The sequence below is a fragment of the Devosia sp. 63-57 genome (assembly GCF_001899045.1).
Lineage (GTDB): Bacteria > Pseudomonadota > Alphaproteobacteria > Rhizobiales > Devosiaceae > Devosia > Devosia equisanguinis.
The window spans coordinates 1519055-1576725 of record NZ_MKUY01000005.1; the positions used below are offsets into that span (position 1 = coordinate 1519055).

Consider the following 57671-nt stretch of genomic DNA (forward strand, 5'->3'; position numbering starts at 1 on the left):
AAGCGAAAACGTCTTGAGCACACCCAGATGCTGCTCGGCCGCCGCCAGCAGCGCCTTGACGTCGGCGCTCTTCTGATTGCCCACCGACTCGCTCGTGCTCCGCGCCGCTACCGCCACCTGTTCGGGCATCGCCACGAATACCGGTGCCGCCGGCGCGAATTTTGTGGGAGCCGCCAGTACATTTCCGGCCCAATGCTCGAAATTCGGCTCTTCGATCGGCACATAGTGCGAAACCACGACCAGATCCGCGACGCTCGCCACCTGCGGCCCGCTCACCACCACCCGGTCTGCCGCCTCGTGCACGAACCGCACCGGCTCGTTGCTCTCTTCGCGCACCACTGCGGCAACCACGACCTCATGCTCCGGCAAGACTGCCAGGCGGATCGTTTCGGCCTGCGCAACCTCGCTCGACTTTTCGCTCTCGCCATCGGTCTGTGTCGCCACGTGCAATCCATAGGTAGCCGCAATCGCCGTCAGCGTCGCCGCCAGGCTGCCCGTGGCCACATGCCCGCCAAAACCGCTGCGCCCGCTTTCGCCATGGTGATCACGCGCCACCTCAACGCCGGCCCGCGCCTGCACGCCATGCGCTGCGCCATCCCCGGACGGGTGTTCGCCGGCCTCTTCGGCCCGCAACTGCGCTTCGATGGCCTGGATGATCTGCAATGCGTCGGCATCGCTCAGCGCCACCGGCCCCATCGGCGCATCGTCGACACCATCCAGCGACGCCTCCGCCGCATGCGCGGCTTCCATCAGGTGATCGCTGGCCAGATACAGCGACCAGATCAGCGCCGCCATCATCACGCCCGGATGCAACCGCACCACGCTGTCATGCCGCGCCTTGCGCAGCTGCACCACATTGCTGGTGGCCGCCCGCGCCGCCACTCCGCGCACGAACTGATCGATCAGCCCGGCGAAATCGCTCCCGCGCAGCGGCGTGTCGAGCCCCGGGCTATCGAGCAGATATAGCCCGTCGATTCGGCACAGGTGCACGAACACGTCGCCATCCGGCCGGCAGAACACGAACCACGGCTCACCCTCGTCGGATGTGCCGCGCTCGGTCTCGATGCGCATATTTGCCTGGATGAGCAGAGCCTCGACGCGATAAAGATCGGCCAGTTCCTGCCGGCTCCAATCGCCGCCGGAACCGGACCGGGCCTCACCCGCCGCCGGAAAGCTCAGCACTGTGGACATCAGCCCTCCTGATGGCCCGCTGCGACTGCTTCGTCAGCGAACAGGATCTCGTACGTGACGGGATCGTAATACATCAGCAATTGCTTGGCGAATATTTTGTGGTCCATTCCCAGCGCTTCCGCCCAGTCGCGATAGCGGTTCGGCGGAATGCGGCCGCGACCGTTTTCCAGCTGCGAGATGAAAGTATAATAGTCGAGCTGCAATATCTTGGCCAGTTCGCGCTGCGAAATGCCGCGCGCCTCGCGCGCCTCGCGCATCCACGCGCCGGCGGCCTGCCGCAGTTCAGTGGTTTCGCTGCTCTGGGCCTGGCCCATCTTCGCCAACATGGCGCCGCTCTCCGCTCTCTGGCCGGTGGCGAAAGGATTGTCTCTCGCCTGTGGCCTGGGGGTCACATTTATTCCGTGCCCCCGTTCTCTCAAACCCCAGCTTTTCCGTCAATTCCCCTTGGTATGAATTTTACTGCACACCCCTCTTGCACCGGCTCGATTGAGCGAGTACACAATTCGCCATGTCAAATGGACGTCCGGCTGGTTTGATTCATGTCGGTACTGTCATTTGCGGCTTGGGGACTGGGGGAGGTTACTTCGGTCTTTCAGGGGAAATACATCGACTTGGCATTGTTCTTTAGGGAACCTTAAGCTAGCTCGATGAGAAGGAATCTGCGTGTCGGGGCGTCCCGCGCGTTTGAGCAACCGTCATTGATAAAGAGGATATCGATCCAATGGCACTCACCACAGCACAGCTGGTTACCCAGCTCTATGTTGGTTTCTACAACCGCGCCCCCGATCCGGAAGGCCTGAACTACTGGATTGGTCGCGTCAACGCTGGCGTTTCGCTCGCTGACATCGCCAATTCCTTCGCTGCCTCGCCGGAAGCGATCTCGACCTATCCCTACCTGGCGCTGCCGAACGTTGTCAGCCCCGAGTCCTTCCTCAACTCCATCTACATGAACCTGTTCGGTCGTGCGATCGATACCGGTGCTGGTAGCGGCCTCGAATACTACAGCGCTATGCTGGCTTCCGGCGTTCGCCCGGGTGAAGTTCTGGCCAAGATCCAGCTCAACGCCAACACCAATGCTGGCACCGACGACCAGGCCTACCTGGCCAACAAGGTTGCCGCTGGTGAATACTTCGCTAGCCAGGCTGCTCAGAAGCCGGGCTTCGAATTCAATGCTGCGGCCAAGACTGCTGCTGCCTCGGCAGTGTCGTCGGTTAACGCCGACCCGGCAAGCGTCGATGCGTCCAAAGCTGCCACGGATGCCTTCATTGGTGGTCCTGGCGCAGATGGCGACATTCTTGCTTTGACCGCTGGTATCGACAACCTCGTTGGTACAGCCAAGAACGACGTCTTCAACGCTATCGAAACAACTAACCCTGTTGCTTCGACGCTGTCCAACATGGACAAGCTCGATGGTGGCGATGGCGTTGATACGCTGAATGTCGTTCAGTCCGCGGCAATCAACACCACCACCATTGCTGGTCTCTCGGTCAAGAACATCGAGATCGTGAACCTCACCAGTGGCGCGTCTGTCACCACCAACACCACTAGCTGGGTTGGCGTTGAGAATCTGAACGTTGCTGCCGCTACCGATGCGACGGTGACTGCTTCTGCTTCGACCAATGTTGCTGTTGGTGCAGCCGCTCTTGTGGCTGGTGTAACCGTTAACGGCGGTAAGGATGTGACGGTTACTGCCGCTGACACTTCCACATCGGCAGTCAATTCGGGCGCTACCATTTCTGTTGGTGCGGCGACTGCTGCTGCTGGCGCTGTCAACGTCTCTTACACTGAGACTGCCTCGGACTCTGCGCTCGACAATTCTGGCATCACTGGTGCTGGTATTTCCGTAACGGGTGGTACTTCCGTCGTTGTGAATAGCCTTGTGTCTGCAGGCACTGCTGATAACGTTGGTGATATTTTCACCGCTGGTGCAGTTCAGGTGAATGGCACTGCCGGCACCACCTCTGTGACCGTCAATCAGTCTGCTGCTACCGAACTCTACAATGGTACGTCGCAGAAGAATATCAAGGTCACCAACGGTGCAGTGACCATTGTTGACGGCAACGCTGCTACCGCTGCCGACACCATCAAGACCGTTACTCTCGAGAACTTCGGTCTCGCGACCATCACCTCGACGGCTCTGGATACCTTGAACCTCAAGGGTGGCGCCTCGGCTACCACTGCCAGCGGTAACCTTGACCTGATCAAGTCTGCGGCTGACACCACCACTGCTGTCACCACCCTGAACGTTAACTCTGCGGGCGGCTTCATCGGTTCGCTCGGTGTTGCTGGCACCAGCACTCAGGCAGCCGGCTTCACTGCTGTGAACATTGCTTCTGCTGCTGACACGACCTTCGCGAACGCTGCCCTCGCTGGCAACAAGACCCTGACCGTTAGCGGTTCTGGCGTGACCACCTTCACCGCTCTCACTGCAGCGAACAACGCTGCCCTGACCAGCATTGTGTCCACCGGTGGTGGTCTCAAGATTGGTACCGAGCTGGCGAACAACGTCTCCTTCACCGGTGGTGCTGGTAACGACGAAATCGCTGTCGGCGCGACGACCAAGGCCATCAACATGGGCGCTGGTAATGACGTTGTGACCGTCAGCACCACCGTTCTGGGCGCTGGTGGTTCCATCAATGGCGGTGACGGCATTGATACGCTGGTTGCCAACGTCAATGGCTCTGCCTTTGTTGGTCTGCCTGGCTTCTCTGGGTTCGAAGTTCTGCGTGTTGCTGGTGCCGCTGCACTGGGTACTCACAACGCTGTTGGCTTCACCGCACTTGAAGTTGGTGCTGTTGCCGGCAATACGACGTTTACCAACGTCGCCGCTGGTATTGGCCTGACCCAGCTTGCCAGCTTTGGTGGCGGTTCTGACGTTGTTGTTACTCTGGCCGATGCCACCGGTACCAACGACACCTTCAACCTGACCCTGAAGTCTGCTGGTGCCATCGGTGCCGCTGGTGAAACCATCACCATCAACGGTGTTGAAAACATCAACATCACCTCGACGGACACGGACACCACCGCACACCAGAACACCGTCGCTTTGATTGCAGACGCAGCAAAGTCGATCGTTGTTTCTGGCAACGCTGGTGTTGCCTTTGTCAACGCTCCGGCCACTGTGACGTCGTTCGACGCAACTGGTGTCGTGGTCGGTAAGGCCACCGACAATGGTGTGACTTTCACCTCCACCAACGCCACTGTCGCTGAAAACGTGTCCATCAAGGGCTCGAACGGCGTCGACATTCTGTCTGGTTCCGCTACCGCAAACGACACCATCTACGGTGGTGCTGGCAACGATACGCTGATCTACACCGGCGGTACCGACTTCCTGTATGGTGAAGCTGGCAATGACACGTTCGATGTCAACGCTGTTGGCACCAAGACCTCTTACCTGACCATCGGCGACGCCGTTAAGGACGATAAGATCGATCTGGCCGGTGCATCTGTTGGTACCATTCAGAATGGTGCGCTTGGCGCTAAGGTGACGCTTGGTGCTGCTGCGACTTTCGACCAGTACTTGGACGAGGCAGCAAAGACCATCATTGTCGATCTCGACGATGCCGATGCTGATGGCAACGTCGCAACCGGCATTGACGCTGTTGTGAAGTGGTTCCAGTTTGGTGGTGATACCTTTGTGGTTGTCGATAATAGCATCGCTACAAGCTTCCAGAGCGGCACGGACAGCGTAATTAAGCTGACGGGGCTTCTCGATCTGAGCACTTCTGCCTTCGCTGGGGAAGTTCTCACAATCGCCTAATTACTTTAGAGCGCCCGCATTTGCGGGCGCTCTTCAATCGCCTTTAGGACCTCTGCAATCATCTTGCAGAGGTCTTTTCATATGAACCAACCAGCACCAAAAGGTGGTCCTGCAATCAGGTTTCTGCTAGGCACGTGATAAATTGGCTTGGACAGTCGTTTAAGTAAGGGTCTGCCGTGACAGCGCGAATTGAAATACTGCGAGCTTCTATTCATGGAAAAAGTGGCTGGAGACAGCCGGCAGGATATGGGCATGCCGCCTCAATAACGTCTGTCGCCATTGCGGCGCAGGAAATCGGACAGGTGGCCGTGAGCTTGCCATTTGGCTTTTTGGCTGGAGACGCTGCGGGACCTGTCGCAATTCTTGGCTTTGACGAAAATGCAAATCTTTTCGTTGCTCAAGATGGTCGCTGGCTTGGAAGATACGTCCCAATTGTGTTCCGGACCTATCCCTTCAAGCTTATGGCCTTGGACAGCGGTGAGTTCGCCCTCGGCATTGATGCGGCTAGCGGCCTTATTTGTAATGCCGCTTCTGGGACGCCATTCTTCAATAACGAAGGAAATGCGACCGAGCAGGTTCAGGCAGTTTTACGCCTTCTGATGGAAACACGGCGGGGCATAGAAACTGGCGCTGCGGCTAGCCGTCGTCTATTCGAGCTAGACCTGCTCGAGCCGTGGCCCTTGAAAGTACAGCGCGAGAATGGTGAAACCGCTGTAGAAGGGCTTTTTCGGGTTAATGAGGCGAAGCTAAACAGCATGGATGATGCCGGTTTCCTGGAAGCCCGCAAGGGAGGGCTATTGGCATTGGCATATGCTCAACTTCTCTCAATGGGCAACCTTGGACAGTTTTCGGACTTGGCGAGAATACGAGCTAGCCATCAAAAACAGCAGGAACAAGTGAAATCAATGTTCCACGATACCGCGCAAGACGAGCAACTCGACTGGGATGCCATCCTGAAAAATGACTGAATGAGCGCATATGAACATTCATTCATATTCCGTTCATATCGCGGCAGGGCTTGTGTTCAAAATGAGGCAAGAGACTTTTGACTGATTCGGTGCCGATTCTGCCTGTTTCCGGGCTTACCATTGCCTATAGCGCTGTCGAGGATCGGCTGGTTCTCTGGCTGCGGGGGCAGGATCAGGTCGTGCCGCTGCTGTTCACGCGCCGGCTTTCTGCCTTGTTGATCAATGGTTTGGCTGGCATCCTTGCCCGCTCCAGCCCCGCCGCCGCCCAGGCGCCGGCCGCTTTGCGCGATGATGTCATCCTCATGGAACATCAGGGCGCCATGGCCCAATCCGCCGCGCCCACCCCCGATCTCGCGCCTCCCGCGCCGACTGAGGCCACCGCCGCCCCCATGCTGGTCGAAACGGTGAATATCACCACCAACCCCATGGATTTCCAGCTGATTTTCCGTCCCCCCGGCGGCGGCGGCCTCGCCATAAAACTCTCCCGCGCCGACCTCCACCGCGTCCTAGAACTCCTCCGCCGCTACACCCAGGAAGCCGATTGGGCCCTCCCCACCCAACCCGGCTGGCTCACCACCCAGGTCACGGTGAATTAGCTAACCCCTTGCCGCCAAATCCTTTTTGGCGGCAGTCAGCCCCCAGTCCAGCGCCGCGTCAGCCTGTTTTTCGTCCGCCGCTTCTACATAGCACCGCAATTCCGGCGCATTGCCCGATGGCCGGTAGTGGATCATGGCGCCATCATTAAGCCAAAATTGCAATCCGTCGATTTCGGCGAAACGCTCGATAACACGGGGATAGAAATATTTCTCCGCCCAGCCGCGATCCCGCAAGTCCTTGAGCAGGCTCGCACTTTTCTCCTGCGCCACATCCTCTAACCGCCCTGCCACTGCCGCCCGCAGCGGCAGTGCGTCGACCACCTCGGCCACCGACCGCCCCTCCCGCGCCGCCATCCCGAACGCCCCCAGCAGGGGCAGAACGGCGTCCCGGGTCATCAGGGCGGAAAGGCCATTTCCGACAGAGACTTGGCTCCCAAGCAATGTGCCGCCATTGGCTTCGAAGCCGATGACTGCATTGCCGCCCTCAGCCAGCGCCTTTTCCATCTCGGCAATCACATAAGGTGACCCCACCCGCGTCCGGCGAACGGCCTGGAAGAAGCCGGTGGCCTCGATGGCATTGTTGGATGTGACTGGCGTAACCACTTGATAAGACTGGATAAACTGCGCCGCCAGCAGCCCCAGAACATCGCCGCGCACAAAGCGTTTCTGCCCATCCATGAGCAGGGGCCGGTCCGCATCGCCGTCTGCCGAGATAATCGCATCGAGCTGATTTTCATCGATCCATCCCGCCAATGGGGCAAATACCGCATCCGAGAACGCCTCGGTATCCACCGCCACAAACCCCTCCACCCGCCCCAACCGCACGACCTCGGCACCATAACCCGAAAAGATCTCGGCGAGGATATCGCGGATAACCGTGGAATGTTCATAGACACCAATGCGTTGCCCCTTGAGCGCATCGGCTGCGAGCACGCCGCGATAGCGCGCGACATAGCGGGTGCGTGCGGCCTCCGCTTCATCCGCGACGGGTTCGCTATAATTGCCTGCCGGCGCCGCCTCGCGCAGCGCCGCCACGATCCCGGCCTCGTCGGCTTTGCTGATTTCGCCCGATTTCCGGTAGAATTTCAAACCGTTGCGATCCGCCGGAATGTGGCTGCCCGTCACCATGATGCTGGGCGCGCCAGCGCTCATCGCATGCAGGGCCAGAGCAGGCGTGGGGATGGTACCGCAGGAAATGGCCGGCACACCCATTTCTGCTGCAGCAGCAGCGCAGTCGGCAATGATCCCTTGCGTGCTGGCACGGTAGTCGCCGGCCAGATATAGCGCTGGCACGGCCTCGCCCAAACCCTGCAGATAGGTGATGAAAGCCGTCGTGTAGCGACGCGCTTCGGCGCCCTGGAGGTCAACGGCCAGGCCGCGCAGGCCGCTGGTGCCAAATTTGAGGCTGTTGGTCATGGCGTCTTCGATCCCTGTGTTGCCAAGGCACTAAAGCAAGGCAACCGTGTTGAAAACAGGGTTTCGACTCCAGACGGCTAGCGATTATTGCCAATGAGGCGAGAGCGGATTGCCGTGCTGAGATTGTCGAAGATGAACACCACCAGCAGGATCAGCAATACCATATACGCCACCTTGTCCCAGTCGGCATTGGTGCCCATGGCCTCGAGCAGTTTTAGCCCGATGCCGCCCGCGCCGACCGCGCCGATGACCGTGGCAGAACGGATGTTGCTTTCCCAGAAGTAGAGGGATTGCGAAACGAAAACGGGCAGCACCTGGGGAACGACACCATAGCGGTTGACCGCGGCTGGGCTTGCGCCCACCGATTTCATGCCTTCACGTTGCTTGTCATCGACGTTCTCCAGCGCTTCCGCATAGACCTTGCCAAGGGCGCCGCTGTCGGTGAAGAAAATCGCGGCAATGCCAGGGATCGGTCCGGGGCCGAAGCCGCGGGTGAAAAACAGCGCCCAGATAAGCATGTCCACCGAGCGCAGGAAGTCGAAGAAGCGCTTCATCAGCCAGTTGGCGGGGCGGCTGGCGGTGATGTTGCGTGCGGCCAGGAAGGCCAGTGGGAAGGCAAAGACGGTGGCGAGCAGCGTGCCGACGAAAGCCATGACCAGCGTCTGCATGAGCTTGGATAGGATATCTGCATGTTGCCAGGTCTGGTTGCCCATGAACTGCTCATAGACGAGTTGCACATTGGGTGTGCCGGTGACCAGCTGTTCGCCTGAGAAAATCAAGCCGATGGTGGAGATGAGGTCACGCCCCCAGAGCGGGGAGCGCGGGTCGTAAAGAAAATTGGCCCATCCCAGGAAGCGTCGCTGCACATAGACTTGGTTGTTACGGATCTCCGCCTGCCCCTCGAAGCCAAAGTCCACGGTGACCTTTTGCCGGTCCTGCACAATAGCGGCCGGCGCCCCTTCTGGCGCCAATGCGCCGTCGGCGGTGATCGCCACCTGCCAGACCTTGCCCTCGAGAAGGACGTCGACTTCCTGTGGTGTGACTTCGAGGCGGTCGGTCGCTCCAAAGGTAACGGTCATCCCGCCATCGGCGCGTGGCGTCAGCCAGTCGATTTCTGCGTTGGCGGGATATTGACCGCGGCTAGACCATTGCGCCGTAACCTCACCGTTCTCGCCGAAGCGCAGCCGTGGTTGGGCGCGCCAGCTATACCAGTCCTGCAGATAGATAGCGGCGCGATCCCACTTGCCGTTTTGGAGTGCCGGGCCGACATTGAAAAACATCCAGGCGAAGGCCAGGTAGAGCAGTGCCGCAACGATACCGATCAACAGCCCATAGCGTCTGATGGCCGACCTGTTGAACACTTCGGGAAACTTGGTCTCTAGCCGCTTGCGCTCGGCAGTGCTGATGGCGCTCATGCGGCGGCCCTTCCCAATTCGAATCCCTGATTGTCGACAAGTCGCCGGCGCAGCCATCCGGAGAATTGGTCGATGGCAATGATGGTGATCAGCAGAAGAATGATGATGGCATAGGTTTGGGCGGCATAATCGCGCCCGATGGAAAGCCGGAACACTTCGCCAATACCGCCACCGCCCACGGCGCCGATGATGGTGGAGGCGCGCACATTGATTTCGAGCCGCAGCAGCGTGTAGCTGACGAAATTGGGCATCACCTGTGGGACGATGGCGTAGCGCACGCGTTCGAGCCAGGTTGCGCCGACCGATTTGAGGCCTTCATCGGGCTTCATGTCGACATTCTCGACCACCTCGAAGAACAGCTTTCCGAGCGCGCCGATCGTGTGCAGGGCGATGGCAGCGATGGCGGCGATCGGTCCGATGGACAGTATGGCGGTGAGCAACCCCGCGATGACGATTTCGGGAAAGGCGCGCATCACTTCCATGATGCGGCGCACACTCCAGCGCACGGCACGCGCGCCAACCAGATTGGTGGCAGCAAAGAAGCAAAGCAGGAAAGCAATCGCGCCGCCGATAATGGTCGCGACGATGGCGATATTGACCGTCACCACCAGCTGATAAATGAAATAGGGAATATAGAGCGTATCGGTCAGATAGACGCGGTTGGCGGTGTAGTCATATTTCTGTGAGCCATCGAGATAGGGCGATGGCAGATCGAACATGGCGCGCACAATTTCGAGCGGATCGCGCGGCAAGAAAGTCTTGATGAAGTCGAACATATAGGGCAGACGCTCGATGAATTTGCCCGAGTTCTGTGCATTCGCGAAAGCCATGGCGGCGGCAAGTGCGGCAATCAGCCCAACGACGATGACTAGGCTGTAGATGCGGCGGTTGAACACCTGTGCGCGATAGTGGCGCAGCACGGTTTCACCAGCGGGTGACAGCCCGGGCAGATTTTGGGAGATGTCGGCCATGGGCAGTGCGTCTCCAACGGATGGATGCCACCGGAAAAGAATGGTGGCGGTGATCGAGCACCGCCACCGCAGAATTGGACTTAGCCGCCGATCACCGACTTACGGGCATCGATGATGGTCTGGTAGAAGCTCGGATCGACTTCGATGTAGTCGGTATTGGCGCCCTGGGTATATGCCTGGAAGCAGGCCAGGTCGGTCTTGGGCAGCTGCTTGAAATAGTCTTCGACCTTGGTCTTGAGCTCGGCCGGCAGCTTGTTGGAGACCATTAGCGGGCCGTTCGGGATCAGCGGCGAGCGCCACACTTCCACGATATCGTCCATATCCAGATTGCCCTTGGCGACCATCTGGTGAAGATTGCCACCGGAATAACCCTCGGCCCATTCGCCAACACCGGAACCGAAAGTGGTGCCGGCATCGAACTGGCCGTCGAGAACCGCGAGAACCAGGTTCTCATGGCCGCCGCCGAAGCCGGTTTCAGCGAAGTACTGGTCGATCGGCATGCCGAGTTCTGCCGGCAGGGCCACGTTGGGGATGAGGTAGCCAGAGGTGGAGTCGGGATCGGCGAAGCCAAGCTTCTTGCCCTTGAGATCAGCAAGCGTCTTGATGCCGCTATCGGCGCGGGCCACCATGAGCGTGTAATAGCCGCTCGAACCGTCGGAACCGGTATAGGTGAGGATCGGGTCGACGGCCTCGGGGTCCTTCAGATAGATCGAGGCATAGGACGATGCTCCCATGGAGGCGATGTCGATGGTGCCGCCGAGCAGGCCCTGGATAACGCCGTTATAGTCCGGCGAGGGGAAGATCTGCACTTCGGCAATGCCGGTCGCGGCCTTCAGGCCATCGGCGACGCACTGGGTGTTGCGGATCTGGTCGGCTTCGTTTTCCGAGCCATCCAGACCAATGCGCAGGACCGACACGTCCTGGGCAAAGGCGGCGGTGGACAGGGTAAGGGCCACGGTGGCCAGGAGCAGTTTGCGGATCACGGGAAGTCTCCTTTGGTGACGCGTGAGAGATCGGCAACCGGCTTGCCGGCTGCGGAACGGGGTTAAATCAGGGGGCCTGCTGCGCATTGGTTGGCGTGCGGGGCAGGCGAGGGGCGCTGAGCGGCGCCAGCGATGTCGACGTCATCGCTTCCGAGAAAGCCTCCTTGAGGCCGTCGGCGCCGTATATGGCGCGCGCCACATCGGTGGTCAGTTCGTCGGGGGTGCCGTCGAACACCACACGACCGGCGCTCATGCCGATGATGCGCTGGCAATAAGCGCGAGCGGTATCGAGCGTGTGCAGATTGGTGATGACGGTGATGCCTTCGGCATTGATGTCGCGCAGGCTGTCCATGACGATCTGGGCATTGCGCGGATCAAGGCTGGCAATAGGCTCGTCGGCCAGGATCAGTTTGGGCTTCTGCATCAGCGCCCTGGCGATGGTGACACGCTGCTGCTGGCCGCCGGAAAGCGTCTGCGCCCACTGCGTGGCAGTCTGTGCGATATCGAGCCGCTCCAAGGCCTTGAGGGCCTCATATTGCTCGTCTGCCGAAAAGATCTGCAGCAGGTTGAGCAGGGGATTGCGGCCATTGAGGCGGCCGAGCATGACATTGGTGATCACGTCGAGGCGCGGCACCAGGTTGAACTGCTGAAAAATCATGGCGCAGTCGCGCTGCCAATTGCGCAGTGCCTGGCCACGCAGGCTGGATACCTCCAGGCCATCGAAATCGATGATGCCCGAAGACACGTCGTTGAGCCGGTTGATCATCCTCAGAAGGGTGGATTTGCCGGCCCCCGAGCGACCGATAATGCCCACCATTTGTCCGTCGGCGATCTCCAGGTTCACATTGTCGACGGCGGTCTTGTCGCCGAAGCGTCTGGTTACCTTTGAGATCCGGAGCATTGGGCAGGTCCCTGCTGTTCAAGCCGGATGCCTGCCTAGGGGCTGGGTATGAAACGGGCGTGTCGGATGGGTGACGATCCGATGACAGCAAAGTCTAGCGTGCCGCGAGGCCACGCAATGTGGTCACCAAGGCCATCCCCGCCATTTCGAGAGATCCGGAATTGTCGATCTTGACCAGATCGTTTTCCTCGGCTTGCCAGGCGTCGAGACGGGCCAGCCGCAGCGCAATGCTGGCGTCATCTTCCCGGCCGCGCGAGCGCAGGCGTTGCTCGACAATGGCCCGCGGCGCTGTAATGGCGATAGGCAAGGTCCGCGGAAAGCGTTCGCGCGCCGCCGCGATCATGCCGCGCGAAAGATTGGCGACGACCACCTTGCCGGCATCCACCGCAGCCGACGCCGACATCGGTATGCCATAATGCAGGCCATGTGCCGGCCAATGCAGGCAGAACGCGTCGTTCTCCACCAGCCGCGTGAACTCTTTTTCGGTCACACCGATAAAGTCTTCGCCGCCCGCCGTTGTCGGGCGCGTCACGGTTCTGCGCACAAAGACCATATCGGCGTCATTGCGCAGCTCAGTGGCCGCATAGGCAAGCACGCTGTCCTTGCCCACCCCGCTTGGTCCGACCACAGGCACAAAGACGCCTGCAGTCGCGCTGCTTGGTATCGATGAATTTCGGTAAGCATAAGTCATTTATGGGCAGGGATAGCGACGCCATGTGACAGGAAAGCGACGTGTTTTCGACCGCGGCGTAACCGATCCGTAAGCCGCTCGAAGTATGTTGGGGCAATTACGGATGGCGGATTGCGAACGTGTACCCAGTAATGGAATTTTTCTTCCGCGGCCATGACTTGCGCTTTGTGGTGCTGGCCGCTGTGATCTGCCTGATCTCCGCCTATGCCTGTGTGACGCTTGCGCGCCATGCTGCGCGTGTCGCCGGACAGCTGCGCATGCTGTGGTGTGCGGTCTCGGCCCTGGTCGTGGGGTTCGGTATCTGGGCCACCCATTTCATCGCCATGCTGGCCTTCCGGCCCGGCTTCGAGCTCAGCTATGACCTGGGTCTCACCGCAGTCTCGCTGCTGATCGCCGTGATCATCTGCGGTGGCGGTCTGGCACTTGCTATCCATGGCGATGGTCGCAGGGATCATCTTCTCGGCGGTGCCGTCGTCGGTGTCGGCATTTCGGCTATGCACTATGTCGGCATCGCTGCGCTGTTGCTCGGCGGCTCCATGCAGTGGAGCAACGGTCTGATCGGCCTTTCCATCCTGGCCGGCATCGCCTTCTCTGCTGCAGCGCTGGCCAGCGCCATGGGCGGTGGGCGTAATCGTGTCATCGGCGGAGCGGCGCTGTTGACGCTGGCGATCTGCTCCATGCACTTCACCGCCATGGGCGCGGCCGATTTTTCGCTCTGCTTCCCGTTCATGAATGTTGAGCACCAGATTGACAGCACGCTGATGTCCATCGCGGTGGCGCTGATATCGCTGATCATCTTGACCGCAGCTTTTGGCGGTTTGCTGCTCGATGAGGCTGACCGACGGCGGACGATGCGGGAGCAGCGGCGCCAGCTGGAAGATGCGGAACGCTTGGCGGAAGTCTCCAATAAGCTCACGCTGGCGCTCGCCCATATGGGGCAGGGCTTGGTGCTTTTCGGCAGCGACGCGCGCGTGCAATTGCATAATGAGCGTGTCATGCAGATGCTGGATCTGCCGTCCCATATCGAGCTTAAGGGCATGCATCTTGACGCCATCTGCCGCATGCTTTTGCGCGATGGCAAGGATCAGGACGATATCGAGAGCAGAGGTTGCCAACTGGCAAAGCAACATCTGGACATGGTCAAGCATGGCGGCGGCGAATCGGTGGAAACCGTCAACGGCTCTCGCTCTATCCGGGTTCGCCACTCGCTCGTGGGCGACGGGTCTTGGGTGACCACAATCGAGGACATCTCCGAGCGTGTCCGCAGCGAGGCCGCAATCGCCCACCTAGCGCAGCACGACGCCTTGACCGGTCTGCCCAACCGCATGCGCTTCGATCAGATATTTGAAGAGCAATTGTCGGAGTCCCATCGGGGCGACACGAAACTGGCGCTGATCGCGATCGACCTCGATCGTTTCAAGGAGATCAACGATTCCTATGGACATTCCATGGGCGATGCCGTCTTGCGCACACTGGCGGAGCGGCTGACGGCCAATCTTGCGCCAGGCGAGGTCATTGCGCGCCTCGGCGGCGACGAATTTGCTGCCCTCAAGAGCTTCACCAAAATGGACGGCCTGCGCGAATTCCTGCACCGGCTGGAAAAGGCGATCTTTGCAAAAGTCGTCCATGACGACGTCGCAATGGTGACCTCTGGCAGTATTGGTGTTGCCATTTACCCGCAGGACGGCACCGATCGGTCCAAGCTGCTCAACAATGCCGATCTCGCCATGTATCGCGCCAAGGCGGAGTTCGATCAGCGCATCTGCTACTATGAGCGGGAAATGGACGAGCAGGCGCGCCAGCGCCGTGCCATGGCCCGCGATCTGTGGACGGCGGTGGAGGAAAACGCCTTCACGCTGGCCTATCAGGTGCAAAAGTCGATCTCCAGCGGACACATTACAGGGTACGAAGTGTTGTTGCGCTGGGATCGGCCGGGTTTCGGCCCGGTCTCTCCGGCGGAGTTCATTCCGGTGGCAGAGGAATGCGGCGCCATCTATGCCATCGGGGCTTGGGTGCTGAAGACGGCATGCGAGGACGCGGCAACCTGGCCGGAGCCCTACAAGATCGCCGTCAATGTCTCCGGGCTGCAACTGGCGCAGTTCGAGCTCGTCGACATGGTCAAGATGGTGCTCATGCAATCCGGCCTGGCGCCGGGGCGTTTGGAACTTGAGGTGACCGAGACGGCGATTATTGCCGACAAGAAGCGCGCCTTGGCCATATTGAGCCAGATTCGGTCGCTGGGCGTGCAGATCGCCATTGACGACTTTGGTACCGGCTATTCGTCGCTCGAGACGCTGCGCAGCTTCCCGTTCGACAAGATCAAGCTGGACCGCTCATTCATGAGCGAGGTGGAAACCAACGAGCAATCCAAGGCCATCGTACGCGCTATTCTCGCGCTTGGCCGTAGTCTGCGCGTGCCGGTGCTGGCCGAGGGCGTGGAGACCCGCGCCCAGCTCGATGTGCTGCGCGATGAGGGCTGTAACGAGGCTCAGGGTTTCCTGCTGGGGCGTCCCGGACGTATCGATTGGGCCGATATGCTGGAGCTGCCCCTGCGGGCCTGACAATTGCGTTGGGAAGCGCCTTAGCGCCGGTCTCGGAACCGGCGCTGGTAGTCGGGGTCATAGAGGGCGCTTTCGCGGAAATCGCTGACGTCCAGGCCCTTGCCGACGAAGATGATTGCCGTGCGCTCAACCGGGTTTTCGGCGAAGCGCTCGGCGATGTCGCCCAGCGTACCGCGCAGGATCATCTGCTCTGGCCAACTGGCATGGGCCACGATGGCGACGGGACAGTCGGCGCCATAGAGCGGGGTCAGTTCCGCCACGACCCTGTCGAGTGCATGGATTGCCAGATGAATGGCCAGCGTCGCCCCGGTGGCGCCGAATCCCGCCAGTGTTTCGCCTTCGGGCATTGGCGAGGCGCGCCCGGAGAGGCGGGTCAGAACCAGGCTTTGCGCTAGACCAGGTATGGTCATTTCCTGCCCGAGCGCGGCTGCTGCCGCGGCGAAAGCCGGCACGCCGGGGGTCAGGGTATAGTCGATCCCAAGTCGGTTGAGGCGCCGGATTTGTTCCGCCACTGCGCTCCAGACCGAAAGGTCGCCGGAATGCAGCCGCGCCACGTCTTTGCCTTCGGCGCTGGCCCGGACATATTCGGTCTCGATTTCATCGAGCGACATTGGCGCGGTGTCGACGAGGCGCGCACCGGGAGGACACCAATCCAGCATGGCACGCGGCACGATGGAGCCGGCGTAAAGGCAAATGTCGCAGCGGGCAAGCAGGTCGCGTCCACGCACGGTGATGAGATCGGCAGCGCCGGGGCCGGCGCCGATGAAATGAATGGTCATGGCTTGGTCCAGCGCAGTTGTGTCACCGGCATGGCCGGCCGCCAGCCCGTCATGTTGCCCACCTCAGCGGCGCGCGACACGGCGATGCGGGTGAGTTCGCCCCCATGCTCGGCGTGAAAGGCAAGGAGCATCTGTTCCATCTCGAGCGTCACCGCATTGGCCACCAGCCGGCCACTGGGGCGGAGCGCGGCCTGCGCCGCAGCAAGGACACCGTCCTTGGAGCCGCCGCCCCCCACGAAAATGGCATGGGGTGGTGCCAGGCCGTCGAGCGCCGCTGGCGCAAATCCCTCGACCACTTGCAGTTCAGGTACACCGAACGCCTTGGCATTGCGGGTAATCTGGGCTGCCCGATCCGTCCGCGCTTCGATGGCAATACTGCGCAGGCTCGGATCGGACAGCATCCACTCGACACTGACTGAGCCGGAACCGGCGCCAATATCCCACAACACTTCGTGCCGTCGCGGCGCCAGTGCCGCCAGAGTCAGGGCGCGGATATCCCGCTTGGTGATCTGCCCGTCATGCTCGAACAGGTCGTCGTCAATTCCTGGCGTCAGCGGCAGGATACGCGCGCCGGGCAGTGGAACCACTGTGACTGCGCAGATATTGAGCGGGTCGATATCGTCGAGAGCGAAGAACTCGGCCATTTGCGAGCGCACACGCTCGCGCAGTCCGCCCATCGCTTCAAGCACAGTGATGATCGAGCGTCCAAAGCCCGCCCGGGTGAGCAGCGCCGCCAGCCTTGCCGGTCCGCTCTGGTCAGAGGTCAGCGCCAGGATGCGTGCCGCCGGATGCAGAAACGGCAGAATGTGTTCCTCTGCGCGCCCATGGAGCGAGAGGCTGACCACGTCCTGCAGCGGCCAGCCGAGCCGTGCAGCCGCCAGGCTGAAACTCGAAGGATGCGGGAGAACACGCATCTGCGCCGGATCGACCTGTCGTGACAGGGTAGCGCCCACGCCGTAGTGGAATGGATCGCCGGAGGCCAGAACGCAGACGGTGTGGCCTTTGGCGGCAAGGATCGCCTCGACGGATCGAGAGAATGGCGACAGCCACGCGTGTGTTGCCCCCGAGATCGCCTCGGCAGCCAGCTCGAGATGTCGGCTGCCGCCAAAGACCAGCTCGGCGCCTTGGATGGCAGCACGCGCGGCGGGCGACAGGCCCTCGAGCCCATCCTCGCCAATGCCGACTATTGTGAGCCAGGCATCACTCACATCCCCACTCCACGTGGGGAATAAACCAGCGGATCGCGCCCGGGACGCTCAATAACGCGGGTCTCCGCCGACCCGATGATGACACAGGTCGCCATGTCGGCATGCTGATGCTCGGCTTCGCCAAGAGGCACCACGGCGAAGCGCTCGTCCGGCCGCCCGATGGCCCGGCCAAAGATCACTGGGGTCGTCACGGGTAATATCTCGCGCAGGATCTTGAAGGCGGTCGACAGTTGCCAGGGCCGCGCCTTGGATATGGGGTTGTAGAGCGCCGTCACCAGCCCGGCATCGGCCACCGCGCGCAGGCGCCGCTCAATGACATCCCAGGGCTTGAGATTGTCGGAGAGGGAAATCGCGCAGAAATCATGCCCCAGCGGCGCTCCTGCGCGGGCTGCAACCGCCAGCATCGCAGTTACGCCGGGCAGCACGGCGATGTCGAGCCGCCGCCACGTCTCGGGACCGGTTTCCACGGCCTCGCAGATCGCCGCTGCCATGGCGAAGACACCAGGGTCGCCCCCGGAGACGACGCAGACCGAGGCTCCGCCGGCGGCCGCATTGAGCGCGGCTCGGGCGCGGTCAATCTCCTCGCGATTGTCCGAGGCCATGCGCTTCTGGTCGGGCCGCAGGTCGAGCCGGTCGAGATAGGGGCCATAGCCGAAGAACATCTCGGCCGCGGTGATCGCCGCGAGTGTTTCGGGCGTGGTCTGGCCGGGATTGCCCGGGCCGGTGCCGACGACGACGAGCTTGCCGGTCATGGGCGTTCGCTCCAGCCGGCGACGAGCAGCAGCGAAAAATAGGGCGCCGTATCATCGGGCTTGTCTGCGAGACGGACAGACTGGCCATTGGCCATGGTGCCGCGCTCGACATAGACGGCGTCAGCGAGCCGGTTGGCGGCGGCAAGTGCACGGCGGACCTTTGGCAGATTGCGGCCCAGCTTCATGATCACCGCACCATCGCTATCCTCAAGTCGGCGCACGAGCTCCGCTTCGTCAAGCGTGCCGGGCAAAACCGTCAGCACCTCGTCACCCTGCACCAGCGGCAGGCCGGCGCTCGACCAGCAGCCGGACATGGCGGTGATCCCCGGTATGACCTCTGTGGGATAATGCGGTGCCAGGCGGACATGCAGGTGCATGTAGCTGCCATAGAAGAGCGGATCGCCTTCACTCAGCACGGCGACGCTGCGACCGGCATCGAGATGGACTGCGATACGGGCGGCCGCCTCGGCGTAAAAGTCGCCGATTTGCTGCCGATAGTCGGCGTGATGGCGATGAATCTCGGTGGTCACCGGATAATCCAGTGCCTCTTCGACCTGGCCCGGCCGCATATGCTCAGCCACGATGGCGCGCGCATTGCTGGAATTGCCCCGCTTGGCAAAGAAGGCAACCACGTCGGCGCCGGCAATGATGCGCGCCGCCTTGAGGGTCAGCAGTTCCGGGTCGCCGGGACCAGTGCCGACGCCATAGAGATGCCCGCTCACAGCCCTGGCCTCGCCAATGCATTGAGACAAGCCGAAGTCATGGCGCTGCCGCCAAGCCGGCCGCGCACGATGGCGAAGGGGACGCCATAACTGTTTTCGGCCAGCGCATCCTTTGACTCCGACGCCCCGACGAAGCCGACAGGCATGCCGATAATGGCCGCCGGTTTGGGCGCGCCGTCGCGCAGCATTTCGAGCAGGTGAAAGAGGGCCGTGGGCGCATTGCCGATGGCAACAACTGCCCCGGCGAGCCTGTCGCGCCACAGGTCGAGTGCTGCCGCCGAGCGCGTGGTGCCCAACCGGCCCGCCAGTTCCGGTGTTTGTGGGTCGCGCAGCGTGCAGATGACGGCATTGTCGGCGGGCAGGCGGGCGGCGGTGATCCCGCGCGCCACCATCTCCGCGTCGCAGAATACTGGGGCGCCAGCTCTCAGCGCTTCGCGCGCGGTGGTCACGAAACCGGGGCCGAAAACGAAGTGCTGCGCCGCCTCCACCATGCCGGCCGCATGGATCATGCGCACGGCCAGTTCTGCTTCGTCTTCGGAAAAGGCAGACAGGTCAGCCTCGGCACGAATGATCGCGAAAGACCGGCGATAAATGGCGTCGCCGTCCTTTATGTAGTCGTATTCCGTCATTGGTCTTCCCGAGCCAGCAGTGCTTCCAGGGAGAATGCAATGCCGCTTTCGTTCACAATTCGATCAGGCGTATCGCTTGCGCGGCCGCCGATGACAAGACCAATGCCCTGCGGCACGCCGACCATGGTCATGTCGGCGCGCTGCGGATGTGCACAGCCCTTGCTGCATCCAGAGACATGCAAATGCTGGCCCATCGGCATTTTTTCCGCCAGCGCCGCGCCAATGGCCCGTGCATCGATGAGGCCAGAGGCGCATCCGCGATTGCCGATACAGGCGCTGACCCGCAGTCGCGGATCATCAGGCTGGGTGATGAATCCGAGCGCCGCCGCCTCAATCACAAGCGCTTTGTTTGCTGCGTCGAGCAGCAGCCCATGCCGGGGCGCCAGGCTGATGCATGGCGTTTCGTGCAAAATGGCAGCATCGGCCAAGGCGATCACAGTATCGCCCTGCATGGCGGCGAAGGGCAGGGCGATGCCATATCCCGCGCCGTCGCGCAGGGCATAGGGGCCAATAAGAGCTTCAGCCTCGTCTCGACGACCCTCCTCCCTAGTCGGAAAGAGATCGGTGGCGCGCGCTGCTGGGCCCAACGCCGCAAGCGCAGAAAGCAGTGCAAGGCTGGCAGCAACGGCGCCGGAAGCAGTCATAGTTTGGGGCGATCCGCCGCCCATGGAGACACTCCAGCAATCGCGGTCCTCGGCCACCAGGCGAATGTCGGCCTTGAGGGCCGCGAGAGATATCTGGCCGCCGCCGTCGACAACCACCGAAACCTTGGGGCCCAGTTGGGCAGCAATGGTGCGCGTCCCCTCGACTAACGCTTGGGCGAACAGGCGGGGATCGGCGCGCTCGGTGGGATCAGCGCCGGCAAGCGGAGAGAGGTCAATGACGAGGCCTGACTCCAGTGCAACCAGCCCTGAAACGGCTTCGGCGAAATGGCGCGCGCTGGCATCGCTTAGTCCGCGCACCTGAAGATTGCCGCGGGCCGAGACCTCCAACAGGCCATTGCCATGGTTAAGCGCCAGCGCTGCAATCTCTCGCAACTGCCGGGGCGTGAGGCGGCGTTGCGCAACCCGGATGCGGGCCAAAAGGCCATCGCCGGTTCGCATCGGTGCCGTCAGCGTCGGGCAGGCGCCGCGTCGGCGCGCGCTCGCCCCCACAATCGCTGTTATCGCCTCGTTCACGTGCACTTGTCCCGATCTTTCCCGGCCAGCTTTAGCAGTCCTTGCTCGGTGCGGCTATGCCGGCTTGCGCAACAGATAGGTGTCCATGATCCACCCATGGCGGGCGCGGGCAGTCTGGCGGGTGGCGACGATATCCTCGGTGACGTCGCCCAGCCGCCCAGCTATCAGAATCTGGTCAGGCGATCCGAGATAGGCGCCCCAGAAAATCTCCAGATCGGGATCGGCCTGCAGGAAGGCCAACTGGCCGTCGAGCATGACCACTGTGTCTTCATGCACCGTGCCAAGCCTGCGGCCGGTGGTGATCACGACCGGTTCGCCAATGCGGTTGAGCGGAATTCCATGCGCCGCTGTCAACGCCTGGATGGCTGTGATCCCAGGCACCACCTCAACGCGATGCGGCGTTTTGAGCCGCTCGAGAATGCGAAGTGTCGAATCGTAGAGCCCTGGGTCGCCCCAGACCAGGAAACCGCCGGTACTGTTTTCCGGAATCTGCGCGACCAGCCCCTCATAAATGTCGGCCAGTGCCGCATGCCAGTCGTCTACGCCCTGGCCGTAATCTGGCTGGTCAGCATTGCGCCGGGGCACAGCATAGCCGGCCTGGCGACTGTCGGGCCGCGTGACGAAGCGCTCGATGATTGTCCGGCGCAGTCCGGCAAGGTCCGCCTTGGCTGCGCCTTTGTCGGGGATAAACAGAATTTCGGCGCGGTTGAGCGCGGCGATGGCGGCAAGCGTCAGGTGTTCGGGGCTGCCGGTGCCGATGCCGATGACGAGAACAGTTTTCACGCGCCTCTTCCGCTTCTGCCGCCGCGGCCACGGTTCCATCGCCGCAGCAATTTGACCCGCCCGGGTCGCCTTTGCCGTCTTGACCTTGCCATCTGGGAAGGCGGCAAAAGCAAATCTCCAGCAAGGGAGTATCCCATGAACGTCGTCATGAAAACCGTCTCTGTCGCCGCTATTCTTGTGGCCTTCACCCTGGGCGCCTCCGCGCAAGACCACTCTGGGCACGGCGCCGCCTCTGGTGCCGACAGTGCGGCGACCATGGCCTATAAGGACGCAAATATGCGTATGCATGCGGCCATGGACATCGACTACACCGGCAATGCCGATGCCGACTTCATCCGGGGCATGATTCCCCACCACGAAGGTGCGGTCGCCATGGCCAAGATCGTGCTCGAACACGGCACCGACCCGGAGGTGCGTGCTCTGGCCGAAGCTGTGATTGCGGCGCAGGAAGGCGAAATCGCCTGGATGAAGCAATGGCTGTCGCGCAACGGCTACTGACCGGGCCTTCCGACCTGGTCAGTGCTGGGCTGCCATCAGGCGGCTTCCGGAGTATAGCCGGCTTCGCGTATGGCGTCTTCGGCCTTGGACCTGTCGCCCGTGAAGCTGACCCGATGCGTCGCGAGATCGACGTCGACCTGGGCGCCCGGCAGGGCGTCCTCGATGGCCTTTCGCACCGTGCCTACGCAGTGGTTGCAGGTCATGTCGTTGATCACAAGTGTGGTTTTCTCGGTCATTTCAATTTCCTTTCCTAGCCGGAGCGCCAGCGAGATCGTCGAGAATGGGGCAGTCGGGGCGGTTGTCGCCATGGCAGCAGTGCACCAGATGGCTGAGGGTCTTCACCATGCCCTGCAGCTCGGCAATCTTGGTCTCCAGCGCCTCGATATGGGTGGAGGCAATGTCGCGGACCTCGGCGCTGGCCCGCGTCTTGTCGCGCCACAGTGCCAGTAGCGTGCCGGTTTCCTCAACCGAAAAGCCCAGAGTGCGGGCGCGCTTGATGAAACGCAGTACGTGCACTTCGTCATCGCCATAGACGCGATAATTGCTGTCGGTGCGGCGGGGGGCGCTGACGAGGCCGATCTGCTCGTAATAGCGGATCATCTTGGCCGAAACGCCCGACTGCTCGGCGGCTTCACCAATGTTCATCGCCCCACGCCTTTCACGCTGCGCAGACGTTGCGCATTGCCCACCACAAAGACCGACGACATGGCCATCGCGCCGGCGCCGATCATCGGCGACAACAGAATGCCGAAGGCGGGATAGAGTATGCCGGCCGCGATGGGGATGAGTAGGGCATTGTAGCCAAAAGCCCAGAACAGGTTTTCCCAGATGTTGCGCAATGTGGCCCGACTGACGGCCAGCGCGTCAAGAACCCTCCGCAGATCGCCACCCAATAGCACCACGTCGGCGCTTTCGATCGCCGCATCGGTGCCGTTGCCGACGGCGATGCCGACATCGGCCTCGGCGAGGGCCGGTGCATCGTTGATGCCATCGCCGACATAGGCCACCAATCGATTGTCAGCACGCAAGGCCTTGATGGCGCGCACCTTGTCGGCCGGCAATACCTCGGCCTGCACCTCGTCAATTCCCAACTGGGCTGCGATTGCCCGGGCGGTGCGACTGTTGTCCCCCGAGATCATGGCCGTGCGCAGACCCATTGCATGCAGTGCCGCAATTACGGCCTTGCTCGAGGGCTTGATAGTGTCGGCGACCACGACGGCAGCGGCCAGCGTGTCGTCGATGGCGACAAAAACAGGCGTTTTGCCCTCGTCGGCAAGCCGTTCGATGTCCTTGGCGAAATCGGTGAAGTCGAGGTGCTGCATGTGTCGTTGTGCGCCGACGGCGACCAGCCGCCCATCGACCCGCGCGGTAACGCCGGTGCCGGGATTGGAGGAAAAGTCCGTGACCACGCCCAAAACCAGCCCTGCTCTTTCCGCGGCAGCGACGATGGCAGTGGCGATCGGATGCTCCGAGCGCGCTTCGACCGCAGCGATGAGTGCCAGGACTTCGTCATGGCTAAAATCGTCATCGAGGATGAGATCGGTCAGCACCGGCTTGCCTTCGGTCAGGGTGCCGGTCTTGTCGAACGCCACGACTTGGGCATCACGCAATTGCTGCAGCGCCTCGGCCTTGCGGAACAGCACGCCCAACTGGGCGGCGCGGCCGGTGCCGACCATGATCGACATCGGCGTCGCCAAGCCCATGGCGCAGGGGCAGGCTATGATCATGACGGCGACGGCATTGACCAGACTGTAGCTGAGACGCGGCTCGGGCCCGACGAAGAACCAGACCAGGAAAGTCAGCGCTGAAAGTCCGATGACAGCCGGCACGAACCAAGCGGTGATCCTGTCGACAACAGCCTGGATCGGCAGTTTGCCGCCCTGGGCGTCCTCCACCATGCGGATGATCTGCGCCAGCATGGTGTCGCCGCCCACCTTGGTGGCGCGGAACCGGAAGCTGCCAGAGGTGTTGAGCGTGCCGCCGACCACCACTGCGCCAACTGTCTTGGAGACAGGCAGCGGCTCGCCTGAGATCATCGACTCATCGATATGGCTGGCGCCCTCGACAATTTCGCCGTCCACCGCCACTTTCTCGCCCGGCCGCACCAAAATGATGTCGCCGACCCGCACATCCTCGACCGGCACCTCCACCGTGATCCCCGCGCGCTCGACGCGCGCGGTCTTGGCCTGCTGCTGCACCAATTGGCGGATGGCCTGCCCGGTCCGTCCCTTGGCCAGAGCCTCAAGCCACCGCCCCACCAGGATCAGCGTCACGATGACGGCAGCGGCTTCGAAATACACGTAGCGCGTCTCGGCGGGAACCAGATGCGGGGCGAAGGTGACGACGCTGGAATAGAGCCAGGCCGCCCCTGCGCCAAGGGCAACCAAGGAGTTCATCTCCGGCGCGCCGCGCAGCAAAGCAGGAATGCCCAGAGCAAAAAACCGGCGTCCCGGCACGAAAAGCACGATCGTGGACAACGCGAAATAGGCGATATAGAGCCATTGTATCGGCACCGCTCCCATCAGCCAATGATGGAACGGCGCATAGAGATGGCCTCCCATTTCGAGCACGAAAAGCGGCAGCGTCAGCAGCGCGGCGAGCATAACGTCGCGCTTGAGTATCGCGGCGTCCTCGTCGTGGTGATGGGCATGGTCGCGGCGGGGCGTTGCGACCGGGCGCAGGCTGGCCTTATAGCCCACCTTTTCCACTGCCTTGAGCAGGGCATCTGCATTGCCGCCGGAAACCGTAGCGCGTTCGGTCGCCAAATTGACCGATGCGGAGGTGACGCCATCCACCTTGAGCAGCGCTTTTTCCACCCGCGAAACGCAGGACGCGCAAGTCATGCCTTCGATGTCAAATGTGGCGGCGGCAGGATTGGGGACGTGCTGGTTCATGGCTTTTTACCTCGTCCACCAGCATATAGACCTTCCAATGATGGGAAGGTCAATGGCTGTGTTTTGACTTTTCGCGGGGAGGCATCTGGTGGCATGCCAATGTCTTGACTTGCCTCGAAAACAGCATTTGCCGTGAATTCGACTGCGGCAGGTTGGCGCTGTGACAATCAATCTGCTTATAGTGCGAATGAGTCTGACCTATTTCTTGCGCTATCAGGAGCTCCCCCATGCAGACGGTTCGCAAGGATATTCACAATTCTGAAGTCCCGGTGTTGTGCCAGAGTTGCGAGGCGCGCCACCAGGGCATCTGCGGCGCGTTGAACGCCCAGCAATTGCTGGCGCTGTCCAAGACGACGCGGCGCGTACGCAAGGATGCAGGTGACGAGCTGATGGCCGATGCCATGCCCATCGCCAGCTTTGCCAATGTGCTGCGCGGCGTCATCAAGCTCACCAAGGTGCTTGAAGACGGTCGTCAGCAGGTGGTCGGCCTGCAATTTGCGCCCGATCTTCTCGGGCGTCCCTTCGCTGCGGAAAGTCGGGTGAGTGCGGAGGCGGCCTCGGAGGTCGATCTCTGTGTGATCCCCAAGCCGGCGCTCGAATCGATCATGAAGGAAAGCGCGCCGCTCGAGCATCGGGTGATGATGCAGGCGCTGCGCGAACTCGATGAAGCCCGTGACTGGATGGTGACGCTGGGGCGCAAGAGCGCTTCGGAAAAGGTGGCGAGCTTCCTTTACCTCATCGCCACCCATATCGATCCGACTGTCGAGCAGCCCGAGACCAGTTTCGATCTGCCGCTCAGCCGTGCCGACATTGCCGATTTCCTCGGCCTGACCATCGAGACTGTGAGCCGGCAGATCAGCAAGCTCAAGGCCGATAATGTCATCGAGATCCTCAACTACCGTCATGTGACGGTGCCGGATTTGGCCCGCCTGCGCTTGCGCTGCGGCTGACGGGCCGGGCGTTTTACGCCTGTCCTAAGCGACGGTCAGTTCTCCGTTTTGCAGCGTGAGCACGCGGTCGACAGTGCCTTCGGGGATACTGGCGTGGGTAACCATGATCACCGTGCGACCATCGGTGCCGGTCGCCAGCGTCTGCATGAAGGCCTCCTCTGTCTGGCGGTCGAGCGCATCGGTAGGTTCGTCGAGCAACAGGACCGGCGCGTTCGAGACGAGGGCCCTGGCCAGGCAAAGCCGCCGCACTTGCCCGACAGACAGGGTGCGCCCGGCTTCGCCGATAACGGTGTCGAGGCCCTTGGGCAGGGCGCGGACATAGGTGTCAAACTGCGCTCTTTGCAGCGCTGACCATAAATCGTCTTCGCTGGCGTCCCATCGCCCGATCAACAGATTGTTGCGGATCGTATCGATGAACACCGGGCTGTCCTGGCTGAGCAGCGCCATATGGGCGTGAATGTCGGCGAGGCGCAGTTCGGTGAGTGCCACGCCGCCTATGCTGATCTGGCCAGCCTGAGGATCGAACAGACGCAGCAGCAGCTTGAGGATGGTCGACTTGCCGCCCCCGCTGGGTCCCACGATCGCGATCCTTTCACCGGGGAAAACGACGAAGGAGGCGTCTGCGAGCACCGGGGCGCCGCCACCATAGCTGAAGCCTATGCCCTCAAAAGCGATGGTGCCATCTTGGGGCAGGTCGCGCGGCGCCGCGGTTTCCATTACCGATGGCGCAATATCGGTCAGTGCCTGCAGACGCTCCGCAGCGGCCATTGCGCCGCTTGCCTTGCCGACGCTGCGCACGATCACCGCCGTCGCCTCAAAACTGCCGAGCACAGCAAGGAGCAGGCCGACCATGACCGGCCCCTCGATCTGACCGGTGTCCAGGGCGACGAGGCCGGCCCAGAGTGTGGCGACCAGGGCCACTGCGGCCAGCAATTGCACCGCCATGCCACCAAGTGTGGACAGACCTGCAAGGCGCAACCGCCAGTAACCGGCCGCGTCGACCGTCTCGGCGAACCGGTGCTGCGTGGTGCCGAGGGCCCCAAGCAAGTTGAGATCGGCCAGGCCACTGAGCCCGTCGAGCACACCCATCCGCATATCGGCATTGGCCGCCACGCTCTTCTGGCCGGCGCGACGTCCGACAGTGACCAAGGCCGTTGGCACGGCCAGCACCGCCAACGCCATGGCCAGGCCATAGGGCAGCGCGGCGGCCGGCAACAAGAAAGCCATGAGCACGGTCATGCCGGCGCCGATGAACATCGCCCCGAGCAGCGGCCCGATCGCCACGAGAAACGCGGTGTCGAGCGCATCGACATCGGCTGTCAGGCGGCTCACAAGATCGCCATGCCGCAGCGAGCGATCCGGCAGCGGCAGCCGCGGGAACAGAGCCGCAAACAACCAGCCGCGCAGATCAGACAGCAGTTTTAGCGTCGCGTTATGCCCAACCAGCCGTTCGCCATAGCGCGCCAGGATGCGGATGAACGAAAAGCCACGAACCATCGCCGATGGCACGAAGAGATTGAAGGCGAGCCCCGCCGTGGTCAGTGCCGATGCGGTGATGAACCAGCCGGAGGTGCCCAGCAGCGCCACGCCGGACAGCAATGTGATGAGCGACAGCAGCAAGGCCAGCAAGAGCGACGGTGTGCGGCGTCGAAACAGCGGTGCAAAGGCGAGCAGGGCTTTCATGCCACATCCTTCTTTCTCTTGGCCAAGGCGGCAGTGAGCAATCGGCCCTCGGCGATGCGCCAGGATTTGTGCATCATCGCGGCGACCGCGGGCGAATGCGTGCCGACAATGAGCGTGCGGCCCCTGGCATAGTCGATGATCTCGTCCATGATCTCGGCCTCGAGTTCGGCATCGAGATGGGCCGTGGGCTCATCCAGCAGGATCAGCCCGGCATCGCGCAGGAAAACACGCGCCAAGGCGACGCGCTGCGCTTGGCCGCCGGAGAGGCCGATCCCGTCCTCGCCGATCGGCGTGTCAAGCCCCAAGGGCAGGGCGGCGGCAAAGCCACTCACCCTGGCGCGCTCGGCGGCGCGTTCGATCTGTGCGCGGGTGGCGCCGGGACGTCCCAGCGCAATATTGTCGGCGATCGTGGCATGCACCAGACGCGGCTTTTGCGCCAGCAGGAAGGTGCGGCTGCGCAGTGCCGGCTCGGACCATGCCGCGAGCAACCGGCCCTCCAGCGTAACGTCCCCCTCATGCTCGCGCAGGCCGATGATGGCTTCAAGCAGTGTGGACTTCCCCGAGCCGCTGGGGCCGATGAGAGCGACGTGCTCGGCGGGTGCGATCGAGAGTGTGCAGTCGACAATGACCGCGCGCTGGCGATCTGGCGTCCGCAGGGTCACCCCGGACAGCGCAACGCCGATGGCGCTACCCGAAACCGGCGCAATATCGCTGAGCACTGTTTCGGCCTCAGGCAGGGCCCCCAGCTGCCGCTCGATTTCCGCCAGTGCCGCCTTGGCGGCAGCGCGATCGTGGTAGTGGGCGGCAAGCAGTCGCAGCGGATTATAGACCTCGGGGGCCATCAGCAACAGGAAGATACCCAGCTGCAGCGTCAACGGACTGGTCCGCAAATGCAGATAGTCGATGAAGGTCAGACCGACATAAAGCGCAATCCCGGCCACACCCAGTGCGGCAAAGAATTCCAGCACCGCAGACGACAGGAACGCGATGCGCAACACGCCCAGCGTACGCTGCCGCAGCGCGTCGCTCACCTCCACGATACTCTGGGTCTCTGCGTCAGCCCGGCCGGCAAGTTTCAGCGTCAACAGCCCCTTCAGCCGATCGGCGAACCGTCCAGACAGCCGGCTCAACGCCTGGGTCTGGCGATCTGTGGCGATTTGCGCCCCCCAGCCGACCAGCGCCATGAAGACCGGGATCAGCGGTGCGCTCACCAGGAACAGAACCCCTGCCACCCAGTCCAGCGGCAAAATGATCGCGCCGAACACAAGCGGCAGCAGGGCGGCCTGCAGCGCGGCTGGAAGATAGCGAGCGAAGTAGGCGTCCAGTGCTTCCACCTGGTCGACGATCGCGGCTGAGGCGATGCCGGACGGAGCGGTATCGGCGGCACGTGGGGACCGCGATAACAGCTTGCCGAACAGCGCTTTGCGCAGTTGTCGTTTGATCTGTTCGGCGCCGATGACACCGGCCTGTTCGCCGAGGGCGCCGATCGCAGCGCGCAACGCCAATAGCCCCAGAACCAGTCCGACCGATGGCAGCAATACCGCCGGCGGCTCTCCTGCTTCTATGGCACTGCCCAGAATGTCGGCCAGCAACCAGGCCTGCCAGACGAGCAAGCCGCCGCTGGCCAGCGGCGCGAGGATGGCGATCCAGATGGCGCCGCCACCTTGGCGCTGCAAGCGGCCCAAAGCGCGACCGGCGGCCTTTTCGTCGGGATTCAAGAGCGTGTCCTTTGGTTGGGCGTAGGATGCAATCTAGCGGCCGATCCCGGAAGCCGTCTTGATCTGAATCAAGGCCGTGGTGTGTGGCGCGGGCTAAACAACCAACATTGGTGGCCCGAGTCTGGCCGCTGCAACACCGAGGCCCATATGCCATGATCGATATGCTCGTTGTCGATTTATCGCGGTGGCAGTTCGCTGCTACTGCGATGTACCACTTTATCTTCGTCCCGCTGACGCTGGGGCTGTCCTTCATGATGGCCATCATGGAAAGCGTCTATGTGATGACCGGCCGCCAGATCTGGCGGAAGGCCACCCTGTTCTGGGGCACGCTTTTCGGCATCAACTTCGCCATGGGTGTGGCCACCGGTATCGTGATGGAATTCCAGTTCGGCATGAACTGGAGCTATTACAGCCACTATGTCGGCGACATTTTCGGCGCGCCCCTGGCCATCGAAGGCCTGATGGCGTTTTTCCTGGAAGCCACCTTCATCGGGCTCTTCTTCTTCGGCTGGGATCGCCTCAGCAAGGTCGGCCATCTGATCGTGACCTGGCTCATGGCCCTCGGTGCCAATCTCTCGGCGCTTTGGATCCTGGTGGCCAATGGCTGGATGCAAAATCCGGTCGGCGCCAAGTTCAACCCCGACACGATGCGCATGGAAATCACCGATTTCATCGCGGTGATCTTCAATCCGGTCGCCCAGGCCAAGTTCGTGCACACGGTCAGCGCCGGCTATCTCACAGGCGCCGTCTTCGTGCTCGCCATTTCGGCACTCTTCCTGGCCCAGGGCAAGCATGTCGAGCTCGCCAAGCGCTCGGCAGTGGTGGCGGCCAGCTTTGGCCTCGCCTCGGCGCTTTCGGTCGTGGTTCTGGGTGACGAGAGTGGCTATGTCGCGACCGAGCACCAGATGATGAAGATCGCCGCGCTCGAGGCCATGTACGAAACCGAACCGGCTCCGGCTCCCTGGACCCTGATCGGTCTACCCGGCCAGGACGGCAAGCTGGGTTTCCACATCTCGGTTCCGTGGGTTGGCGGGCTCATCACCACCCGTTCGCTCGACAAGCCGCTTCCGGGTATCGAGGAGCTGGTGGGTCGGGCCGAAGATCGCATCCGCTCGGGTATCGTCGCCTATACGGCGCTGCAGCAGATCCGCGCCGACGGCACAAACCAAGAGGCTCGCGCCACTTTCGAAGAATACTGGCCTGACCTGGGTTATGGCCTGCTGCTCAAGAAGTATCGCACCGATGTCGAGAACGCGACCGACGAAGAGATCGTCATGGCCGCCAATGACACCGTGCCGGGCGTCTGGCCGCTGTTCTGGACATTCCGCCTGATGATGGGGCTGGGCTTCTTCTACATCGCCTTCTTCGCGGTCTGGTTCTATCGCGCCTCGCGCGGTTGGATCGACACCAACAAGAAGCTTCTGTGGTTCAGCTTCATCACCCTGCCGCTGCCTTGGCTGGCCATTGAAAGCGGCTGGTTCATTGCCGAATTCGGCCGTCAGCCCTGGGTGGTTGAAGGAGTTCTGCCCACCTTCTACGCGGCGTCGGGTCTTACCGTGCTCGATCTCGTATTGTCGCTGAGCTTCTTCGTTCTGCTCTACACCGTCTTGCTCGTCATCATGGTCATGCTGATGATCAAGGTGATCAAGGCCGGCCCCAAGGACAAGCTTTTCGATGGCGAAACCGCGGGTGACGACCAGGACGACTTCGTGATTGCCGCACTTCCCGCCACCCCAGCAACCAAGGAGCTCGGATCGTGAGCACCATTCCCCTCGATTATGAAACGCTGCGGCTGATCTGGTGGCTGCTGCTCGGCGTGCTGCTCATCGGCTTCGCCATCATGGGCGGCCGCGACATGGGCGTGGGGGCATTGCTGCCCTTCGCCGCCAAGACCGACGAGGAACGCCGGGTTCTGCTCAACCTCATCGGGCCCACCTGGGAAGGTAACCAGGTGTGGCTGATCCTGGGCGGCGGCGCCATTTTCGCCGCCTTCCCGCCGCTCTATGCGGTGAGCTTCTCGGGCTTCTACCTGGCCATGATGGTCATCCTTCTGGCGCTGATCCTGCGGCCTGTCGGCTTCAAGTTCCGCGGCAAGATCGAAGATCCGCGCTGGCGCAAAACCTGGGACTGGGGCCTGTTCATCGGCGGCTTCGTGCCTGCCCTGATCATGGGCGTCGCCGTTGGCAATGTGCTGCTCGGGGCCCCCTTCCACATCGACGACACCATGCGCATCTTCTACACCGGAAACTTCTTCCAGCTGCTGATGCCCTTTGCGCTGCTCGCCGGTCTTGTCAGCGTCGGCATGATCGTCACCCATGGTGCGACGCTCATCGTGGGCCGCACCGAGGGCGTCATCGCCGAACGTGCCCGCACGATCGGCATCTGGTCGGGCCTCGTCACTGCGGCACTCTTCGCTCTGGGTGGCGTCTGGCTTGCCTTCATGAACGGCTATGTCGTCACCAGTGTCATCGACCCAAATGCCCCGATCAACCCGCTGAGCAAGACCGTTGAACTGGTGCAGGGTGGATGGCTCCGCAACTACGGCACCTATCCTTGGATGATCGCCGCGCCGGTGCTTGGCCTGGCTGGCATGCTGGTCGCCGTTCTGGCGCTCAACCTGCGGATGAAGTGGCTGGCCTATCTGGCCACTAGCGGCGGTATCTTCGGAATCGTCTCGACGGCGGGCCTGTCGATCTTCCCCTTCTTCCTGCCCTCGTCGACCGTGCCCAATTCGGGCCTGACCCTGTGGGATGCCTCGTCGAGCCATATGACGCTGTTCATCATGCTGGTGGTGACGGTGATCTTCCTGCCCATCATCATCGGCTATACCGCCTGGGTATTCCGGGTCATGCGCGGCACGGTCACCCCGCAGACGCTCGGCAAAAACCCCAACGCCTACTAGGAGAAAAGACATGTGGTATTTCTCGTGGATCCTGGGCCTGGGCCTGGCCTGCACGTTCGGCATCCTCAACGCCATGTGGTTCGAGATGCGCGAAGACCGGCGCATCGCGCGCGAACGTGGTCGTGAGGCTGTCGAAGCCGCCAAATAGGTCCTGCGATGACAAAGAATGGGCCGGGTTCTGTCCGCAGCGCCCGGCCCATTCTCATTTGACATGCCGTTTTTCCATGCAAACATCGGATTTGGGCGGCGTAGCCGCTCAGCCATCCCGCGTCGCATGCATGGCTCTTTACCGGTTGGTCAAAATTTTAAATATCGACCGACAATGCGGTTCTGTCGAAAAATATCGAGCACTAACATATCGTTAGAGCGATGGGTGTCGTGCCCAACGTTGCCACTCTCTCGCCATCTGTGTGAACGGCTTGTGAACCATATGCCTGTTTTGGATGCACTCAGTGCATAACGGATGTGCAGCAAGGCTATCTACTAATCACGACGGGTTGGGTCTACATAGGGGTCATCAAACGAAGGGGAACCGAAATGAACATTGCAAAGAAGCTTGCCGACTACGCCCGTTACCAGCGCACCCTGCGCGAGCTGAACAATCTCGACGCTCGTCAGCTGAACGATCTGGGCATCACCAAGGGCGACATCAAGAACATCGCTCGCGGCACCTACGTCGCCTAAGCGACGCGACTATCTGAAATGTCCGACGAAGGCGTCCAACAGGGCGCCTTTTGTCGTTTCTGGGCCCTGGCTGCCCGGCGCCAGGCCCTGTCGGGCCGTCAGTTGGTGATCGAATAGGTCATCACCATGCCCGGCGTCAGCACCATCCGCTCATAGGCCTCGCCGCCGGCATATTTACCGCCGCCGACATCCCAGCATCCCGCTGAAAGCGTGAACTGGCGTTGGCCCCCAGGCGGAATGGCCTCATTCTGGCCGAGCCTGTTGAAGCCGTAGGTGAAGTTGTCGCAAGCCGAGATCACCACGGCGTCGAGATAGCCGCTGGTGGCATTGTTGATAACAAGCGTCGCGGTCGGCTCGCCTGGTCGCACCAGGTCACCGCCGGTGACGCTGCACCCCGCCAGTATGGCGCCAGCCATAGCTACCGCGCCGAGTTTGCAGATATTCATTTGAGCATCTCTCCCAGAAGATGCCCCACGCTAGACTTGCCGGATTCAGCGTAAAATCCCTGAACAGGGGGTCAGCGCACGAGATCGGCGGTGACACAGCCGAGCGCTTTGATCAAGTCTGACGGGCGGATGCGGATCTGCAGGCCCCGCTGGCCGCCATTGAGGAATATTTCGTCATAGAGCTCGGCAAGTTCGTCCAGCGCCGTCGGTACCAGCTTCCGCTGGCCCAGCGGACTGATACCCCCCACCTTATAGCCGGTGAGCCGCTCCGCATCGGCCGGCTTCATCATATGCGCCGATTTGCCGCCAAGCGCCGCCGCGAGCTTTTTCATGTTCACTTCTTCGTCCGAAGGCACGATGGCGCAGACCGGCTTACCGTCGAGCTCCGCCATCAGCGTCTTGAACACTTCCGATGGCGACACGCCCATCGCCTCCGCCGCCTGCAATCCGACGCGCTCGGCATTGGGGTCATACTCATAGTGGGCCAGCGTGAACTGAACACCGGCTTTGGTAAGGGCGAGCGTGGCGGGCGTGGTCTTGGACATGATGCTGTTTTACGACAAGCCCGGGAAAGCTCAAGAGTATCCCCACCCCCTCCCCCGGAATAGGGGGAGGGGTCTGCCGGTGTCTGCTGCCCGAGCTGGGCCAGGCCCGATGCGCCCCTTCTCCTGTTTGAGGAGGAGGTCGGGTGGGGGGCTGCTAAATTTCAGCTCAGACGATGCCGCTTGAACCGGCTTCGATTTCGGGGCGGATTTCGGCGACTTTGGCGCGATAGCCGGCGGCGCGATAGGCCGCCAGCGGGTCAATAGCGCCGTCCTGATCGAGGCGGGCCATGGCCAGGATCGGTTCGACATCGGTGCGGAAGGCGTTGCGCAATTGCAGCGTGGCGGCGAGCGCATCGTTTGCCTCCTGCGCGGCCTTGAGCGCCTGGCGGTCCACCAGCAGAGCCTGCGCATAGGCGCGCTGCACATCGGCGGCGGAGAGCATCAGCGACTCGATGGGGTCGGTGACATTGTGCGACTGGTCGAGCATGTGGGCGGGCGCGAAATCAGCATCGCGGCTTTCGGCATCCACCAGTTCGTTGAAGACGAGGAACAGGCGGAACGGATCGATGGAGCCGGCGTCGAGATCGTCGTCGCCATATTTGCTGTCGTTGAAGTGGAAGCCGCCGAGCTTGCCGAACTGGGCCAGACGGGCAACGATCATCTCGATATTGACGTTGGGCGCATGGTGGCCGAGATCGACAAGGCAGAAGGCTTTGTCACCCAGCTCCTTGGAGATGAGGTAATTGGTGCCCCAGTCCTGTACGACCGTCGAATAGAAGGCCGGCTCATACATCTTGTGTTCGGTGAAGATCCGCCAGTCCTCGGGCAGGGCGGCATAGATGGACTTCATCGAGTCGAGATAATGCTCGAACTGACTGGTGAAGTTGACCTGGCCGGGGAAGTTCGAGCCATCGCCGATCCACACGGTCAGAGCCTTGGAACCGATGGTCTTGCCTATTTCGATACATTCGAGATTGTGCTCGATGGCCTGGTTGCGGGTGGCGGCGTCAGCTGCCGAAAGCGAGCCGAACTTGTAGCTCTGCAACTGGCCCTTGGCATCGGCAAAGGTGTTGGAATTCATGGCGTCGAAGCCAAGATTGAACCGGCTCGCCGCCTGCTTCAGCCGGTTCGGATCGGCCTTGTCCCACGGAATATGCAGCGACACGGTTCGCGTCGCCTGCGTCAACTGGGCGATAACGGCGCAGTCTTCGATCTTGTCAAAGATATCGCGCGGCTCGCCTTTGCCGGGAAAGCGGGCAAAGCGCGTGCCGCCGGTGCCGACGCCCCAGGAGGGTACGGCGACGGAGAAGGCGGCGACCTTGGATTTGATGGCGTCAATGGCGATGCCGCGCCTGTCGAGGCGTTCGCCCAGCGTATCATAGTCGACATTGAGATCGGCCGCACGAGACGCATTCTCGGCTTCGATGATGGATGGATCGATGATGTGTTCGGTCATTTTTGTTCCTCCTGGGACGTCCCCCTCACCCGTCTCGGCCTCCGGCCGATCCACCCTCTCCCCTAGTGGGAGAGGAATAAGAGGCGGACACCGGACTATTCTTCTCCCTCTTGGGGAGAAGGTGGCGCGAAGCGCCGGATGAGGGGCTCTTCCGTTCTGTTATTTACCTTGGGAACGACTGCTGGTTGCCGGCGTCGACATTGAGGATATTGCCGGTGGATTTGGCCGATGCCTCGCTGGCGAAGAAATAGACCGCTTCGGCGATGTCTTCGGGGAAAACCGAGCGCTTCAGCATCGAGCGCTGCCGATACATTTCTTCAAGGCCATCCTTGTCGGTCTTGTAGGTCGAGGCGCGCTGTTCGAGCCATTCGCCGGCCCAGATCTTGGAGCCGCGTAGCACGGCGTCGGGATTGACGACGTTGACGCGGATCTGCGCTTCGGCGCCTTCAAGCGCGAGGCAGCGGGCGAGATGGATTTCGGCGGCCTTAGCGGTGCAATAGGCGGCGGCATTGGGGGAGGCTGCAAGACCGTTCTTCGAAGCGACGAAGACGACATTGCCGCCGATCTTCTGCTGGCGGAACAGGCGGAAGGCCTCGCGGCTGACGAGGAAATAGCCCGTGGAAAGAATGTCCATATTCTTGTTCCACAGCTCCAGCGAGGTCTCCTCGATGGGTGCGGAGGAGGCGAGGCCGGCATTGGACACGAGAATATCGAGGCCGCCGAATTCGACTACGGCATGGGCGAAGCCGGAAAGGACCTGGTCTTCCCTGGTGACATTGATATTGACCGGACGAACGAAGTCGGCGCCAAAGACGCCGGAGAGTTCGGCGGTGGCACTGTCGAGCGCAGTCTGGTCGATATCGGCGAGGACGACGCAGGCGCCTTCGCGGAGGAGACGGGCAGCGGTCGCCTTGCCAATGCCGCCGGCGCCGCCGGTAACCAGGGCAATCTTACCCGCGAGCGATTTCGGCTTGGGCATGCGCTGCAGCTTGGCCTCTTCGAGCAGCCAGTACTCGATGTCGAAGGCTTCCTGCTCGAGCAGGCCCTGGTATTCCGAAACGGTCGAGGCGCCGCGCATCACATTGATGGCGTTGACATAGAACTCGCCGGAAATACGGGCTGTCGCCTTGTCCTTGGCAAAGGTGATCATGCCGACGCCGGGGATCAGGTAGACCACGGCGTTGGGATCGCGGATGGCCGGCGAATTGTCGTGCTTGCAGCGCTCGTAATAGGCGGCGTAGTCGGCGCGATAGTCGGCGATTTGGCTATCTAGACCGGCGATGACGGCATCGACATCCGGATTGGCGGGATCGAAGTCCACGACAAGCGGACGAATCTTGGTGCGCAGGAAGTGGTCGGGGCAGGAGGTGCCGAGAGCCGCCAGGGGCCGCAGGTTCTTGGAATTGACGAATTCGAGCACGGCAGCCGAGTCATCGAAGTGGCCAAGCTTGTGGCTGTCTTCGGAAATGAAGCCGCGAATCTTCGGCATTAGCTTGGCGGCTATCGCGCGACGGGCGTCGGCATCGAGAGACTGGGTCGCGGCACCACCAAAGATGGTCTTGCCCTCAGTCTGCTGCTCGAACCAATCGATCGCCTTATTGATGATGCGGATCGTAGTTTCGTAGCATGCCTTGGGCGTATTGCCCCAGGTAAAGAGACCGTGGGATTCGAGGATCACGCCTTCGGCATTCGGATTCTCGAGACAGAACTTTTCCAGCCACAGGCCAAGCTCGAAACCCGGCTTCTTCCAGGGAAGCCAGCCGATGGTGTCGCCGAAAATCTGCTGTGTAAGTTCTTTGGAATTCTTCGAAGCGGCAATAGCGATGATCGCGTCCGGGTGCATGTGATCGACATAGGGACGATTCACATAGGCATGCAGGGGCGTGTCGATGGAGGATGCGCGGGGATTGAGATTGAAGGTGGCGTGGGGGAGATAGCCCACCATCTCGTCTTCGAATTCGACGCCGCGATAAAGCCCCTTCAGGGCGCGCAGCTTGTCCATGTAGAGGGTCGCAAACCCATCGAGCGTGATCGAGGCATTGTCGCCGCCCGAGCCCTTGACCCACAAAACCTCGACCGTCTCGCCGGTCAGCGGGTCCTTTTGCATGATCTTGGACGAGGTATTACCACCGCCATAATTGGTGACACGCTTGTCCGAACCGAGCAGGTTGGAGCGGTAGACCAGACGCTCGGGCTCGCTCATCGACGCGGCCTTGGCGTCGTCCCACTTGTTTTCAAGGCGCTTGGGCGCGGTGGACATCGGGTTCCTCCCAATAGAAAAGGCAGACGGTAGCGGTCGCGACATGGCCATATCCTTCGTCGCGCTGTCAATCAGAAACGATCATATTTCGTCATTTATGCGTGAAATTGACGATAACAGGCATTTTGATGATTGACACTGCTTGGCAATGATGGAAGCAAATGGTTTAGGGAGAAGCATCTTGCACGAAACCGAGCGTCATCGCGTCATACTGTCTGCCGTTCAGGGCCGCCCCGTCGTGACGGTGCCCGAGCTGTGCGACATGACGGGATCTTCGGAGGCAACCATACGCCGCGACATTGCAGCGTTGCATGTTCAGGGCAAGTTGCGGCGGGTGCGTGGCGGGGCGGAGGCGATCAATCCACCTGCGCAGGGCGGGCTTATGGGGCGACCCGCTTCGGTCAACGAAACGCTCAATATCGCGCAGAAGCGCGCAATCGCGCGTGTCGCTGCCGAGATGTGCAATGATGGCGAACCCATCATCATCAATGGTGGCACGACGACCTATCAGATGGTGCACCATCTGACCGGCAAGCGCTTGAGCGTTTTTACCAACAGCTTCGCCATTGCCGAATTTCTCATCCATAATTCGCGAAACTCGGTCGTCATCCCCGGTGGCACGATCTACCGCGAGCAAAACGTCATCCTCTCGCCCTTCGGCGGTGTGGTGGCGAGCCACTTTTATGCCAAGCGCATGTTCATCGGCTGCCAGGGCATTGGTGCCCACGGCCTGATGGAGGCCGATCCCATGCTGGTCCAGTCCGAACTGGGGCTGATCGGGCAGGCGGACGAGCTGATCGTCCTGGCAGATTCATCGAAATTTTCGGGACGCTCGAGCCTCATCCTTTGCGGGCTCGACCGAATTGCCGCCGTCATTACCGATAGCGGCATCCGCGACGAGGACCGTCAGATGCTGGAAACGGCAGGTGTGCGGCTCATCGTGGCGGAGGCGACTGCCCAGGCCCACACGCAAGCCACGGTGGCCTGACGACCAAGCCTAAATCAACCACTGTTCAGGGAGGAACTCATGAAACTTTGGAAACTGCTCGCCGCAACGGCGACTGCTGCTGTGCTCCTGGCAACCCCGGCGCTCGCCCAGACCCGCATTGCGCTGGTCGTGAAGTCGCTCGGCAACGGCTTCTTCGACGCCGCGGCCAAGGGCGCCCAGGAAGCGGCTACCGAATTGGGTGACGTTGAAGTCATCTATACCGGCCCGACCGCCGCTACCGCCGAAGCGCAAATCGAAGTCGTTAACGCGCTGATCGCCCAGCAGGTCGATGCTATCGCGATCTCCGCCAACGATCCCGACGCGCTTGTCCCCGCCCTGCAGCGTGCCATGGAGCGCGGCATCAAGGTGATTTCGTGGGATTCCGGCGTCGCCCAGGAAGGCCGCCAGCTTCACCTCAATCCGTCCGACGTGAATCTGATCGGCGAGACCATCATCAAGCTGGCCGCCGACTATCTGCCGGACGGTGGCGATGTCGCCATTCTTTCTGCCGCCTCGACCGCGACCAACCAGAATGCCTGGATCGAAGCCGCCAAGGCCGTCATTCCCGAAAAATTCCCGAACATCAATCTCGTCGCCACCGTCTATGGCGACGATGACTCGGTGAAGTCCACCGAAGAGGCTCGTGGCCTCATCGCTGCCTATCCGGATCTCAAGGCCATTATTGCCCCGACCACCGTTGGTGTCGTGGCTGCTGCGCAGGTGGTGACCGACCAGAACCTGATCGGCAAGATCAACGTCACCGGTCTGGCTCTGCCGTCCGAGTTCAAGCAGTTCATCGACAATGGCGCGAGCCAGGCCGTGGCGCTGTGGAACCCGATCGATCTGGGCTATTCGGCCGTGTACCTGGCCAAGGCGCTGGTCGACGGTGAAGAAGCCAAGCCTGGTGCGACCTTCTCAATCGGCCATGTTGGCGAAGTGACGCTGGACGACACCATCTCCGCCGCGATGGCCGCGCCGTTCCAGTTCGACAAGACCAATATCGAAGAGTTCTCGAAGATCTACTAAGGCGCTTCAGGAGCGGGGGTAAGCTCCCGCTCCGTCCACGACGTCACCACCCGGCTTGACCGTGTGGTCCATTTTTTGAGTGGCGACATCGCATGGATTGCCCGGTCAAGCCGCGCAATGACGGTGTGGGTGGGCCGCTTTCAAAGAGACCTCATTCATGACCGATCCCATCCTGACCCTTTCCGGCATATCCAAGAGCTTCCCCGGTGTGCGGGCGCTCAACGAGGTGTCGCTGGAACTCTATGCCGGAGAGGTGACAGCGCTGATCGGGGAGAATGGGGCTGGGAAATCGACGCTGGTCAAAACCATGACCGGCATCTACCAGCCGGATGCGGGCGAAATCCGGGTCGGAGGGCAGGTCGTATCATTGCCGACGGCGCATTCGGCTTCCGACGCGGGCATCACTGCCATCCACCAGGAGACGGTATTGTTCGACGAGCTCAGCGTCGCCGAGAACATCTATCTCGGGCACGCGCCGCGTACCCGACTTGGGTTGATCGACTGGAAGATCATGTATCGCGAGGCGCAATTGACGCTCGATTCCATGGCATCCGGCATCGATGCGCATATGTCGCTCAAGGAGTTGGGCATCGCCAAGAAACACCTGGTCGCCGTGGCGCGTGCCCTGTCTGTCGATGCGCAGGTGGTCATCATGGATGAACCCACCGCAGCGCTCTCGCAAAAGGAAATCGAAGAGCTTTACGTGCTGGTCGACCTGCTGAAGCAAGACGGCAAGGCCATCCTCTTCATCTCGCATAAATTCGACGAAATCTATCGGATCGCCGAACGCTATAGCGTGTTCCGCGACGGCGAAATGGTGGGCAAGGGGTTCATCAAAGACACGCCTCAGAACGAGATCGTCAAGCTCATGGTCGGGCGTGCAGTCGATCAGATTTTCCCGGCAAGGCAGGCCAGTATCGGGGAGGTTGTGCTCGAGGTCAGCGGCCTCAGCCACCCCACTGAATTCGACGATGTGTCGTTCTCCGTTCGCAAGGGCGAAATCCTCGGCTTCTATGGGCTGGTTGGTGCCGGGCGCTCCGAGGTGATGCAGGCTGTGTTCGGCATGACCCGTCCCTCCGGTGGCAGCATGGTGCTCGACGGCAAGGCCATCGCGCCGCGCTCGCCGGCCGATGCCGTGGAGGCCGGCATCGTCTATGTGCCCGAGGAGCGCGGCAAGCAGGGCGTCATCACCGGCGAGCCGATATTCAAAAATGTCTCGCTTCCCAGCCTGAACAAGACTAGCCGCTCCGGCTTTCTGCGCATGGCTGAGGAATTCAAGCTGGCGCGTACCTATACCGAGCGACTCGACCTGCGCGCATCATCGCTCAGCCAGAATGTCTCGACGCTATCGGGGGGCAACCAGCAGAAGGTCGTGATCGCCAAATGGCTGGCGACCTTGCCGAAAGTGATCATCCTCGACGAGCCGACCAAGGGCATCGATATCGGCTCCAAGGCCGCTGTGCACGAATTCATGGGCGAACTGGTGGCGCAGGGCCTCTCGGTCATCATGGTCTCTTCGGAATTGCCCGAGGTGCTGGGCATGAGTGACCGCATCGTCGTCATGCGGGAAGGCGTAGTGGTGGATATTCTGGACAACAAGAGCCTCCAACCCGAAACGCTGGTGCGGCTGGCGGCCGGCATTGTCGATGAGGTGGCAGCATGACACGGCTGTTCAAGACCAGAGAACTCTGGCTGGCTTTGGCGATCCTCGCCGTCATCGTCCTGGTCACATTCCGCTTTCCGCGCTTTGCCCAGCCGGGCAACCTCCTGACCATCGTCAATGACACCTCCATTCTGATGATGCTGGCGCTGGGGCAGATGGTGGTGATCCTGACGCGCTCAATCGATCTCTCCATGGCGTCGAACCTGGCCCTGACGGGCATGATCGTGGCCATGGCCAATGCAGCGTTCCCTTTCATTCCTATCCCGCTACTGATCGCCGGATGCGTGGTCGTCGGCGCAGCCCTCGGTGCATTTAACGGCATGCTGGTCTGGAAGCTCGATATTCCCCCGATCGTCGTAACCCTTGGCACGCTGACCATTTTCCGCGGGCTGGTCTTTGTCATTTCCGGCGGCGCCTGGGTGAATGCAGCGCAGATGAGCCCCGATTTTATCGCCCTGCAGCGTGGCGCGTTGCTGGGTCTGCCGATCCTGAGCTGGTTCGCGGTGATCGTGGCCATCCTGTTCTTCGTGCTGATGACGCGCACGCCGCTCGGCCGGAGCTTTTATGCCATCGGCGTCAATCCGACGGCTTCGGTCTATACCGGCATCAATGTCGGTCGGACCAAGTTCCTGGCCTTCGTCATTTCCGGCGCTGTCTCGGGCCTTTGCGGCTATCTCTGGATTTCGCGCTACGTGATCGCTTCGGTGGAAGTTGCCAGCGGCTATGAGCTCACTATCATCGCCGCCTGCGTCATTGGCGGCGTCTCCATCGCCGGCGGCATCGGCACGGTGGCAGGCGCGCTGCTCGGCGCGCTATTCCTCGGTGTGGTCAACAATGCGCTGCCGGTGATCGGCGTTTCTCCATTCTGGCAAATGGCCATTTCGGGCGCCGCCATTCTGATCGCTGTTGTGCTCAATGCGCGCGGCGAAACCCGCAAGGGGCGCATCATCCTCAAGAAAGCCGAGGCGGCCGCATGACCGACACATCCTTTGGCCGGCGCCTGCCGGATCGGCTCGACAATCCGCTGAAATCGGCGGTGATGAGCTGGGAAAGCCTCTTGGTGTTGGTGGCGCTGGGCATTTTCATCGCCAACAGCTTTGCCTCACCCTATTTCCTCAATGCCTGGAGCCTGTCCGACCTCACCTTCAACTTCACCGAAAAGGCGTTGATCGCCTTGGCCATGGCTCTGGTGATCATCACCGGCGAGATCGATCTCTCGGTCGCCTCCATCATCGCGCTGGCATCGACGCTCATGGGGCTGGCGCTGCAATATGGGGCGGACACGCCAACGCTGGTTGCGGTTGGCGTTGGTGTCGGTATTTTGTGCGGCGCCTTCAATGGCTTTCTCGTCACCGGGCTCAAACTGCCCTCCATCGTCGTCACCATCGGCACGATGAGTTTGTTTCGCGGCATTGCCTACATCATCCTTGGCGACCAGAGTTTCAAAGGCTACCCCAAGGACTTCTCATGGTTCGGGCAGGGCTACGTCTGGTGGGTGATCTCCTTCGAACTGGTGCTCTTTCTCGTCGCAGCCGTGATTTTCTACGTGCTGCTGCACCACACCAATTTCGGCCGCCGGGTTTTCGCTATCGGCAATAATGCGACAGCCGCGCAGTTTTCTGGGGTGCGGGTCGACCGCATAAAATTCGTGCTGTTCTGCCTTACTGGCCTGATGAGCGGCATAGCCGCCGTGCTGCTGACGGCTCGGCTCGGCTCGACCCGCCCCTCCATTGCCCAGGGTTTCGAGCTCGATGTCATCACCATGGTCGTGCTGGGCGGTGTGTCGATCCTTGGCGGCGCCGGCTCCATCATCGGCGTGGTGCTGGCAGCTTTGATCATCGGGCTCGTCACCTTTGGGCTTGGCCTGCTGAACGTGCCTGGTATCGTCATGTCGATCTTCACCGGTACGCTGCTGATCGTGGTGATCGCGCTGCCGATCCTGTGGCGGATGTGGACGGAGAAACGCGCATGATCGTCGACGACGGCTATGAAAAGCACGCCTTCAAGATGCGGCTCAATCCCGGCATGGCGACCGAGTACAAAAAGCGCCACGACGAGATTTTCCCCGAAATGGTCGACCTGCTGCATGAGGCCGGGGTGAAGGACTATTCCATTCATCTCGACGAAGAGACCAACACGCTTTTCGGCGTGCTGTGGCGGCGGGTGGACCACACGATGGCCGATCTGCCGAAAACCGCGATCATGCAAAGATGGTGGGCTCATATGGCCGACATCATGGCGGCCAATGAGAAGAACGAACCGATCTCAGTCGATCTGCTGCCGGTATTCTGGATGAAATAGGGTTCAGTGTGGCTCGTGGGCGCGGCGCACCGCGCGGGCCATAAGCCAGACGGCAAGGACCACGAAGGGCGCGGCGAGCGAGAGCGCCATGGTCTTGTCCCAGTGCAGCTGCGTCAGCGGCCCGGCCAAAAGATAGCTGATGATCCCCAGCAGATAATAGCTGATTGCAATGGTGGAGAGACCCTCCACCGTGCGCTGCAGCAGGAACTGGCTGCGGGCAGTGCGGGCGATATTGTCGAGCAAAGCGGCGTTCTGCACCTGCATATCGACCCCGATCCGCACATTGAGCAGGCCAATGGCGCGCTCGATTTTGGCCGATAGCACGCTGAGCCTTTGTTCGATGGCGGCGCAGGTGGCCAGACCGGGATCGACGCGGTTGCCGATATAGTGTGTCAGTGTCGAGCCGCGGCTGGTGCCCTGTTCGCGCAGGCCCATCAAACGGGTGCGCAGCACCTCGCCATAGGCGCGGCCGGCGGCAAATCGGTATCCGAGCCGTTCGGACAATTGCCCCGAGCGCACGGAAAGGCCATGCAGCGCGTCGAGCACTGTCTGGGCGCTGGCGGGGCTCGTAGCGTCCGAAAGACCATCGATTACCCGCGAAAGCTCAGTTTCCATGCCGCGCAGATCGGCCGAGGCCGAACGGGCGAGCGGCAGGCCCAAAAGCGCCATGCTGCGATAGGTCTCAACCTCCAGCAAGCGCCGCAACAGGATCGATCGGCGCAGGGTGGTGAGGCCGCCGGCGGCAAACTCTATGCGGGTGAAGCGGGCGGCGTCGGGCACGAAATCGGTGATGACCTGCGCTTTGCCGCCCTCGATATCCGACAGGCAGAGGCTGGCGAGATTGAAGCCGGGCAGGAGACGCTCGGGGATAGTGGTGTCGGTGATCACGTCGATGCGCATGGCGCCGATCAGCGTGCCGTCTCCAACAGCCTCAAGACCGATGTCCTCAGGCCAGTTCTCGCCGTCATCGATGGCCGAGCGCCAGGTTATGGTGATGAATTCAGTGTGGAATTCCCAGGTCACGTCGCGCTTTGGCGTCGCAAAACTATATTGGCGGCTGGCCGATTGCGGCAGCTCCATCCCGGCCGCGCGGCGGAAGGTAGCAAAGCGATCAAAGGCGTTTTGCATGGCGCCGGGCTCGCCGGGCATGACCAATACCAGGCGGCGCACGCGGCATGCGTCGGGCACGATCTGCACCGGGCGCGCATGGACCTCTTCCATGACAGCGCTGCGGTGCGGGTGATCTTGCGGGATCAGGCTGGTCATCTCGGGCTCCTCAGCAGAGCAGGAGGCCCGTTTGCGGCGCGGCTAGCAATAGGACGTTCCGCCACGCCACTTTGGTCGTAGACCGATCAGGCCACCGCGTTGCGCCAGCTATATTGCGGCGAAAAGCCCAGCATGCGCTTGGCCTTATCGATGGAGAGCAGGGTGGAGTTGGTCGCGATATTGCCGCGCTGCTCGACCTCTGGGAAGACTTCGGCCAGCAGCGAAATGTTCGAGCGGCTCATGACCGTGTCGGCATTGGCGATGATGAAGGCTTCAAAGCCCTTGAAATCGGCAAGAATGGCGCGTCGCACGGCCTGGGCGCCGTCGCGGGCGTCAATGTAGCCCCAGAGATTCCACTTGCGCTTGTTGGGGTCGCTGTCGAAACCGGGGAAGGTGGCGTAGTCCTCCGGGTACATGACGTTGGAAAAGCGCAGGCCGACGATGCGCAGGTCCGGATCCCAGCGGCAGAACTGGGCTGCCATGGTCTCGTCGAGCAGCTTGCCGAGTGAATACGCGCTTTCCGGTCGCGGAAAATATTCTTCGTCTACAGGTACATAGGGCGGTGGCGTGTCGAAGGGCAGGCCGAGCACGGTTTCGCTCGAAGCGAAGACGACATTCTTGATGCCGGCCAGGCGGCAGGCTTCGAAGATGTTGTAGCTGGCCGCGACATTGTTGCTGATCGTGCGCGCATTGGCGGCCAGACCCGGCGCCGGAATAGCCGCCAGATGCACCACGGCGTCGAAGGGGCCGCGCTTTTCGTCGATGCCGCCCAGAATGGCGGCGGCGACCTCGCCGAAATTGCTGAGATCGACGCGGACGCTGGGGCAGATGGGCTCGGGCAGGGCCTGCTGGTCGAGGTTGAGCACGTCAAAACCATGCTCGACCAGGTCGCGCAAGACGGCGCGTCCTAGCTTGCCGCTGCCGCCCGTCACGAGAATTTTCGTCATGCCAACCTCCTCAGATTTCAAGCAAATTTCGCGTTCCTCAGGCGTGGAGAATATCGCAAACCCCTAGCAATGCCAACCGCTTGCATGGGTAAACGGCAGATGAATGGCGCTCTCAGGGGCGGTTCAAACCAAGTGTGGGAAAACATCGATCAAGGTCGATGGAGGGACATCGACGGGGCGCTTCGCCCGGATCGAAACAGGAGACTTCAAATGCTCAAGCTCACCACGCTCATGCTCGTCGCCGGTCTTGCCACGGCAGCCACCACCACAATGTCCAGCGCCGCCGTCTGGGTCGCTGGCCAGCAGAACCAGCAGACCAAGCCGGTCGCCTCGTCCAATTCGGGCAATTGCGCCGACGAAATGGGCCATATGCGCCGCGTAAAGGCCTCAGATATCGAAGCAATTCGCGGCAATGACGTGTGGCTGATCCCCATCTGCGAGGAGCTGCATCTGACCGGCCGCGGCGACTATGGCGCGCTGTTCGTCAATGGCAATGTCGATCGCCTGCGCACCCCGATCGCCCGTAATGCCACGCTGATGGCCGCGCTCAAGGCCAAGGGCTACGACCAGAACGACGTCGTGTCGCTGCGCTTCGGCGGCAATAACGGCATCGTCCTCTATGTCTACCAGCGCCACATGAATTGAGCGCTTCACCCGGACCCTGACCGCGATATGAACGGATTCTGAACGCGCCTCTCAGGGTGAGTTCAAATCGGGGCGGTTAGGGTCTCTCCAACGATGACAATCGTCCAGGGGGACAGTCAAATGAACAAGGCTCAGGAAAAGGTTCTGGTCGCTGCACTCTGCGGCCTCGTGGTCACGGCCGCGGCCGCTTTCGCCGTGCAGCCGGCACTGGCCGCCGGATATTCGGTCGAGACGCTGGCGCGGGTGAGCAATGTGGCTCAGTGGGATCAGCTCAATGTGCGCAAATGGCCGGCCAGCTACTCGCAGAAGGTCGGTGCGCTCAATCCCGGCACCCGTGTCTGGGTCGAACGCTGCATCGAGGTCGAGAACAGCACCGACTGGTGCCTCGTCGATCGTGGCTCGGTTCAGGGTTGGGTCAATTCCCGTTTCCTGACCCCGATCAAGGGCTGACGCCGCCGCGCATCACCCCACCTCCAACCCATGCATGTTGACTTTTCCGGTCCAGCGCTGTTCGTGGCAGCGTCTGGGCCGGAGTTTTTGATATGGATGCCAATCCCGTTCTCGTCGAAGTCGTGCGTGGCAACTGGGTGGAGAACCGCCATCGCGGCGCCTTCGTGGTGACCGATGCCGATGGCACCATCATCGCCTCGGCCGGCGATATCGACCGTCCGATCTTTCCGCGCTCGGCCATCAAGTCGATGCAGGCGCTGGCCATCTTCGACCGCCACGCGATCGAGAAATTCCATCACACATCCGAAGAGCTGGCGCTGGCCTGTGCCTCCCATCATGGTGAGGACGACCATGTGAGCAATGTCGCGCATTTCCTCGAGCGCATGGGGCTGTCGGCCAATGATCTCGAATGCGGCGCGCATATGCCCACCAATGGCAAGGCGCGCGAAGCGCTGCGCGCGGCGGGGCAGGACCCCAGCCCGCTGCACAACAATTGCTCGGGCAAGCATTCGGGCATGCTGAGCGTGGCGCTGGCCATGGGCGTGCCCACCGAGGGTTATGTGACCCGCGAGCATGAGGTGCAGCGCGCCGTGCGGGCGGCGGTGGAGGCGGTGATTGGTGAGGCGCTGACCGAAGATCGCTGCGGCACCGATGGCTGTTCCATTCCCACCTGGGCCGCCCCGATCCGCAGTTTTGCGCAGGGTTTTGCCCGCATGGCCACCGGCAAGGGGCTGGATGCCGGCCATGCCGCGGGCGCAAAGGCGCTGTTCGATGCGGCCACGAGCCACCCCCATCTCGTCGCCGGCACCGGTCACCTCGACACGCTGGTCATGGCGGCCTTCAAGGGCAGTGTGATGCAGAAGGGGGGCGCCGAAGGCGTGCAATGCGGCGCCATTCGCAGCAAGGGCTGGGGGTATGCGCTCAAATGCGACGACGGCAATATGGCCGCCAGCCAGGCCATGGTCGCAGCCCTGCTGCTGAAATTCGCCGACCCGGATGCGGCACAGCGCGAGGTGCTTGAACAGTTCGCGCGGCTGCCGACCAAGAATGTGCGTGGGGCTGTCGTGGGTGAGATGCGGGCGGTGCTTTAGCGGCGTTTCACGTTCTGGTTGATGCGGCTCCAGCGCCACCCCCCTTGAGGGCAGTGTTTACTTTGGTCTCATCGGGAGGCACGGTGACCGCGGCTCCTGCTCTCCCTCCCCCTTGAGGGGAGGGCCGGGGTGGGGGTGCTGCGGGCGCCGCAAACCCCCATTTCCAAACGGATTCTCCGATAGTTCAGCACCCCCACCCTCATTCCCTCCCCTCAAGGGGGACGGAGGCCGGCCGGTGTTTTTGGCTAGACTTTGTCTACGAAGCGATGCAGCCCCTACCCCAGGTGGGACGGTGGAGTAAGGGTGGGGCCGGCTGAGGCGGTTAGCCATTGAGCGTCACCCTTGGCCTTGAGCCGAGGGGTTTGTTTGGTTGTCGCGACGTTGAGAGCCCTCGGGTCTTCGCCCGAGGGTGACGATCGGCGGCTGGGGGACAGCCTGTGGGTGTGGCAGGTGTGTCAAACCTGGGGTTTGAGCGTTCGGCGCACCCCCACCCGGCCTCCCCCTGAAGAAGGGGGAGGGGTTGCATCGTGGTTGGGCGAGATGATGTCACAGGCACTGGGTTTATCTCTCGCTATTGGCACGCTGCTTCCTAACCAAAACTCCGCCCTCGGGCTTGATCCGAGGGCCAATCTCCACGCGCACCAATGGCACGCGGTGGCTTGCTGACGGGCCCTCGGGTCGAGCCCGAGGGCGGAACGGTGGGTGGGGGACGGTGTCGTTTTAGTAGGGCTGGCTGAGGCGGTTAGCCACTGATCGTCACCCTCGGCCTTGAGCCGAGGGGGTTTGTTTGGTTGTCGCGACGTGGAGAGCCCTCGGGTCTTCGCCCGAGGGTGACGATCAGCGGCTGGGGGACAGCCTGTGGGTGGGGGACAGCCTGTGGGTGGGTGACGATCTGTGGTTGGGTGACGGCCGGAGGTTGGGTAACGGCCTGCGGTTATCGCCATCGCAGGCGCACAAAAAAACGGCGGGATTGCTCCCGCCGTTGCATGAGGTGAAGCGGCGCCTGGATCAGGCGGTGGCTTCCTCGAACAGCTTTTCGACGTGTTCCCAGTTCACGAGATTGTCGAACCAGGCTTCGAGGTATTTTGGGCGGGCGTTGCGGTAGTCGATGTAATAGGAGTGTTCCCACACGTCGACGCCGAGCAGCGGCTTGCCGCCATGGACCAGCGGGGACTCGCCATTGGCGGTCTTGGTCACTTCCAGCTTGCCGGTCTTGTGGTTGAGCGACAGCCAGGCCCAGCCCGAACCGAACTGGGTGGTGCCGGCCTGGATGAAATCGCCGCGGAACTTGTCGAAGCCGCCGAGATCTTCGTCGATCTTGGCTGCGAGCTTGCCCGGCAGGGACTTGCCGCCGCCATTGGGCTTCATCCAGTTCCAGAAATGGACGTGGTTATAGTGCTGGCCGGCATTGTTGAAGAGGCCGGCATTCTTGCCAAAGCTCTCCTTGACGATGTCTTCGAGCTCGAGAATTTCCAGACCCGACCCTTCCAGCAGCTTTTCGCCATTGGTGACGTAAGCCTGGTGGTGCTTGTCGTGGTGGAATTCGAGCGTTTCCGCCGACATATAGGGGCCCAGCGCATCGTAAGCGTAGGGCAGCGGTGGAAGGGTGAATTTGGTGGTCATGTTAGCCTCCGTTCGAGAATGGTATGACGCTGGTGAAACTGGCTAGAGCAATTCGCTGTCCGCAGGACTTTCGGCCTTGTCGCCTCCCTCCCCCTTGAGGGGAGGGAATGAGGGTGGGGGTCCAACGGTGGATCACTGAACCACCCCCTCCCCAGCCCTCCCCTCAAGGGGGAGGGGGCGATAGAGTCACGCTTTCCCAGATGTGAAAAGCTCCAAGTGTGTGCTTTTTATAGGCGCATGCGCGTGTCGCAACAATGTCGGCGGGTGAACTAACCATCCAATCCGACTGACTTTATTGCAAAGGCGTAGCACTGGGCGGTTTCCTTGAGACGGTCGAAGCGACCGGACGCGCCGCCATGGCCGGCACCCATATTGGTCTTGAGGTATAATGGTGCATCCCCGGTCTTGGTTGCCCGAAGTTTTGCCACCCATTTGGCAGGTTCCCAATAGGTGACGCGCGGATCGGTCAGCCCGGCCAGGGCGAAAATCGGCGGATAGGCCTGGGCCGACACGGCCTCATAGGGCGCATAGGCGGCGATGCGCTCATAGTCGGCGGGGGAGGTGATGGGATTGCCCCATTCGGGCCATTCCGGCGGGGTCAGCGGCAGAGTGTCGTCGAGCATGGTATTGAGCACGTCGACGAAGGGCACCTGTGCGATGATGCCGCCCCAGAGGTCCGGCCTGAGATTGGCGATGGCGCCCATCAGCATGCCGCCGGCCGAGCCGCCCTGGGCGACGATCCTGCCCTTTGACGTATAGCCCTGCTCGATCAGCATTTCTGCAGCGGCGATGAAATCGGTAAAAGTGTTGGTCTTATGCTCGCGGCGACCCTGCTTATACCAGCGATAGCCTTTTTCCATGCCGCCGCGGATATGGGCAGTGGCGTAGACAAAGCCGCGATCGACCAGCGACAGCACCGAAACCGAGAAGGCCGCCGGCATCGACATGCCATAGGCGCCATAGCCGTAGAGCAAGGCGGGGTTGGAGCCGTCGAGCCTGGTGCCCTTGCGATAGAGCAGGGTGACCGGCACCTGCTCGCCATCCGGCGCGGTGGCGAAGAGCCGGCGGGTTTCGTAATCGGCGGGGTTGTGGCCCGAGGGCACTTCCTGGGTTTTCAGCAGGGTGCGCTGGCCGGTTTCCAGGTCGAAATCGAAGACCTGGCTGGGCGTGGTGGGCGAGGAATAGGACAGGCGGAACACCGAGGTGTCGAATTCATAGCCGGTGGACATGCCCAGCGAATAGGCCTCCTCGGCGAAGCGCACGACCTCTTCCTTGCCGGTGCGCAGGTCGCGGGCGACGATGCGCGGCAAGCCGTCCTCGCGCTCGAGCCGCAGCAGGTGGTTTTTGAGCAGGGCCACGTCGAGCACCAGCACGCCCTCGCGATGGGGCACAAGGTCTACCCAGTTGGCGGCGGCCGGCGCGTCGGCGGGGACGGTCACGATCTTGTAGTCCTCGGCGCCGTCCGCATTGGTGCGGATATAGAGGACGCCGTCGCGCTCATCGACCTCGTATTCGCGATCGGTGACGCGGGGGGCGACGAGGCGCGGCTCACCGCCCTGTTCCGCGTCGATGAGATAGACTTCCGAGGTCTGGTGATCGTGGGCGTCGATGACGATGAACTTGTCCGACAGCGTCTTGCCGACGCCGACGAAGAAACCGGGATCGCTCTCCTCATAGATGATCGGGTCGGCGGCCTGGTCGGTGCCCAGATCGTGGCGGCGCACGCGATAGGGGCGGTGGTTGTCGTCATATTCGGTATAGTAGATGGACTTGGAGTCATTGCTCCAGACATAGGAGCCGGCGGTCTCCCGGATCACCTCGCCGGTATCGGTGAGGCTGGCGAGATCGCGCAGCACGATGTCGTAATATTCCGAGCCGGCGCGGTCGGCGGCCCAGGCGAGCAGAGCGTGGCCGGGATCGTGGCTGGCGCCGGCAAAGCCGAAATAGTCCTCGCCCGCTTCGATATTGCAATCGAGCAGCACGGTCTCGGCGCCGCCATCGCGGGCGGTGCGCACGATCTGGGGATATTGCTTGCCCTCGAGCATGCGCGAATTATAGGCGAAGGGGCCATCTGGCGAGGGGACGCCGCTGTCGTCTTCCTTGATGCGGCCGCGAATCTCCTTGTAGATCACGTCCTGCAGGGCGGCGGTGGGCTGGCCGAATTCGGCCTCGTAATAGTTGTTCTCGGCCTCGAGATAGGCGCGGATTTCGGCATCCAGCGTCTCGGGCTTCTGCATCACTTCCTGCCAATTGTCGGCGCGCAGCCAGGCATAGTCATCGACGCGGGTGACGCCGTGATGGCTATGCGAATGGGCAAGGCGCTTGGCGAGGGGGGCTTTGGCCATGGTGAGGCAATCTCCACGAAGGACAGGGCGCGGCCGGGCCGCACGATAAGGCTGGCAAGGACATAGGCCTTGGCCGGGGGGATGGAAAGGGGGAGGTGCCCGGATTTGCGGGCGGGGCGGGACCGTAGAGTCGGTGGGCCGCAAGCGGATTTGGTTGGCACAATGGGCAGTTTCCCCAGAAGTCGGCGCTTGCGAGTCCGGTTTTGCTTGAGCGGGGGGCTCCATTCGTTAAGGTTCGCCTCGGAATCGTAGCGAAGGGTCTTGGTTTGGACACGCAGACAAGCATCGCACTGGCCGCACTGGCGCCTTTCGGGGCAGCCATCCTCGCCCCTGCGATCCATCATCTGCTTGGCCGGCTGAGTGGCTATGTCCTGGCCCTGGTGCCGCTGGGCATTTTCTATGTGCTGTTGGGTTTTCTCGACACCATTGCGGCGGGTAATAGCGTCAGCGTCGCCATCGGCTGGGTGCCGGCCTATGGGTTGGATCTGAGCTTTCATCTCGACGGGCTGAGCCTGGTCTTCGCGCTGACCATTTCGGGAATCGGGGCGCTGATCGTGCTCTATTCGGGGGCCTATCTCGCCGGGCACAAACATCAGGGGCGTTTCTTCGCCTTCATTCTCGCCTTCATGGGCGCCATGCTGGGGCTGGTGCTGGCCGATAGCCTTCTGGCGCTGTTCCTGTTCTGGGAATTGACCTCGGTCACCTCGTTCCTGCTCATCGGCTTCGACCATGCGCGCCAGGCGGCGCGGCGGGCGGCGATCCAGGCGCTTGTCATCACCAATATCGGCGGCATGGCGCTGCTGGCCGGGGCGGTGCTGGTGCATCAGCTCACCGGCAGCTGGGAGATGAGCGCGGTGCGGGCCATGGGGCAGGGGCTGCAGGAGCACGCGCTTTATGGCTTGGTGCTGAGCCTGTTCGTGGTCGCAGCTTTCACCAAATCGGCACAGGTGCCGCTGCATTTCTGGCTGCCCAATGCCATGGAGGCGCCGACGCCGGTGTCTGCGTTCCTGCATTCGGCCACCATGGTGCAGGCGGGCGTTTACTTGCTGGCACGGATGACGCCGGTGCTTGGCGGCACAACGGTCTGGACGATGCTGCTGGTGGGGTTTGGCGCGGTGACGCTGCTCTGGGGCGCGCTGGCGGCGATCAAGCAGACCGATCTCAAGCAGATGCTGGCGCAGACCACGCTCGCCTCGCTGGGCCTGCTGGTGCTGCTGATCGGGCTGGGCAGCACCTATGCCATCGCAGCGATGATGATCTATTTCGTGGCGCATGCGCTCTACAAGGCAGCCTTGTTCATGGTGGTGGGGGCCATCGACCACGAGACCGGGACGCGCGACATCACCGCACTGGGTGGGCTGGCCGACAAGATGCCGGTCAGCTTTATCGGCGCGGCGCTGGCGGCGCTGTCCATGGTCGGCCTGCCGCTGACCGTGGGCTATTTCGCCAAGGAAGAAATGTATCTGGGCGTCATGGGCGGCGACTGGCAGCTGATCGCCACGCTTGTGGTGCTGGTGGCGGGCAATGCGCTGCTCGCCGGGGTGGCACTGCTGGTGATGATCCGGCCGTTCCTGGGCGAGACCGTGCCGACGCCGAAATCGGCGCATGAGGCGCCGGTCGCCATGTTGGCGGGCCCGATCCTGCTTGGCGGGCTCGGCGTCGTTGCCGGCGTCGTGCCCGATGGGGTGGGCGTGTTGGTGGCCGAGCCGGGGGGCGCTGCCATATTGGGCGAAACGGTCAAGACCCATCTGACTCTCGTGCTCGATATTGCCAGCCCGCTGCTCTGGCTGTCGGCCCTGACCTGGGCCCTGGGTATCCTGGTCTATCGGCAGGCCGACACCATGCGCACCCTGCTGCGGCGGGTGGACCATAAGCTGGGCTGGAATGCCGACAAGGTGTTCGATGCGGCCATGTTCGGGCTCATCCGCTTTGCCGGGGCCGTGACGCGGGTGCTGCATCACGGACGGCTGGAGCTCTACCTCGTCGCGGTGTTCGCCGCGATGGGCCTGGCGCTGTTCGTGCCCATGCTGACGCTCAACGGGCTGGCCTGGATGAGCTTGCCCGAAGAATTGGGACAATGGTCCAACAAGGTCGGACTGGGCTCGCTGCGCATCTATGAATGGGGCGTGGTGGTGCTGGCCGTGGCGGGTCTGGTGGCGGTGCTGCTATCGCGGACACGATTGGTGGCCATCCTGTCGCTGGGCGTGCAGGGGGCGGCGCTGGCGCTGATCTTCTTGTTGTTCGGGGCGCCGGACCTGGCCTTCACCCAGCTGATGGTAGAAGTGTTGGCGGTGGTGATCCTGACCTTCGTGATGACGCGGCTGCGGCTCGACGACCGCGATCCCCGACCCTTCGAGGACCTGGCGCGCGACGGCATGCTGGCGCTGTTCTGCGGACTGGGCGTGGCGCTATTGCTGATGCAGGTGTTAAGCGGCACGCTCGATACCCGCCTCTCCGATCTGTTCACCGCCACCAGCGTGCCGATCGCCCATGGGCACAATATCGTCAACGTCATCCTGGTCGACTATCGCGGCTTCGATACGCTGGGTGAGATTTCGGTGGTGATGGGCGCTGGGCTCGCCATCCTGGCGCTGCTGCGGCGGCGCAAGAAGGTCGATGCGGCCGGAAAGGCGGCACCATGAACACGGTGATCTTCCGAACGCTGGCCCCTGTCATCGTCGCCACCATGCTGGTGTTCTCGGTCTATGTGTGCCTGCGCGGCCATAATGAACCGGGGGGCGGCTTTATCGGCGGCCTGATCGGCGCGGCATCCATCGGTGTGCTCGGCATGGCCTGGGGCGCCGAGGCGGCAAAGCGGGCGCTCAAGATCGACCCCATGGTGCTGGCCGGCTGCGGCGTGGTGCTGGCGGGCGCCTCGGGCCTGCTCAGCGTCTTTATCGGCGCGCCGTTCATGACCAGTATCTGGCTCTATCTCGATCTGGGCGAAACGGTGCTGCCGATTTCGACGCCACTGTTTTTCGACCTCGGGGTCTATCTCGTGGTCTTCGGCACCCTGTCGGCCATCGCGCTGGCGCTTGAAGGCGATGACGGAGAGGAGATACCCTGATGGACTATATTCTCGCCGCGCTAGTTGGCCTGTTCATTACTGCGGGTGTCTACCTGCTGCTGTCGCGCTCGGTGATCCGCATGCTGTTGGGCATGACCATTTTCGGCAATGGCGTGAACTTGCTGATCTTCACCGCCGGCCGGGTGATGCGGGAAATCCCGCCCATCGTGCCGCCGGGCCTTGATACCCCCGATGGAGCCATTGCCAATCCGCTGCCGCAGGCGCTGATCCTCACCGCCATCGTCATCGGCTTTTCGATGTTCGCCTTTCTCCTGGTGCTGGCCTTCCGCGCCTATCAGAGCCTCGATGCCGATAATACCGACGCCATGCGGCTGGCTGAACCCGAACGGGCGCCGCAGCCGCCCCTGAGTTATTGACGCCATGGCCGCTTCTTCTTCCGATGTCACCCTGCCGGTGGCCATGATCGAGACGGCGACGCCGCTTCTGGCCTGGACCATTGTCCTGCCGGTGGCTCTGGCGCTGATGGGCGCCGCCAGCCTGTTGCTACTGCGTCGCTGGCCGCGCGCCACGCTGCCGGCGGCAGTAATTGTCGTGCTCGCCATCCTGGTCTGTGAAGCGGCCTTGCTCTGGCAGGTCTATACCGGCGGGCCGGTGAGCATGACCATGGGCAAATGGCTTCCGCCCTTCGGCATCAGCCTTAGCGCCGACCTCTTTGGCGCCGGCTTTGCGCTGGCCGCCGCGCTGGTGACGCTGGTAGTGCTGATCTATGCCGAAACCGACCGCGACGAGAGCGATCGGGGTGACAATTTCCACGCCATGGTGCTGTTGCTGCTGGCTGGGGTGACGGGCGCCTTTCTCACCGGCGACCTGTTCAATCTCTATGTCTGGTTCGAGGTGACGCTGATTGCTTCGTTTGGTTTGCTGGTTTTGGGCGGCCGGCCGGTACAGCTCGATGCGGCAGTGAAATATGGCTTCCTCAATTTCCTCGCGACGACATTGTTTCTGTTGTCGCTGGGGCTGCTTTATGGGCTGCTCGGCACGCTCAACATGGCTGACATCATGCGCGTCGCGCCGCAGGCCAGTCCGGCGGCGATGACCGGAGTGGCGGCCCTGCTGCTCCTGGCCTTCGGCATGAAGGCCGCGGCCTTTCCGCTCAATGCCTGGCTGCCCGCCTCTTATCACGTGCCGCCGGTGGCGGTATCGGCGCTCTTCGCCAGCCTGCTGACCAAGGTGGGCGCCTATGCCCTGCTGCGGGCGCTGGTGGCAGTGTTGCCTGGCAGTCGCGATGTGCTCGAGCCGGTGCTGGTGCTGCTGGCCATCCTCACGCTGGTGCTGGCGCCACTGGGCGCCATTGCCGAGACGCATCTGCGCCGCGCCATCGGCTTCCTGGTCATTGGCGGCATCGGCGCCGTGCTGGCCGGCATCGCGCTGCCCAACGCAAGTGGCGTGGCGGGCGCCGGGCTTTATGTGTTCCACGCCATGCTGACCATGGCCGTGCTCTATATGGTCGCCGGACTGATTGAGAAGCGCAGCGGGGCGTTCGACACCCGACAGATGGGCGGCTTCTACGCCGCCAGCACGCCGCTCTCGATCCTGTTTCTCGGTGCGGTCCTGGCCACGGCCGGCGTGCCGCCCTTTCTCGGCTTCTGGCCCAAGCTGCTCTTGTTGCAGGCGGGGGCGGAGCAGGGGGTGAGCGGTAGTGCCGATGCCTGGATGGCGACGGCCCTGGTGGTGGCATTGCTGGTCAATGCCGTGCTGACACTGATCGCCGGTACGAGGCTCTGGGCCCATATTTTCTGGCGGCAGGGCAAAGAGGGCGCGTCCGAGCATGATGCACTGGCCTTGCTGTCGCTTGACCGGCGCGGCCGGCTGGGTCTGGCGATGAGTGTGGCGCTGGCGCTGGTGGTCGGCGCGGCGGGCCTCTGGCCCAATCCGATGATGGCCGGCGCCCGCGACGGCGCCAGCGATATGCTCAACCCAGCGCGCTATGTTGCTGCGACCGGGTTGGCAGGAGACGAGCCATGAATACTGCGCTTCTGGTCCTGATACTGGCCCTGCTATGGGCGGGGACGACGGGCAGCTTTTCTGGCCTCAACCTGTTGTTCGGGGGCCTGCTCGGACTGGCGGCAGCCTTTCTGTTGCGCGACAGCCTGTCGAGCCGCAGGGGCCTGCGCCGCATGGGGCGAATCATCAGGCTGCTGGCCCTGTTCCTCTACGAATTGATGGCCAGCGCCGTGCGCGTGGCGCTGGTGGTGATTCGTCCCGACCTAAAGGCCGTGGTGCGGCCGGCGATCGTGGCGGTGCCGCTCAGCGTCACTTCAGATGCCGAAATCACGCTGCTCGCCAATCTCATCACCCTGACGCCCGGCACGCTGAGCATCGATGTCTCGCCGGATCGCAAGCATCTCTATGTTCATGCCCTGACCATGGACGACCGCGAGGCGCTGATCGCCGACATCGTCAATGGCTTCGAAAAGCAGGTGAAGGCGGTGTTCGAATGAGCCCGGAACAGTTCATCGACGTCACCAGCCTCATTGCCCTGGTGCTGCTGGGGCTGGCTTTGCTGCTCTCCATGGTGCGCATCGTCATCGGGCCGACCCTTGCCGACCGGGTGCTGGCGCTGGACCTGTTGACCGTGGTGGCCATGGGGTTCATCGGCGCGGTGGCGGTGCGCACCGGCATCTCGCTCTATCTCGACATCGCCATTGCCGTGGCGCTGCTGGGTTTTCTCGCAACTGTCGCACTCGCCCGCTACATC

The 57671-nt window shown here is 62.1% G+C and carries 52 protein-coding genes and 1 pseudogene (1 of these 53 cut by a window edge); 25 read left to right on the forward strand and 28 right to left on the reverse strand.

What is annotated here, in order from left to right:
* Both BGO80_RS15565 and BGO80_RS15570 read right to left on the reverse strand, forming a co-directional pair.
* Positions 1–1191 (reverse strand): annotated as a pseudogene (locus tag BGO80_RS15565) (hypothetical protein); the annotation flags it as partial.
* Positions 1191–1517: a helix-turn-helix domain-containing protein gene (locus tag BGO80_RS15570; RefSeq protein WP_286722181.1), complete on the reverse strand. Its 327-nt coding sequence runs from the start codon at positions 1515–1517 to the stop codon at positions 1191–1193. The gene BGO80_RS15570 and the pseudogene BGO80_RS15565, both read right to left, overlap by 1 nt.
* 395 nt (positions 1518–1912) lie before the next feature.
* Between BGO80_RS15570 and BGO80_RS15575 the strand changes: the two genes are divergently transcribed.
* From BGO80_RS15575 to BGO80_RS15585, 3 genes are all read left to right on the forward strand, one after another.
* Entirely contained in the window at positions 1913–4951 is a 3039-nt protein-coding gene (locus tag BGO80_RS15575; RefSeq protein WP_286722182.1) for a DUF4214 domain-containing protein, read from the forward strand.
* Between the two features lie 176 nt (positions 4952–5127).
* Entirely contained in the window at positions 5128–5919 is a 792-nt protein-coding gene (locus BGO80_RS15580) for a SapC family protein (RefSeq protein ID WP_286722183.1), read from the forward strand.
* A gap of 89 nt (positions 5920–6008) precedes the next feature.
* Positions 6009–6515, forward strand: coding sequence for a hypothetical protein (locus tag BGO80_RS15585; protein WP_286722184.1), 507 nt, complete (start codon positions 6009–6011; stop codon positions 6513–6515).
* On the opposite strand, the gene BGO80_RS15590 is transcribed toward BGO80_RS15585, so the two are convergent.
* The 6 genes from BGO80_RS15590 to phnN all read right to left on the reverse strand — a co-directional run bounded on the left by BGO80_RS15590 (position 6516) and on the right by phnN (position 12892).
* On the reverse strand, positions 6516–7931 hold the full coding sequence (locus BGO80_RS15590; RefSeq protein WP_286722185.1) for a phosphohexomutase domain-containing protein: 1416 nt from the start codon (positions 7929–7931) through the stop codon (positions 6516–6518). It abuts the gene before it with no gap.
* A 77-nt stretch (positions 7932–8008) separates the two neighbouring features.
* Positions 8009–9346, reverse strand: coding sequence for a phosphonate ABC transporter, permease protein PhnE (phnE, locus tag BGO80_RS15595; RefSeq protein ID WP_286722186.1), 1338 nt, complete (start codon positions 9344–9346; stop codon positions 8009–8011).
* A complete protein-coding gene (gene phnE / locus BGO80_RS15600) occupies positions 9343–10317 on the reverse strand; it encodes a phosphonate ABC transporter, permease protein PhnE (RefSeq protein ID WP_286722187.1) in 975 nt (324 codons plus the stop codon). Before phnE (BGO80_RS15600) ends, phnE (BGO80_RS15595) begins: the two co-directional genes overlap by 4 nt.
* 80 nt (positions 10318–10397) lie before the next feature.
* Positions 10398–11300 carry a phosphonate ABC transporter substrate-binding protein gene (phnD, locus tag BGO80_RS15605; RefSeq protein WP_286722188.1) on the reverse strand — a complete coding sequence of 301 codons (903 nt, stop codon included), beginning with the start codon at positions 11298–11300 and terminating at the stop codon, positions 10398–10400.
* 67 nt (positions 11301–11367) lie between these two features.
* Positions 11368–12201, reverse strand: coding sequence for a phosphonate ABC transporter ATP-binding protein (phnC, locus tag BGO80_RS15610; RefSeq protein WP_286722189.1), 834 nt, complete (start codon positions 12199–12201; stop codon positions 11368–11370).
* Between the two features lie 94 nt (positions 12202–12295).
* Positions 12296–12892, reverse strand: coding sequence for a phosphonate metabolism protein/1,5-bisphosphokinase (PRPP-forming) PhnN (gene phnN / locus BGO80_RS15615; RefSeq protein WP_286722190.1), 597 nt, complete (start codon positions 12890–12892; stop codon positions 12296–12298).
* Between the two features lie 131 nt (positions 12893–13023).
* On the opposite strand from phnN, the gene BGO80_RS15620 reads away from it, so the two are divergent.
* Positions 13024–15453, forward strand: coding sequence for a bifunctional diguanylate cyclase/phosphodiesterase (locus BGO80_RS15620; RefSeq protein ID WP_286722191.1), 2430 nt, complete (start codon positions 13024–13026; stop codon positions 15451–15453).
* A 20-nt stretch (positions 15454–15473) separates the two neighbouring features.
* Here BGO80_RS15620 and cobM read toward each other — a convergent pair whose 3' ends face one another.
* Genes cobM through cobF form a run of 7 tightly spaced genes read right to left on the reverse strand, consistent with a single transcriptional unit; the run spans position 15474 to position 21504 of the window.
* Positions 15474–16232 carry a precorrin-4 C(11)-methyltransferase gene (gene cobM / locus BGO80_RS15625; protein ID WP_286722192.1) on the reverse strand — a complete coding sequence of 253 codons (759 nt, stop codon included), beginning with the start codon at positions 16230–16232 and terminating at the stop codon, positions 15474–15476.
* Complete coding sequence (gene cbiE, locus BGO80_RS15630) at positions 16229–17440, reverse strand: precorrin-6y C5,15-methyltransferase (decarboxylating) subunit CbiE (RefSeq protein WP_286722193.1); 1212 nt, start codon at positions 17438–17440, stop codon at positions 16229–16231. The genes cobM and cbiE overlap by 4 nt, the downstream gene beginning before the upstream one ends.
* Positions 17437–18192: a precorrin-3B C(17)-methyltransferase gene (locus BGO80_RS15635; RefSeq protein WP_286722194.1), complete on the reverse strand. Its 756-nt coding sequence runs from the start codon at positions 18190–18192 to the stop codon at positions 17437–17439. Before BGO80_RS15635 ends, cbiE begins: the two co-directional genes overlap by 4 nt.
* On the reverse strand, positions 18189–18914 hold the full coding sequence (locus tag BGO80_RS15640) for a precorrin-2 C(20)-methyltransferase (protein ID WP_286722195.1): 726 nt from the start codon (positions 18912–18914) through the stop codon (positions 18189–18191). The genes BGO80_RS15635 and BGO80_RS15640 overlap by 4 nt, the downstream gene beginning before the upstream one ends.
* Positions 18911–19543 (reverse strand): precorrin-8X methylmutase, encoded by a 633-nt coding sequence (locus BGO80_RS15645; protein ID WP_286722196.1) that lies wholly within the window; start codon positions 19541–19543, stop codon positions 18911–18913. The genes BGO80_RS15640 and BGO80_RS15645 overlap by 4 nt, the downstream gene beginning before the upstream one ends.
* Positions 19540–20721, reverse strand: a complete 1182-nt coding sequence (locus BGO80_RS15650; RefSeq protein WP_286722197.1) for a ferredoxin-like domain-containing protein — start codon at positions 20719–20721, stop codon at positions 19540–19542. Before BGO80_RS15650 ends, BGO80_RS15645 begins: the two co-directional genes overlap by 4 nt.
* 54 nt (positions 20722–20775) lie before the next feature.
* Positions 20776–21504, reverse strand: coding sequence for a precorrin-6A synthase (deacetylating) (cobF, locus tag BGO80_RS15655; protein WP_126150297.1), 729 nt, complete (start codon positions 21502–21504; stop codon positions 20776–20778).
* 135 nt (positions 21505–21639) lie between these two features.
* On the opposite strand from cobF, the gene copM reads away from it, so the two are divergent.
* A complete protein-coding gene (gene copM / locus BGO80_RS15660; protein WP_286722198.1) occupies positions 21640–22002 on the forward strand; it encodes a CopM family metallochaperone in 363 nt (120 codons plus the stop codon).
* 35 nt (positions 22003–22037) lie between these two features.
* Here the strand turns inward: copM and BGO80_RS15665 are convergent, their stop codons facing one another.
* From BGO80_RS15665 to BGO80_RS15675, 3 genes are read right to left on the reverse strand one after another with little or no spacing between them, the layout of a single operon-like run.
* Positions 22038–22238 carry a heavy-metal-associated domain-containing protein gene (locus BGO80_RS15665; RefSeq protein WP_126150298.1) on the reverse strand — a complete coding sequence of 67 codons (201 nt, stop codon included), beginning with the start codon at positions 22236–22238 and terminating at the stop codon, positions 22038–22040.
* A gap of 1 nt (position 22239) precedes the next feature.
* Complete coding sequence (gene cueR, locus BGO80_RS15670; RefSeq protein ID WP_286722199.1) at positions 22240–22647, reverse strand: Cu(I)-responsive transcriptional regulator; 408 nt, start codon at positions 22645–22647, stop codon at positions 22240–22242.
* Positions 22644–24896 carry a heavy metal translocating P-type ATPase gene (locus BGO80_RS15675; protein ID WP_286722200.1) on the reverse strand — a complete coding sequence of 751 codons (2253 nt, stop codon included), beginning with the start codon at positions 24894–24896 and terminating at the stop codon, positions 22644–22646. Before BGO80_RS15675 ends, cueR begins: the two co-directional genes overlap by 4 nt.
* A 227-nt stretch (positions 24897–25123) precedes the next feature.
* Between BGO80_RS15675 and BGO80_RS15680 the strand changes: the two genes are divergently transcribed.
* Entirely contained in the window at positions 25124–25846 is a 723-nt protein-coding gene (locus tag BGO80_RS15680) for a Crp/Fnr family transcriptional regulator (RefSeq protein ID WP_126150301.1), read from the forward strand.
* A 24-nt stretch (positions 25847–25870) separates the two neighbouring features.
* Here BGO80_RS15680 and cydC read toward each other — a convergent pair whose 3' ends face one another.
* Both cydC and cydD read right to left on the reverse strand, forming a co-directional pair.
* Positions 25871–27529, reverse strand: a complete 1659-nt coding sequence (gene cydC / locus BGO80_RS15685; RefSeq protein WP_286722201.1) for a thiol reductant ABC exporter subunit CydC — start codon at positions 27527–27529, stop codon at positions 25871–25873.
* A complete protein-coding gene (cydD, locus tag BGO80_RS15690) occupies positions 27526–29247 on the reverse strand; it encodes a thiol reductant ABC exporter subunit CydD (RefSeq protein WP_286722202.1) in 1722 nt (573 codons plus the stop codon). Before cydD ends, cydC begins: the two co-directional genes overlap by 4 nt.
* Before the next feature lie 155 nt (positions 29248–29402).
* Here cydD and BGO80_RS15695 point away from each other — a divergent pair, with 155 nt between their 5' ends.
* From BGO80_RS15695 to BGO80_RS15710, 4 genes are all read left to right on the forward strand, one after another.
* Positions 29403–31007 carry a cytochrome ubiquinol oxidase subunit I gene (locus BGO80_RS15695; protein WP_286723057.1) on the forward strand — a complete coding sequence of 535 codons (1605 nt, stop codon included), beginning with the start codon at positions 29403–29405 and terminating at the stop codon, positions 31005–31007.
* On the forward strand, positions 31004–32149 hold the full coding sequence (gene cydB / locus BGO80_RS15700) for a cytochrome d ubiquinol oxidase subunit II (protein WP_286722203.1): 1146 nt from the start codon (positions 31004–31006) through the stop codon (positions 32147–32149). The genes BGO80_RS15695 and cydB overlap by 4 nt, the downstream gene beginning before the upstream one ends.
* A 10-nt stretch (positions 32150–32159) precedes the next feature.
* Positions 32160–32297, forward strand: coding sequence for a cytochrome bd-I oxidase subunit CydX (gene cydX / locus BGO80_RS15705; RefSeq protein WP_126150305.1), 138 nt, complete (start codon positions 32160–32162; stop codon positions 32295–32297).
* A 389-nt stretch (positions 32298–32686) separates the two neighbouring features.
* Positions 32687–32833: a DUF1127 domain-containing protein gene (locus BGO80_RS15710; RefSeq protein WP_126150306.1), complete on the forward strand. Its 147-nt coding sequence runs from the start codon at positions 32687–32689 to the stop codon at positions 32831–32833.
* A gap of 98 nt (positions 32834–32931) precedes the next feature.
* On the opposite strand, the gene BGO80_RS15715 is transcribed toward BGO80_RS15710, so the two are convergent.
* From BGO80_RS15715 to BGO80_RS15730, 4 genes are all read right to left on the reverse strand, one after another.
* Positions 32932–33279 (reverse strand): hypothetical protein, encoded by a 348-nt coding sequence (locus BGO80_RS15715; RefSeq protein ID WP_286722204.1) that lies wholly within the window; start codon positions 33277–33279, stop codon positions 32932–32934.
* 71 nt (positions 33280–33350) lie between these two features.
* Positions 33351–33824 carry a Cys-tRNA(Pro) deacylase gene (gene ybaK, locus BGO80_RS15720; protein WP_286722205.1) on the reverse strand — a complete coding sequence of 158 codons (474 nt, stop codon included), beginning with the start codon at positions 33822–33824 and terminating at the stop codon, positions 33351–33353.
* A gap of 166 nt (positions 33825–33990) precedes the next feature.
* Positions 33991–35280, reverse strand: a complete 1290-nt coding sequence (rhaI, locus tag BGO80_RS15725; protein ID WP_286722206.1) for an L-rhamnose catabolism isomerase — start codon at positions 35278–35280, stop codon at positions 33991–33993.
* Between the two features lie 163 nt (positions 35281–35443).
* A complete protein-coding gene (locus BGO80_RS15730; protein WP_286722207.1) occupies positions 35444–37540 on the reverse strand; it encodes a bifunctional rhamnulose-1-phosphate aldolase/short-chain dehydrogenase in 2097 nt (698 codons plus the stop codon).
* 181 nt (positions 37541–37721) lie between these two features.
* Between BGO80_RS15730 and BGO80_RS15735 the strand changes: the two genes are divergently transcribed.
* The 6 genes from BGO80_RS15735 to rhaM all read left to right on the forward strand — a co-directional run bounded on the left by BGO80_RS15735 (position 37722) and on the right by rhaM (position 43518).
* A complete protein-coding gene (locus BGO80_RS15735; RefSeq protein ID WP_286722208.1) occupies positions 37722–38528 on the forward strand; it encodes a DeoR/GlpR family DNA-binding transcription regulator in 807 nt (268 codons plus the stop codon).
* 39 nt (positions 38529–38567) lie between these two features.
* Entirely contained in the window at positions 38568–39554 is a 987-nt protein-coding gene (gene rhaS / locus BGO80_RS15740; RefSeq protein ID WP_286722209.1) for a rhamnose ABC transporter substrate-binding protein, read from the forward strand.
* A gap of 157 nt (positions 39555–39711) precedes the next feature.
* Positions 39712–41217 (forward strand): sugar ABC transporter ATP-binding protein, encoded by a 1506-nt coding sequence (locus BGO80_RS15745; RefSeq protein ID WP_286722210.1) that lies wholly within the window; start codon positions 39712–39714, stop codon positions 41215–41217.
* Complete coding sequence (locus BGO80_RS15750; RefSeq protein ID WP_126150314.1) at positions 41214–42194, forward strand: ABC transporter permease; 981 nt, start codon at positions 41214–41216, stop codon at positions 42192–42194. The genes BGO80_RS15745 and BGO80_RS15750 overlap by 4 nt, the downstream gene beginning before the upstream one ends.
* Positions 42191–43189 (forward strand): ABC transporter permease, encoded by a 999-nt coding sequence (locus BGO80_RS15755; protein ID WP_286722211.1) that lies wholly within the window; start codon positions 42191–42193, stop codon positions 43187–43189. Before BGO80_RS15750 ends, BGO80_RS15755 begins: the two co-directional genes overlap by 4 nt.
* Entirely contained in the window at positions 43186–43518 is a 333-nt protein-coding gene (gene rhaM / locus BGO80_RS15760) for an L-rhamnose mutarotase (protein ID WP_286722212.1), read from the forward strand. The genes BGO80_RS15755 and rhaM overlap by 4 nt, the downstream gene beginning before the upstream one ends.
* A 3-nt stretch (positions 43519–43521) precedes the next feature.
* Here rhaM and BGO80_RS15765 read toward each other — a convergent pair whose 3' ends face one another.
* Entirely contained in the window at positions 43522–44784 is a 1263-nt protein-coding gene (locus tag BGO80_RS15765; RefSeq protein ID WP_286722213.1) for a DUF3422 domain-containing protein, read from the reverse strand.
* Positions 44785–44870: 86 nt separating this feature from the next.
* Positions 44871–45731 carry an NAD-dependent epimerase/dehydratase family protein gene (locus BGO80_RS15770; protein WP_286722214.1) on the reverse strand — a complete coding sequence of 287 codons (861 nt, stop codon included), beginning with the start codon at positions 45729–45731 and terminating at the stop codon, positions 44871–44873.
* Between the two features lie 210 nt (positions 45732–45941).
* Here BGO80_RS15770 and BGO80_RS15775 point away from each other — a divergent pair, with 210 nt between their 5' ends.
* From BGO80_RS15775 to BGO80_RS15785, 3 genes are all read left to right on the forward strand, one after another.
* Positions 45942–46376, forward strand: coding sequence for a hypothetical protein (locus BGO80_RS15775; protein WP_126150319.1), 435 nt, complete (start codon positions 45942–45944; stop codon positions 46374–46376).
* Between the two features lie 120 nt (positions 46377–46496).
* Positions 46497–46826, forward strand: a complete 330-nt coding sequence (locus BGO80_RS15780) for an SH3 domain-containing protein (RefSeq protein ID WP_164550333.1) — start codon at positions 46497–46499, stop codon at positions 46824–46826.
* A gap of 92 nt (positions 46827–46918) precedes the next feature.
* A complete protein-coding gene (locus BGO80_RS15785) occupies positions 46919–47917 on the forward strand; it encodes an asparaginase (RefSeq protein ID WP_286722215.1) in 999 nt (332 codons plus the stop codon).
* 1008 nt (positions 47918–48925) lie between these two features.
* Here the strand turns inward: BGO80_RS15785 and BGO80_RS15790 are convergent.
* Positions 48926–49540: a superoxide dismutase gene (locus tag BGO80_RS15790; protein WP_286722216.1), complete on the reverse strand. Its 615-nt coding sequence runs from the start codon at positions 49538–49540 to the stop codon at positions 48926–48928.
* 269 nt (positions 49541–49809) lie between these two features.
* Positions 49810–51885 carry a S9 family peptidase gene (locus BGO80_RS15795; protein ID WP_286722217.1) on the reverse strand — a complete coding sequence of 692 codons (2076 nt, stop codon included), beginning with the start codon at positions 51883–51885 and terminating at the stop codon, positions 49810–49812.
* Between the two features lie 266 nt (positions 51886–52151).
* Between BGO80_RS15795 and mbhE the strand changes: the two genes are divergently transcribed.
* The 6 genes in view from mbhE to BGO80_RS15825 are tightly spaced (at most 4 nt apart) and all read left to right on the forward strand, a layout consistent with a single transcriptional unit that may run on beyond the window.
* Entirely contained in the window at positions 52152–54527 is a 2376-nt protein-coding gene (gene mbhE, locus BGO80_RS15800) for a hydrogen gas-evolving membrane-bound hydrogenase subunit E (RefSeq protein WP_286722218.1), read from the forward strand.
* Positions 54524–54952 (forward strand): MnhB domain-containing protein, encoded by a 429-nt coding sequence (locus BGO80_RS15805; RefSeq protein WP_286722219.1) that lies wholly within the window; start codon positions 54524–54526, stop codon positions 54950–54952. Before mbhE ends, BGO80_RS15805 begins: the two co-directional genes overlap by 4 nt.
* The gene (locus tag BGO80_RS15810) at positions 54952–55329 is read left to right on the forward strand and encodes a Na+/H+ antiporter subunit C (protein ID WP_126151721.1); all 378 of its coding nucleotides are present in this window, start codon (positions 54952–54954) and stop codon (positions 55327–55329) included. Before BGO80_RS15805 ends, BGO80_RS15810 begins: the two co-directional genes overlap by 1 nt.
* 4 nt (positions 55330–55333) lie before the next feature.
* Positions 55334–56938, forward strand: coding sequence for a proton-conducting transporter transmembrane domain-containing protein (locus BGO80_RS15815; RefSeq protein WP_286722220.1), 1605 nt, complete (start codon positions 55334–55336; stop codon positions 56936–56938).
* Complete coding sequence (locus tag BGO80_RS15820) at positions 56935–57414, forward strand: Na+/H+ antiporter subunit E (protein WP_286722221.1); 480 nt, start codon at positions 56935–56937, stop codon at positions 57412–57414. Before BGO80_RS15815 ends, BGO80_RS15820 begins: the two co-directional genes overlap by 4 nt.
* Positions 57411–57671 carry the 5' portion of a cation:proton antiporter gene (locus BGO80_RS15825; RefSeq protein WP_286722222.1) on the forward strand. The gene runs 51 nt beyond the window's last position, so only the first 261 of its 312 coding nucleotides appear in the window; it begins with the start codon at positions 57411–57413; its stop codon lies off the right edge, out of view. The genes BGO80_RS15820 and BGO80_RS15825 overlap by 4 nt, the downstream gene beginning before the upstream one ends.

Bases quoted from the DNA above. Each gene is read 5' to 3' on its own strand.
- BGO80_RS15620 (WP_286722191.1), top strand. From the start codon at position 13,024: ATGGAATTTTTCTTCCGCGGCCATGACTTGCGCTTTGTGGTGCTGGCC.
- copM (WP_286722198.1), top strand. From the start codon at position 21,640: ATGAACGTCGTCATGAAAACCGTCTCTGTCGCCGCTATTCTTGTGGCC.
- BGO80_RS15810 (WP_126151721.1), top strand. From the start codon at position 54,952: ATGGACTATATTCTCGCCGCGCTAGTTGGCCTGTTCATTACTGCGGGT.
- BGO80_RS15675 (WP_286722200.1), bottom strand. From the start codon at position 24,896: ATGAACCAGCACGTCCCCAATCCTGCCGCCGCCACATTTGACATCGAA.
- BGO80_RS15820 (WP_286722221.1), top strand. From the start codon at position 56,935: ATGAATACTGCGCTTCTGGTCCTGATACTGGCCCTGCTATGGGCGGGG.
- phnE (WP_286722186.1), bottom strand. From the start codon at position 9,346: ATGAGCGCCATCAGCACTGCCGAGCGCAAGCGGCTAGAGACCAAGTTT.
- cobM (WP_286722192.1), bottom strand. From the start codon at position 16,232: ATGACCATTCATTTCATCGGCGCCGGCCCCGGCGCTGCCGATCTCATC.
- BGO80_RS15575 (WP_286722182.1), top strand. From the start codon at position 1,913: ATGGCACTCACCACAGCACAGCTGGTTACCCAGCTCTATGTTGGTTTC.
- BGO80_RS15680 (WP_126150301.1), top strand. From the start codon at position 25,124: ATGCAGACGGTTCGCAAGGATATTCACAATTCTGAAGTCCCGGTGTTG.
- BGO80_RS15715 (WP_286722204.1), bottom strand. From the start codon at position 33,279: ATGAATATCTGCAAACTCGGCGCGGTAGCTATGGCTGGCGCCATACTG.
- cydX (WP_126150305.1), top strand. From the start codon at position 32,160: ATGTGGTATTTCTCGTGGATCCTGGGCCTGGGCCTGGCCTGCACGTTC.
- BGO80_RS15770 (WP_286722214.1), bottom strand. From the start codon at position 45,731: ATGACGAAAATTCTCGTGACGGGCGGCAGCGGCAAGCTAGGACGCGCC.
- rhaS (WP_286722209.1), top strand. From the start codon at position 38,568: ATGAAACTTTGGAAACTGCTCGCCGCAACGGCGACTGCTGCTGTGCTC.
- cueR (WP_286722199.1), bottom strand. From the start codon at position 22,647: ATGAACATTGGTGAAGCCGCCGAGCAGTCGGGCGTTTCGGCCAAGATG.
- BGO80_RS15805 (WP_286722219.1), top strand. From the start codon at position 54,524: ATGAACACGGTGATCTTCCGAACGCTGGCCCCTGTCATCGTCGCCACC.
- BGO80_RS15765 (WP_286722213.1), bottom strand. From the start codon at position 44,784: ATGACCAGCCTGATCCCGCAAGATCACCCGCACCGCAGCGCTGTCATG.
- BGO80_RS15665 (WP_126150298.1), bottom strand. From the start codon at position 22,238: ATGACCGAGAAAACCACACTTGTGATCAACGACATGACCTGCAACCAC.
- BGO80_RS15730 (WP_286722207.1), bottom strand. From the start codon at position 37,540: ATGTCCACCGCGCCCAAGCGCCTTGAAAACAAGTGGGACGACGCCAAG.
- phnC (WP_286722189.1), bottom strand. From the start codon at position 12,201: ATGCTCCGGATCTCAAAGGTAACCAGACGCTTCGGCGACAAGACCGCC.
- BGO80_RS15790 (WP_286722216.1), bottom strand. From the start codon at position 49,540: ATGACCACCAAATTCACCCTTCCACCGCTGCCCTACGCTTACGATGCG.
- BGO80_RS15780 (WP_164550333.1), top strand. From the start codon at position 46,497: ATGAACAAGGCTCAGGAAAAGGTTCTGGTCGCTGCACTCTGCGGCCTC.
- rhaM (WP_286722212.1), top strand. From the start codon at position 43,186: ATGATCGTCGACGACGGCTATGAAAAGCACGCCTTCAAGATGCGGCTC.
- BGO80_RS15775 (WP_126150319.1), top strand. From the start codon at position 45,942: ATGCTCAAGCTCACCACGCTCATGCTCGTCGCCGGTCTTGCCACGGCA.
- ybaK (WP_286722205.1), bottom strand. From the start codon at position 33,824: ATGTCCAAGACCACGCCCGCCACGCTCGCCCTTACCAAAGCCGGTGTT.
- BGO80_RS15745 (WP_286722210.1), top strand. From the start codon at position 39,712: ATGACCGATCCCATCCTGACCCTTTCCGGCATATCCAAGAGCTTCCCC.
- rhaI (WP_286722206.1), bottom strand. From the start codon at position 35,280: ATGACCGAACACATCATCGATCCATCCATCATCGAAGCCGAGAATGCG.
- BGO80_RS15635 (WP_286722194.1), bottom strand. From the start codon at position 18,192: ATGACCGGCAAGCTCGTCGTCGTCGGCACCGGCCCGGGCAATCCCGGC.
- BGO80_RS15815 (WP_286722220.1), top strand. From the start codon at position 55,334: ATGGCCGCTTCTTCTTCCGATGTCACCCTGCCGGTGGCCATGATCGAG.
- BGO80_RS15590 (WP_286722185.1), bottom strand. From the start codon at position 7,931: ATGACCAACAGCCTCAAATTTGGCACCAGCGGCCTGCGCGGCCTGGCC.
- BGO80_RS15785 (WP_286722215.1), top strand. From the start codon at position 46,919: ATGGATGCCAATCCCGTTCTCGTCGAAGTCGTGCGTGGCAACTGGGTG.
- phnN (WP_286722190.1), bottom strand. From the start codon at position 12,892: ATGACTTATGCTTACCGAAATTCATCGATACCAAGCAGCGCGACTGCA.
- BGO80_RS15750 (WP_126150314.1), top strand. From the start codon at position 41,214: ATGACACGGCTGTTCAAGACCAGAGAACTCTGGCTGGCTTTGGCGATC.
- phnE (WP_286722187.1), bottom strand. From the start codon at position 10,317: ATGGCCGACATCTCCCAAAATCTGCCCGGGCTGTCACCCGCTGGTGAA.
- cydC (WP_286722201.1), bottom strand. From the start codon at position 27,529: ATGAAAGCCCTGCTCGCCTTTGCACCGCTGTTTCGACGCCGCACACCG.
- BGO80_RS15645 (WP_286722196.1), bottom strand. From the start codon at position 19,543: ATGACGGAATACGACTACATAAAGGACGGCGACGCCATTTATCGCCGG.
- BGO80_RS15795 (WP_286722217.1), bottom strand. From the start codon at position 51,885: ATGGCCAAAGCCCCCCTCGCCAAGCGCCTTGCCCATTCGCATAGCCAT.
- BGO80_RS15755 (WP_286722211.1), top strand. From the start codon at position 42,191: ATGACCGACACATCCTTTGGCCGGCGCCTGCCGGATCGGCTCGACAAT.
- BGO80_RS15570 (WP_286722181.1), bottom strand. From the start codon at position 1,517: ATGTTGGCGAAGATGGGCCAGGCCCAGAGCAGCGAAACCACTGAACTG.
- BGO80_RS15710 (WP_126150306.1), top strand. From the start codon at position 32,687: ATGAACATTGCAAAGAAGCTTGCCGACTACGCCCGTTACCAGCGCACC.